The 52,916-nt window shown below is 71.8% G+C and carries 60 protein-coding genes and 1 pseudogene (1 of these 61 running past the window's edge); 31 read left to right on the plus strand and 30 right to left on the minus strand.

Annotated features, from left to right (window positions below):
• Nucleotides 1–436 precede the first annotated feature (436 nt).
• Nucleotides 437–1,078, minus strand: coding sequence for a hypothetical protein (locus IFT90_RS12735; protein ID WP_192042607.1), 642 nt, complete (start codon nt 1,076–1,078; stop codon nt 437–439).
• Between the two features lie 152 nt (nt 1,079–1,230).
• Between IFT90_RS12735 and IFT90_RS12740 the strand changes: the two genes are divergently transcribed.
• Nucleotides 1,231–1,638 carry an SRPBCC domain-containing protein gene (locus tag IFT90_RS12740; protein ID WP_192042608.1) on the plus strand — a complete coding sequence of 136 codons (408 nt, stop codon included), beginning with the start codon at nt 1,231–1,233 and terminating at the stop codon, nt 1,636–1,638.
• Between the two features lie 68 nt (nt 1,639–1,706).
• Here the strand turns inward: IFT90_RS12740 and IFT90_RS12745 are convergent, their stop codons facing one another.
• On the minus strand, nt 1,707–2,564 hold the full coding sequence (locus IFT90_RS12745) for a helix-turn-helix transcriptional regulator (RefSeq protein WP_192042609.1): 858 nt from the start codon (nt 2,562–2,564) through the stop codon (nt 1,707–1,709).
• 85 nt (nt 2,565–2,649) lie between these two features.
• Here IFT90_RS12745 and IFT90_RS12750 point away from each other — a divergent pair, with 85 nt between their 5' ends.
• Nucleotides 2,650–3,435, plus strand: coding sequence for an SDR family NAD(P)-dependent oxidoreductase (locus tag IFT90_RS12750; RefSeq protein ID WP_192042610.1), 786 nt, complete (start codon nt 2,650–2,652; stop codon nt 3,433–3,435).
• 83 nt (nt 3,436–3,518) lie between these two features.
• Here IFT90_RS12750 and IFT90_RS12755 read toward each other — a convergent pair whose 3' ends face one another.
• Nucleotides 3,519–4,253: an SDR family NAD(P)-dependent oxidoreductase gene (locus tag IFT90_RS12755; RefSeq protein WP_192042611.1), complete on the minus strand. Its 735-nt coding sequence runs from the start codon at nt 4,251–4,253 to the stop codon at nt 3,519–3,521.
• A gap of 59 nt (nt 4,254–4,312) precedes the next feature.
• Between IFT90_RS12755 and IFT90_RS12760 the strand changes: the two genes are divergently transcribed.
• Entirely contained in the window at nt 4,313–4,759 is a 447-nt protein-coding gene (locus IFT90_RS12760) for a MarR family winged helix-turn-helix transcriptional regulator (RefSeq protein ID WP_192042612.1), read from the plus strand.
• 90 nt (nt 4,760–4,849) lie between these two features.
• Here the strand turns inward: IFT90_RS12760 and IFT90_RS12765 are convergent, their stop codons facing one another.
• Nucleotides 4,850–5,215, minus strand: a complete 366-nt coding sequence (locus IFT90_RS12765; protein ID WP_192042613.1) for a hypothetical protein — start codon at nt 5,213–5,215, stop codon at nt 4,850–4,852.
• 184 nt (nt 5,216–5,399) lie between these two features.
• Here IFT90_RS12765 and IFT90_RS12770 point away from each other — a divergent pair, with 184 nt between their 5' ends.
• Both IFT90_RS12770 and IFT90_RS12775 read left to right on the plus strand, forming a co-directional pair.
• Nucleotides 5,400–5,819, plus strand: a complete 420-nt coding sequence (locus IFT90_RS12770; RefSeq protein WP_192042614.1) for an ATP-dependent DNA ligase — start codon at nt 5,400–5,402, stop codon at nt 5,817–5,819.
• A gap of 260 nt (nt 5,820–6,079) precedes the next feature.
• Nucleotides 6,080–6,421 carry an ASCH domain-containing protein gene (locus tag IFT90_RS12775; protein WP_192042615.1) on the plus strand — a complete coding sequence of 114 codons (342 nt, stop codon included), beginning with the start codon at nt 6,080–6,082 and terminating at the stop codon, nt 6,419–6,421.
• Nucleotides 6,422–6,478: 57 nt separating this feature from the next.
• Here IFT90_RS12775 and IFT90_RS12780 read toward each other — a convergent pair whose 3' ends face one another.
• Complete coding sequence (locus IFT90_RS12780) at nt 6,479–6,976, minus strand: DUF2231 domain-containing protein (protein ID WP_192042616.1); 498 nt, start codon at nt 6,974–6,976, stop codon at nt 6,479–6,481.
• A gap of 48 nt (nt 6,977–7,024) precedes the next feature.
• Complete coding sequence (locus IFT90_RS12785; protein WP_192042617.1) at nt 7,025–7,822, minus strand: hypothetical protein; 798 nt, start codon at nt 7,820–7,822, stop codon at nt 7,025–7,027.
• Nucleotides 7,823–7,962: 140 nt separating this feature from the next.
• Between IFT90_RS12785 and IFT90_RS12790 the strand changes: the two genes are divergently transcribed.
• Genes IFT90_RS12790 through IFT90_RS12805 form a run of 4 tightly spaced genes read left to right on the plus strand, consistent with a single transcriptional unit; the run spans nt 7,963 to nt 11,204 of the window.
• On the plus strand, nt 7,963–8,763 hold the full coding sequence (locus IFT90_RS12790; protein ID WP_192042618.1) for a phosphatase PAP2 family protein: 801 nt from the start codon (nt 7,963–7,965) through the stop codon (nt 8,761–8,763).
• Nucleotides 8,760–9,419 (plus strand): DedA family protein, encoded by a 660-nt coding sequence (locus IFT90_RS12795; RefSeq protein ID WP_371740958.1) that lies wholly within the window; start codon nt 8,760–8,762, stop codon nt 9,417–9,419. The genes IFT90_RS12790 and IFT90_RS12795 overlap by 4 nt, the downstream gene beginning before the upstream one ends.
• Nucleotides 9,406–10,077 carry a response regulator gene (locus tag IFT90_RS12800; RefSeq protein ID WP_192042619.1) on the plus strand — a complete coding sequence of 224 codons (672 nt, stop codon included), beginning with the start codon at nt 9,406–9,408 and terminating at the stop codon, nt 10,075–10,077. Before IFT90_RS12795 ends, IFT90_RS12800 begins: the two co-directional genes overlap by 14 nt.
• Nucleotides 10,074–11,204: a HAMP domain-containing sensor histidine kinase gene (locus IFT90_RS12805; RefSeq protein WP_192042620.1), complete on the plus strand. Its 1,131-nt coding sequence runs from the start codon at nt 10,074–10,076 to the stop codon at nt 11,202–11,204. Before IFT90_RS12800 ends, IFT90_RS12805 begins: the two co-directional genes overlap by 4 nt.
• Nucleotides 11,205–11,249: 45 nt before the next feature.
• Here the strand turns inward: IFT90_RS12805 and IFT90_RS12810 are convergent, their stop codons facing one another.
• Nucleotides 11,250–12,107, minus strand: coding sequence for an NAD(P)H-binding protein (locus IFT90_RS12810; RefSeq protein WP_192042621.1), 858 nt, complete (start codon nt 12,105–12,107; stop codon nt 11,250–11,252).
• 102 nt (nt 12,108–12,209) lie between these two features.
• Between IFT90_RS12810 and IFT90_RS12815 the strand changes: the two genes are divergently transcribed.
• Entirely contained in the window at nt 12,210–12,917 is a 708-nt protein-coding gene (locus tag IFT90_RS12815; RefSeq protein ID WP_192042622.1) for a TetR family transcriptional regulator, read from the plus strand.
• A gap of 30 nt (nt 12,918–12,947) precedes the next feature.
• Here IFT90_RS12815 and IFT90_RS12820 read toward each other — a convergent pair whose 3' ends face one another.
• Complete coding sequence (locus IFT90_RS12820) at nt 12,948–13,829, minus strand: SDR family oxidoreductase (protein ID WP_192042623.1); 882 nt, start codon at nt 13,827–13,829, stop codon at nt 12,948–12,950.
• Nucleotides 13,830–13,926: 97 nt separating this feature from the next.
• Between IFT90_RS12820 and IFT90_RS12825 the strand changes: the two genes are divergently transcribed.
• A complete protein-coding gene (locus IFT90_RS12825; RefSeq protein WP_192042624.1) occupies nt 13,927–14,505 on the plus strand; it encodes a TetR/AcrR family transcriptional regulator in 579 nt (192 codons plus the stop codon).
• 30 nt (nt 14,506–14,535) lie between these two features.
• Here IFT90_RS12825 and IFT90_RS12830 read toward each other — a convergent pair.
• From IFT90_RS12830 to IFT90_RS12855, 6 genes and pseudogenes are all read right to left on the minus strand, one after another.
• Nucleotides 14,536–14,778, minus strand: a pseudogene (locus tag IFT90_RS12830) (VOC family protein); the annotation flags it as partial.
• A gap of 59 nt (nt 14,779–14,837) precedes the next feature.
• Complete coding sequence (locus IFT90_RS12835; protein ID WP_244638394.1) at nt 14,838–16,565, minus strand: CBM35 domain-containing protein; 1,728 nt, start codon at nt 16,563–16,565, stop codon at nt 14,838–14,840.
• Nucleotides 16,566–16,716: 151 nt separating this feature from the next.
• Entirely contained in the window at nt 16,717–18,684 is a 1,968-nt protein-coding gene (locus IFT90_RS12840) for a beta-L-arabinofuranosidase domain-containing protein (protein ID WP_192042625.1), read from the minus strand.
• A gap of 59 nt (nt 18,685–18,743) precedes the next feature.
• Nucleotides 18,744–19,505: a carbohydrate ABC transporter permease gene (locus tag IFT90_RS12845; RefSeq protein WP_192042741.1), complete on the minus strand. Its 762-nt coding sequence runs from the start codon at nt 19,503–19,505 to the stop codon at nt 18,744–18,746.
• Between the two features lie 116 nt (nt 19,506–19,621).
• On the minus strand, nt 19,622–20,605 hold the full coding sequence (locus tag IFT90_RS12850; RefSeq protein WP_371812311.1) for a carbohydrate ABC transporter permease: 984 nt from the start codon (nt 20,603–20,605) through the stop codon (nt 19,622–19,624).
• A 12-nt stretch (nt 20,606–20,617) separates the two neighbouring features.
• Nucleotides 20,618–21,874 carry an extracellular solute-binding protein gene (locus IFT90_RS12855; protein WP_192042626.1) on the minus strand — a complete coding sequence of 419 codons (1,257 nt, stop codon included), beginning with the start codon at nt 21,872–21,874 and terminating at the stop codon, nt 20,618–20,620.
• A gap of 163 nt (nt 21,875–22,037) precedes the next feature.
• Here IFT90_RS12855 and IFT90_RS12860 point away from each other — a divergent pair, with 163 nt between their 5' ends.
• The 3 genes from IFT90_RS12860 to IFT90_RS12870 all read left to right on the plus strand — a co-directional run bounded on the left by IFT90_RS12860 (nt 22,038) and on the right by IFT90_RS12870 (nt 25,427).
• Complete coding sequence (locus IFT90_RS12860) at nt 22,038–23,060, plus strand: LacI family DNA-binding transcriptional regulator (RefSeq protein WP_192042627.1); 1,023 nt, start codon at nt 22,038–22,040, stop codon at nt 23,058–23,060.
• A gap of 77 nt (nt 23,061–23,137) precedes the next feature.
• Nucleotides 23,138–24,139 (plus strand): NAD-dependent epimerase/dehydratase family protein, encoded by a 1,002-nt coding sequence (locus IFT90_RS12865; protein WP_192042628.1) that lies wholly within the window; start codon nt 23,138–23,140, stop codon nt 24,137–24,139.
• Between the two features lie 187 nt (nt 24,140–24,326).
• Nucleotides 24,327–25,427 (plus strand): VanZ family protein, encoded by a 1,101-nt coding sequence (locus tag IFT90_RS12870; protein WP_192042629.1) that lies wholly within the window; start codon nt 24,327–24,329, stop codon nt 25,425–25,427.
• Between the two features lie 57 nt (nt 25,428–25,484).
• Here IFT90_RS12870 and IFT90_RS12875 read toward each other — a convergent pair whose 3' ends face one another.
• The 3 genes from IFT90_RS12875 to IFT90_RS12885 all read right to left on the minus strand — a co-directional run bounded on the left by IFT90_RS12875 (nt 25,485) and on the right by IFT90_RS12885 (nt 27,465).
• A complete protein-coding gene (locus IFT90_RS12875; protein WP_192042630.1) occupies nt 25,485–26,165 on the minus strand; it encodes a cation diffusion facilitator family transporter in 681 nt (226 codons plus the stop codon).
• Entirely contained in the window at nt 26,162–26,515 is a 354-nt protein-coding gene (locus IFT90_RS12880; protein WP_192042631.1) for a helix-turn-helix transcriptional regulator, read from the minus strand. The genes IFT90_RS12875 and IFT90_RS12880 overlap by 4 nt, the downstream gene beginning before the upstream one ends.
• Nucleotides 26,516–26,577: 62 nt before the next feature.
• Complete coding sequence (locus IFT90_RS12885) at nt 26,578–27,465, minus strand: chlorophyllase (RefSeq protein WP_213016757.1); 888 nt, start codon at nt 27,463–27,465, stop codon at nt 26,578–26,580.
• 174 nt (nt 27,466–27,639) lie between these two features.
• Between IFT90_RS12885 and IFT90_RS12890 the strand changes: the two genes are divergently transcribed.
• Entirely contained in the window at nt 27,640–28,254 is a 615-nt protein-coding gene (locus tag IFT90_RS12890; protein WP_192042633.1) for a TetR/AcrR family transcriptional regulator, read from the plus strand.
• 16 nt (nt 28,255–28,270) lie between these two features.
• Here IFT90_RS12890 and IFT90_RS12895 read toward each other — a convergent pair whose 3' ends face one another.
• Complete coding sequence (locus IFT90_RS12895) at nt 28,271–28,918, minus strand: NAD(P)-dependent oxidoreductase (protein WP_192042634.1); 648 nt, start codon at nt 28,916–28,918, stop codon at nt 28,271–28,273.
• A gap of 62 nt (nt 28,919–28,980) precedes the next feature.
• Between IFT90_RS12895 and IFT90_RS12900 the strand changes: the two genes are divergently transcribed.
• Nucleotides 28,981–29,583, plus strand: a complete 603-nt coding sequence (locus tag IFT90_RS12900) for a TetR/AcrR family transcriptional regulator (protein WP_192042635.1) — start codon at nt 28,981–28,983, stop codon at nt 29,581–29,583.
• Nucleotides 29,584–29,613: 30 nt separating this feature from the next.
• Here IFT90_RS12900 and IFT90_RS12905 read toward each other — a convergent pair whose 3' ends face one another.
• Nucleotides 29,614–30,846 carry an FAD-dependent monooxygenase gene (locus IFT90_RS12905; protein WP_244644966.1) on the minus strand — a complete coding sequence of 411 codons (1,233 nt, stop codon included), beginning with the start codon at nt 30,844–30,846 and terminating at the stop codon, nt 29,614–29,616.
• A 45-nt stretch (nt 30,847–30,891) separates the two neighbouring features.
• Here IFT90_RS12905 and IFT90_RS12910 point away from each other — a divergent pair, with 45 nt between their 5' ends.
• The 10 genes from IFT90_RS12910 (at nt 30,892) to IFT90_RS12955 (ending at nt 40,666) form a co-directional block, all read left to right on the plus strand.
• Nucleotides 30,892–31,431, plus strand: a complete 540-nt coding sequence (locus IFT90_RS12910; RefSeq protein WP_192042636.1) for a MarR family winged helix-turn-helix transcriptional regulator — start codon at nt 30,892–30,894, stop codon at nt 31,429–31,431.
• A 283-nt stretch (nt 31,432–31,714) separates the two neighbouring features.
• Nucleotides 31,715–32,680: a tripartite tricarboxylate transporter substrate binding protein gene (locus IFT90_RS12915; protein ID WP_192042637.1), complete on the plus strand. Its 966-nt coding sequence runs from the start codon at nt 31,715–31,717 to the stop codon at nt 32,678–32,680.
• Entirely contained in the window at nt 32,677–33,294 is a 618-nt protein-coding gene (locus IFT90_RS12920) for a tripartite tricarboxylate transporter TctB family protein (protein WP_192042638.1), read from the plus strand. The genes IFT90_RS12915 and IFT90_RS12920 overlap by 4 nt, the downstream gene beginning before the upstream one ends.
• Nucleotides 33,295–33,306: 12 nt before the next feature.
• Nucleotides 33,307–34,857, plus strand: coding sequence for a tripartite tricarboxylate transporter permease (locus IFT90_RS12925; protein WP_192042639.1), 1,551 nt, complete (start codon nt 33,307–33,309; stop codon nt 34,855–34,857).
• Nucleotides 34,854–35,858 carry a sugar phosphate isomerase/epimerase gene (locus IFT90_RS12930; RefSeq protein ID WP_192042640.1) on the plus strand — a complete coding sequence of 335 codons (1,005 nt, stop codon included), beginning with the start codon at nt 34,854–34,856 and terminating at the stop codon, nt 35,856–35,858. Before IFT90_RS12925 ends, IFT90_RS12930 begins: the two co-directional genes overlap by 4 nt.
• A complete protein-coding gene (locus IFT90_RS12935) occupies nt 35,855–37,648 on the plus strand; it encodes a dihydroxyacetone kinase family protein (RefSeq protein ID WP_192042641.1) in 1,794 nt (597 codons plus the stop codon). Before IFT90_RS12930 ends, IFT90_RS12935 begins: the two co-directional genes overlap by 4 nt.
• Nucleotides 37,649–37,651: 3 nt before the next feature.
• Nucleotides 37,652–38,131, plus strand: a complete 480-nt coding sequence (locus IFT90_RS12940; RefSeq protein WP_192042642.1) for a ribose-5-phosphate isomerase — start codon at nt 37,652–37,654, stop codon at nt 38,129–38,131.
• Nucleotides 38,128–39,174, plus strand: coding sequence for a 4-hydroxythreonine-4-phosphate dehydrogenase PdxA (locus IFT90_RS12945; RefSeq protein WP_192042643.1), 1,047 nt, complete (start codon nt 38,128–38,130; stop codon nt 39,172–39,174). Before IFT90_RS12940 ends, IFT90_RS12945 begins: the two co-directional genes overlap by 4 nt.
• A gap of 2 nt (nt 39,175–39,176) precedes the next feature.
• Nucleotides 39,177–39,941 carry a triose-phosphate isomerase gene (locus IFT90_RS12950; RefSeq protein WP_371740957.1) on the plus strand — a complete coding sequence of 255 codons (765 nt, stop codon included), beginning with the start codon at nt 39,177–39,179 and terminating at the stop codon, nt 39,939–39,941.
• Nucleotides 39,942–39,991: 50 nt separating this feature from the next.
• Complete coding sequence (locus tag IFT90_RS12955) at nt 39,992–40,666, plus strand: GntR family transcriptional regulator (RefSeq protein ID WP_192042644.1); 675 nt, start codon at nt 39,992–39,994, stop codon at nt 40,664–40,666.
• A gap of 19 nt (nt 40,667–40,685) precedes the next feature.
• On the opposite strand, the gene IFT90_RS12960 is transcribed toward IFT90_RS12955, so the two are convergent.
• From IFT90_RS12960 to IFT90_RS12985, 6 genes are read right to left on the minus strand one after another with little or no spacing between them, the layout of a single operon-like run.
• Nucleotides 40,686–41,600, minus strand: a complete 915-nt coding sequence (locus IFT90_RS12960) for a phosphogluconate dehydrogenase C-terminal domain-containing protein (RefSeq protein WP_192042645.1) — start codon at nt 41,598–41,600, stop codon at nt 40,686–40,688.
• A complete protein-coding gene (locus IFT90_RS12965; protein ID WP_371740956.1) occupies nt 41,593–42,402 on the minus strand; it encodes a sugar phosphate isomerase/epimerase family protein in 810 nt (269 codons plus the stop codon). Before IFT90_RS12965 ends, IFT90_RS12960 begins: the two co-directional genes overlap by 8 nt.
• The gene (locus tag IFT90_RS12970; protein WP_371740955.1) at nt 42,399–43,244 is read right to left on the minus strand and encodes a triose-phosphate isomerase; all 846 of its coding nucleotides are present in this window, start codon (nt 43,242–43,244) and stop codon (nt 42,399–42,401) included. The genes IFT90_RS12965 and IFT90_RS12970 overlap by 4 nt, the downstream gene beginning before the upstream one ends.
• A complete protein-coding gene (locus IFT90_RS12975) occupies nt 43,241–43,732 on the minus strand; it encodes a ribose-5-phosphate isomerase (protein ID WP_192042646.1) in 492 nt (163 codons plus the stop codon). The genes IFT90_RS12970 and IFT90_RS12975 overlap by 4 nt, the downstream gene beginning before the upstream one ends.
• A gap of 38 nt (nt 43,733–43,770) precedes the next feature.
• Nucleotides 43,771–45,507: a dihydroxyacetone kinase family protein gene (locus tag IFT90_RS12980; protein ID WP_192042647.1), complete on the minus strand. Its 1,737-nt coding sequence runs from the start codon at nt 45,505–45,507 to the stop codon at nt 43,771–43,773.
• A 2-nt stretch (nt 45,508–45,509) separates the two neighbouring features.
• Nucleotides 45,510–46,904 (minus strand): MFS transporter, encoded by a 1,395-nt coding sequence (locus IFT90_RS12985; RefSeq protein WP_371740954.1) that lies wholly within the window; start codon nt 46,902–46,904, stop codon nt 45,510–45,512.
• Nucleotides 46,905–47,077: 173 nt separating this feature from the next.
• Here IFT90_RS12985 and IFT90_RS12990 point away from each other — a divergent pair, with 173 nt between their 5' ends.
• Nucleotides 47,078–47,815: a FadR/GntR family transcriptional regulator gene (locus tag IFT90_RS12990; protein WP_371740953.1), complete on the plus strand. Its 738-nt coding sequence runs from the start codon at nt 47,078–47,080 to the stop codon at nt 47,813–47,815.
• Between the two features lie 9 nt (nt 47,816–47,824).
• Here the strand turns inward: IFT90_RS12990 and IFT90_RS17090 are convergent, their stop codons facing one another.
• The 4 genes from IFT90_RS17090 to IFT90_RS13010 are packed head-to-tail and all read right to left on the minus strand — an operon-like array spanning nt 47,825 to nt 49,784.
• A complete protein-coding gene (locus tag IFT90_RS17090) occupies nt 47,825–48,124 on the minus strand; it encodes a transcriptional regulator (RefSeq protein WP_192042649.1) in 300 nt (99 codons plus the stop codon).
• Nucleotides 48,121–48,609, minus strand: a complete 489-nt coding sequence (locus IFT90_RS17095; protein WP_192042650.1) for a hypothetical protein — start codon at nt 48,607–48,609, stop codon at nt 48,121–48,123. The genes IFT90_RS17090 and IFT90_RS17095 overlap by 4 nt, the downstream gene beginning before the upstream one ends.
• Nucleotides 48,610–48,642: 33 nt before the next feature.
• Nucleotides 48,643–49,200: a TetR/AcrR family transcriptional regulator gene (locus IFT90_RS13005; protein ID WP_192042651.1), complete on the minus strand. Its 558-nt coding sequence runs from the start codon at nt 49,198–49,200 to the stop codon at nt 48,643–48,645.
• Entirely contained in the window at nt 49,197–49,784 is a 588-nt protein-coding gene (locus tag IFT90_RS13010; protein ID WP_192042652.1) for a sugar O-acetyltransferase, read from the minus strand. The genes IFT90_RS13005 and IFT90_RS13010 overlap by 4 nt, the downstream gene beginning before the upstream one ends.
• A gap of 24 nt (nt 49,785–49,808) precedes the next feature.
• On the opposite strand from IFT90_RS13010, the gene IFT90_RS13015 reads away from it, so the two are divergent.
• The 3 genes from IFT90_RS13015 (at nt 49,809) to IFT90_RS13025 (ending at nt 51,924) form a co-directional block, all read left to right on the plus strand.
• Nucleotides 49,809–50,396 carry a DUF1349 domain-containing protein gene (locus tag IFT90_RS13015; protein WP_192042653.1) on the plus strand — a complete coding sequence of 196 codons (588 nt, stop codon included), beginning with the start codon at nt 49,809–49,811 and terminating at the stop codon, nt 50,394–50,396.
• Between the two features lie 73 nt (nt 50,397–50,469).
• Nucleotides 50,470–50,832, plus strand: coding sequence for a hypothetical protein (locus IFT90_RS13020; protein ID WP_192042654.1), 363 nt, complete (start codon nt 50,470–50,472; stop codon nt 50,830–50,832).
• Between the two features lie 87 nt (nt 50,833–50,919).
• Nucleotides 50,920–51,924, plus strand: a complete 1,005-nt coding sequence (locus IFT90_RS13025) for a MerR family DNA-binding transcriptional regulator (protein ID WP_192042655.1) — start codon at nt 50,920–50,922, stop codon at nt 51,922–51,924.
• A 55-nt stretch (nt 51,925–51,979) separates the two neighbouring features.
• Here the strand turns inward: IFT90_RS13025 and IFT90_RS13030 are convergent, their stop codons facing one another.
• On the minus strand, nt 51,980–52,771 hold the full coding sequence (locus IFT90_RS13030) for an SDR family NAD(P)-dependent oxidoreductase (RefSeq protein WP_192042656.1): 792 nt from the start codon (nt 52,769–52,771) through the stop codon (nt 51,980–51,982).
• Between the two features lie 108 nt (nt 52,772–52,879).
• On the opposite strand from IFT90_RS13030, the gene IFT90_RS13035 reads away from it, so the two are divergent.
• A protein-coding gene (locus IFT90_RS13035; RefSeq protein WP_192042657.1) for a MarR family winged helix-turn-helix transcriptional regulator crosses the window boundary here: on the plus strand, nt 52,880–52,916 show its start. Its footprint extends 449 nt past the window's final position; the window shows 37 of its 486 coding nt (coding positions 1–37); its start codon is at nt 52,880–52,882; its stop codon lies beyond the right edge, outside the window.

The following is a 52,916-nucleotide window of genomic DNA, read 5'->3' on the forward strand; positions in this document are numbered from 1 at the left end:
GGTGGGGAGTTGACAGGGGTTCGCCACCCTCGCTGGAAGAGTTTGGTGCGTTACCTGAACGAGACATCAGCAGAGCGGAAGAACAGCCTCTTCCCGCCCGCCCTGAGTTCTGCCATCCTCACAGCCAGGAGGAGGCCGCGAACGTGAGTACTTACGAAAGCGCCCCCGACGCAGTGCCGGTCCGGATCGTTCCCTATGCGTCTCGCCGCCCCCTCGCAGAGCCAGCGACAGCAGTGCAGAACTCACCTGACATGCCGGTGTCGTACGAGGACCTCATCAGGAATGCAGCCATCGACGCATCAACAGATGGCGACGTACTCCCCGCCTGACCCTGCACCTCGTCGTTGATGGGTCATTCCGGGAAAGGCTGCTGATGAATCCCGATAGCCGATCCTTTTTTGCTTTGGCCTCCTGACAGCGGACGGCCTCGAGGTCGTCACCAGGATGCTGGTAGCGGTTTTCCCGGTGCGGGTGGGTGCTGGACGAGGGCGAGTGTGTCGTCGAGGTCGATGTGCCCGGGGAAGTTGTACCTCGCGAATTTGCCGCTGGAGTCGTGGATCGAGGTGGGCATCGTGATGGTGGTGCGTCGGATTGCCTCGGCGAGGACCTGTGTGGATTCGGTGTCCAGGCGTGGGCCTTTGCGGGTGCGGAGGATCATCTCGACGCGCGCGTTCTTGGCCAAGAGCCGGAGCGTGAGGATCTCCGACTGCGTCGCTGGGTCAGACGGGATCAGGGCGCTGTCGATGGTGTTCAGGGCCAGGGTCCGGCGGCCGGCTCGGAGCTCGTCCGTGTCGAGGTTCACCCAGGGTTGCGGGTAGCGGGTGTTCCGGATGAGCGTGGCCGCGACCACGAGAACGCCTGCGGTCAGGGCGCCCAGGAGAAGGCTGCTGGGCCAGGGGGCGACGCCTTCGAAGAATGACCCGAATGTGCCGGCGCCGTAGATGCCGAAGAAGACGAACGTGAGTACTCCGGCGCCGGCCAGGGGCGCCCACCACCTGCGTCGCTCGCCGATCAGTACCCACCCGGAGGGGAAGCTCTCGGGGGCGTCGGCTGATGTCTCCGCGTCAGAGGTGGTCACCTTGTTGACGGTAGATGCAGAGCAGGACATCTTGGTGCTAATTCTGCGCGGAGGGCCTGGTGTGGGCAGATGCACGGCCGACCACCGCCCGGTAGGGGATCGGCGGCCGGCACATCGGCGCCAGTGCTGGGCAGACGCACTAGCGTCTGAGCATGTGCGCTGACTCGCTGTCGATCACCGTCGCATCGGTGTCCTCCACGGAGGGACTGTGGTGCGCGCTTACGGACGAGCGCGACTCCTGGTGGCCTGAGCTGGTGCTGACTCCCGAGGTCGGCTCGGCCGTGCGCTATACCTGGACCGAGGGCGGCCGCGAGCACTTCGCTGACGGTCGCGTGACGGAAGCAGTACCGCCGAGTCGGCTGGCCTTCGTGTGGCAGCAGCCGGAATGGCCGGCGCCGCTCACGGTGCGCTTCGATATCCGTAGTGACGGCGAGCGGAGCACGGTCACGCTGACGGAACGAGGTTTTGGGCAGCTCGCGGATGGCGACGGACTTCGAGCCGCACACGAGGAGGGATGGAACTTCCATCTCGCAAACCTGCTCAGGGCGGCGTCCCGATAGACGATCGGCCACCGAGACTCGGCCGCGCTGTTGGTCGATCTCTCGGAGCCAAAGCTTGGATGGGCCGTTCAGGTGCCCCGCGGTCCGATGAGGGGTTCGGAGCCGATCACTTCCAATAGGGCGAGGTTCTCAGCGTCTCGGGAGCCCGCTGGTGCGGTGTAGAGCACGAGGTGTTGGTCCCGCTCGGTGATGGCTAGGGAGTCGCAGTTGACCGTGATCGGCCCGGCCGCTGTGTGGTGGAAGGTCTTCTGCAGGGGCGGTGGTGTCTGGACGTCGTGCCGCTCCCAGAGCTGTGCGAACACAGCGCTGCCGGAATGGAGGTCGTCGATGAGATCGCGGACGCTCGGGTCAGATGGGTAGACAGCCTGGGCGCTACGGAGTCGGGTCACGACACCTTCCCGGAATGCGGCCTCGTCGGAGATCCCGTAGATCGCCTCCGGCGGCTGCCCACCCTCGAGGAAGGTCTTCCTCGCGAGGTTGCGATCGCGGGGAACGAGCAGGGAGAAGTCCTCCATGAGAGCTGCCGCCAGGTCGTTCCAGGCGAGCACCTCGAACGTGGCCGAGAGGACGATCCCGGCGGTGTGGGGGAGCCGTTCGAGCAGGGTCAGGATGCTCGGCCGTACGTCGCGACTGTGCAGTCCCGTCGGAGTGGGGGCGGTGCCAGCCAGCCGGTGCAGGTGGTCGGACTCTTCGGGGGTGAGACGCAGTGCGCCCGCGATGCCTGCGAGGACGACGGCTGAGGGCCGAGGCGCGCGGCCCTGTTCGAGTCGGGCGTAGTACTCGGTCGAGACGTGAGCGAGGACGGCGACCTCCTCGCGCCGAAGACCTGGAGTCCTTCGCCGAGACCCGGACGAGAGGCCGACGTCTTCGGGGCGGAGACGCTCGCGGCGACTCCGGAGAAAAGCTGCGAGCTCACCCTTGTCCATGTCACGAGTCTCCGCCCTGAGAGGCGGTGGACCCGCGTACCGTTTGTGCCTGGATGCAGATTCCCAGGGCGCAGACGCTCTTTACATGACGAACAACACTGAGTCCACGCCGGTCGGCCTTCTGACCGGGAAGGTCATCTTCATCACCGGAGCCAGCCGCGGCATCGGCGCCGCGGCCAGCCGTCTCTTCGCTCGAGAGGGCGCATCCGTCGTGCTCGCTGCCCGCGGCACGGGGGCGCTCGACGCCCTCGTCGACGAGATCCGCACCCAAGGCGGCACGGCTGACGCCGTCGCGATGGACCTCGCCGACCGGGCCAGCATCCGTGCGGCCGTCGAGCGAGTCGAGGAACGCCACGGGCGCCTCGACGGGGCATTCAACAACGGAGGAATCAACCAGCAAGGAATCGGCCCACTCGACACCACGTCCGATGACGACATCGACGAGCAGTTCGCCGTGAACTTCCGTGCACACTGGGTCGCGATGGTCGCCGAAGCAGCCCTCATGCGGAAGACCGGCGGCGGCGCGATCGTCAACACGTCCAGCATCGGCAGTCGCCGTGGCGTGCCGCCGCTGCCGGCGTACGGGGCCATGAAGAGGGCGTTGAACAGCATCACGGAGACGGCGGCGGTCACCTGGGCTGCCGAGGGCATCCGTGTGAACGGGCTCATGCCCGGCGGAACGGCGACGGAGATGATGGACGAGTGGGAGAAGAAGGCCCCGGGGATCATCGACGCCAACAACGCGGCCAGCCCGATGGGCCGCATGGCGACCGCCCTCGAAGTCGCCGAGGTAGCCGCATTCTTCCTGAGCGATCGTGCATCGGCCGTGACGGGTGCCATCGTGCCCGTCGACGGCGGCGCCGGCGCCTGAGGCCGGGGCCGCTCACGTGTCAGACGCGCCTTCGGTCGTCACCGACAGGAGACACGTCGGCCAGGCGATCGGTCATCGGCCGTTCACCACGCGAGCTGCTGATCGTCCTCGAAGACCGCGCCGGTCGGGCCGGCCGTGGGGAGGGTGGCCAGGCGGATGGCGGCGGCGGCGCCTTCGTCGGGCGTCCGGGTGCCACGGAAGTCGTTGAAGTCGGTGGCGACGTGTCCTGGGGCGGCGCCGTTGATCTTCAACGACGTGTCGGCGAACTGCCGGGCGTAGTGCACCGTCAGGGCGTTGAGGGCTGTCTTCGAACTCGAGTACGCCATCGACGGCTGCCCCGCCCAAGCGCCCTCCTCGCCGATGGACCCGCGCTTGCTCGTGACGTTGACCACCCGCGGTGCGTCCGCCTTCGTGAGGAGCGGCAGGAACGCGGTCATCATCCGGACGACGCCGAACACGTTGACCTCGTACACGTTCCTGATGTCGTCGACCGTCTCCTCGGTCGGCCTGGGCAGGTGGTCCATGGGGTGGAAGGTGAGGGTGCTGACGCCGGCGTTGTTCACCAGCACGTCGAGGTGCCCGAACTCGTCCGAGACATCCGCGGCGAGAGCGTCGACCTGATCCTGCTGGGTGACGTCGAGGACGACGGGGCGAACGTCACCGTCCAGTGATGCCGCTGCTTCCTCGCCGGCGCCGATGCTCCTCGCGCCTAGCAGGACGATGAAGCCTTTCGAGGCGAGGCCCCGCACGATCGCGATGCCGATGCCTCTGTTTCCGCCGGAGACGAGAGCGACCTTCTTCATGCTGTGTGTTGTCATGTCAACAGCATGGACCTACCGCGTTGACGCGTCAACACCACGGCCGGTAGGTTCGACGCATGACCGCACCCCTCACGGAACAGGAACAGGATCTGTGGCATGCGTGGAAGGTCGCCGCCGACATGGTGCGGCAGCGTGTGGCCGAGGACATCAAGGCGGGCTCGGGGTTGTCCGATCAAGACTTCGGCATCCTGACCCGACTGGTCGAGATGGGTGGCGGGGAGCTTCGCCAGAACGATCTCGGCGGTCTGTTGCAGTGGGATCGCAGTCGCCTCTCTCACCAGCTCACGCGCATGGAGAGCCGTGGACTCGTCAGTCGCAGCGCGGTCGACGGTGGCGTTCTCGTCAGAGTCCTGGACGAGGGAGCGAACCTGGTCCGGATCGCGCGACCGATCCACGCCGCCGCGGTCCGAGAACACCTGCTGCAACGCACCGAGGGCCTCGAGCACGCGACGCTGATGCACGCTCTGGAACGACTTTCAGTCGACCGACCATCGTCTCAGTAGGCGGTCTCGCGAGGGCAAGCAGGCAGGGACCGTGGCGCGCTTGCCGTCGATGGACATCGCGGGATGCCCGGAGGACGAACTCGGGCGGCTTCACGCGGACGCGGCATGGGTCACCAGAGCAGCAGAGGCCACGATGAGAGCGCCCAGCGCGAGCAGTGCACCGAAGGCGAGGCCGACGAGGCGGGAGGGGCGGACGCGGTCACGGAGCACCCAGATGCCCACGGCGCAGACCAGGACGATGAGCCCGGCGAGGAACGGGTAGCCCTGCAGGGTCCCGCTGCCGAGGGCATAGTTGCAGCTGCCCGGTCGTGAGCTGCAACCGGCGAACGCCATGGACCCGATCGCCACGACGTACCAGCCGACGAACGCGAGGGGAACGCCGAGGAGGACGACCCCGGTCATGGCCGCGACGACGATGCTCGTGGGCGACCCCTCGTGCACGACTTCGCGTCTCATGATGCGATCGTGTCACGTCACGCTGGCAGGGCTGCGGGGGCAGCCTCTTGTGGCAGGGCCCGCAGCGGATAGAGTCGCGCGTACCGAGCGTTGATCGAATGTTCATGAGGCATCCCCAGGCCCCGGATGCGTCGGGAAACGGTGCACGATCTCATCCACATCGGTGGTCTGGACGGACCACCCCATGGGTTCCATCAGCTACGACGGGCTCGTGGTCGTCGTGGACGACCGCACCCTGACGCACCTCCAGATCGTCATCGTCAACAAGCTCCGCCGCGGCGAGGCGTTCCTCATGTCCTGGAAGGACAGCGTCGAGGCCGGCTCGGGACGGAGCGCGATCTGGATGCACCCGCAGGTGCTCATCTACTTCAAGTTCGACGGCAGCCGTGTCCCGGTCATCAACGAGACGTGGCTGCGCGAACTGGCGGACTCGGCGGAGAGCTCCCGGGGGCTCGTCGTGACCACCGAGGCCGGGGACGTCCCGAGCCTGGCACCGAGGAAGTACTCCCAGCCCCGAGGCACGGTCATCGCTCCGACGGACGGCGGGGGACGTGACCGGACCACCGCCACTCGGGTGCGGGCTTCCGCCGAGCTGTCGTCATGACGTCAGGCAGCGTCGACGTCGAGTTCGCGACCTTCAAGCAGCAGTTCCTGAACCGGACTCAGCGTCGCAGGCTCGGCATCGAGCTCGGACAGGACGACGCCTGGCAGATCTACGGCGACGATGCCGCCCTACGTCGTGAGTTCGACACGTGGCAGACGCGGACGCGCCAGCCTCTGCGTCCCCGTCTCATCCGGATCGGACGAGCGCCACGCGGTCCGTGGCACAGGTGGATGACGGGCCGGAAGGGGCAGGCTGGTCGGATGACCGACGGAGCGCGCCAGATCGTCCACTTCCACCGGCAGCACTACGACGCGATCGTCAGCGGCGAGAAGGTGACGACGGTCCGGTGGGGCGAGTCAGTCCGGGTCGGAGCGTCGACGTTCGTCTTCGACGAGCACCTCACCGCCCCGCCCCTCGCCGGGCACGTCACCGCGGTGCGGCGCCATCGTCTCGACGAGCTCACCGCCGAGCAGGCGCGACAGCCCGCAGGGGCGGACATGGCGCTCTTCGCCGAGCAGCTCCGGGAGAACTGGTACCCGGACATGCCCGACGACGCGGTCGTCGAGGTCGCCGAGCTCACCGTGGCGACGCCGACGCGATAGGCGTCCACCGCCGGGGCGTCGTGATCGCGCCACCCGGCGAACATCGGCACAGCCCTGTCAGCTCTGCGAGGAGTCGGACCACACGGCCTTCGCGCCGGAGTCCCCGATCCGGACCGTCGTGACGATCCCCCCGATGCTCGTCCCGACGGCCAGGACCGTCAGCAGGGCGCCGACGATCAGTCGGGCGCTGCCCCGGACTGCCGGACGGGGACGCTGCCTCTCCGGCGTCAGCACCCAGTGCTGCCACGCCCACTGCGCCACGGCCACGACGACCACTGCGATCGCCCAGGGCAGCAGGGTGTCGCCCAGCTGCGTGTGGGTCTCGAGCAGTGCGCTCCCGCCGACCCGCTCCTCCAGCGACTCGCCCGACGACGTCGCGAGGGGCACCGCGATCAACGAGACCAGGGCGATCAGCGGGGTGATGATGCCCAGCCGCCGTCGCAGCGCGGGCCAGAACGCCCCGACCAGGATCAGCAGCGACGCCGTCGGGAACGCGACGGTCACGAGGTGGACGATGAGCGGGTGCAGGGGGAGGCCGTTGAGCTGCCAGTCCATGGGGTCTTCTTTCTCGAGTGGGTGGTGAGGGAGGAGGGGCGGGGGCGGCTAGACGCGCAGGGCCGGGCGCGCCGGTCGCCGCACCGTGAGGACGACGACGAGGGCCGCGATCGCCGCGAGGAACACCACGCTCGTGACGGTCGACCCGAGGCCGAGCCCGCCGTCCGCGACCGGCTGCGACAGGAAGTCCCCGACGGAGGCGCCGAGCGGCCGGGTGAGGACGTACGCCGCCCAGAAGGCGAGCACCGACCCGGCGCCGGCGAACCGGTGGGCCAGGGCGACGACCCCGATGGCTGCGGCGAACAGCAGCGCCGACGGCAGGTAGCCGAGCGCGAGCTGCTCGCCGAGCAGGTCGCCGACGGCCGTGCCGAGCGCGAAGGTCATCAGGACGGCGGCCCAGTAGAAGGACTCGCGGCGCGGGGTCGTGACCTCGTGGATCGACAGGGTGCCCTCGACGCGGTGCCAGACGACGAACACGGCGGCCAGCGCCACCGCGAAGACGGCCGTCGACAGCCACAGGCTGACCCCGAGCGAGTCGGTCAGCGTGTCGGTGAGGAGGGTGCCGACGACGCTGATCAGCACGACCGCGAGCCAGTAGACGACGGGCACGTAGGCCCGCGTCCGGAACTGCACGACGAGGGCCACGACGAGCAGGGCCGCCATCACGATGCTCGTCACGGTCAGTCCGAGTCCGAGGCCGTCGGCGAGGAAGTCGGCGAAGGTCTCGCCGACGGTGGTGCACAGCACCTTGATCACCCAGAACGCGAGGGTGATCTCGGGGACCTTGCTCAGCAGGGCCCGGCGGTCGAGGGTCGGGGCCCCGGTCGGAACAGCGCGTGTCGTCATGCGACGACGGTCGGGGGTCGCCTCCCAGAAAGCCCCCAGAGGCCGAGACGAGGAGGCGCACCGCCCGAGACGAGGAGGCGCGGGTCGGCCCGCCAGGGCGTCTGAGCGGTTTCTGGGACGGCCGGGCGGAGCCTGCGTGCATGACCGTCCTGCACCGTCCGCCCTCGCCGGCGCTCCCTCGCGGCCGCACCGCGCCTCCTCTGTTCCCGGCTGTCCGCTCCGTCGTCCACGACCGGGCGTGGGCGGCCTGGGGCGCGACCGGCGTCGCCGGCGTCGTCGTCGCGGGGCTGCTGATCACCTCGGGCGCAGGCAGCGTGGGCGAGGTCGACCTCGACCTCGTCCAGCACGCGAGCCGCGCGCACGTCCCCGTGCTCGACGGGGCCGCACTGCTCGTCGACCGACTGCTCGGGCCGCAGCTGGGCGCGGCCCTCGTGCTGCTGCTGGTCGTCGCGGTGTGGGTCGTGAGCCGCCGAGCGGCCGCCGCCCTCACTGCCCTCGGCGTCGCGACCGGGCCGTGGGCCGCCGCCGAGCTGGTCAAGCTCGTCGTCCAGCGTGACCGGCCCGACCCGGGGCTGCTCGTCGACCCGCTGATCGTCGAGCCGCACTCGTTCTCGTTCCCCAGCGGGCACACGGCCCTCGCGACCGGGCTCGCGCTCGCCCTGGTCCTGCTCGCCTGGGGGAGGCGCGGCGCACCGGTCGTGATCGGGACGGCGGCGCTCGCCGTGGCCGGCGTCGGGCTGTCGCGCGTCTGGGTGGGCGTGCACTACCCGAGCGACACGCTCGCCTCGGTCGTGCTCGGCTGCTCGGTGGTGGCGCTGGCCCTGCCGCCGTGGCTGCACCTCCTCGACCGGATCGAGCAGCGCTCGGTGTCGGCCCACCCCGTCCAGCCGTCGGCGCCGAACCCCTCCCCGACCACCGACCCAGGACGGACCCGCTCGTGAGCATCCTCGACCCCCAGACCCTCCTCGCCGGCATGGGCCCGTGGGCCCTCGGCGGCCTGTCGCTCATGATCTTCGTCGAGTCGGGCCTGCTGTTCCCGTTCCTGCCCGGCGACTCGCTGCTGGTCACCGCCGGCCTGCTGCACCAGAGCCTCGGGCTCAGCGTCGCGGTGATCGCGCTCTGCGCGTTCCTCGCGGCGGCGGCCGGCGACCAGGTCGGGTTCTTCCTCGGCCATCGGTTCGGTCGCCGCTGGTTCCGTCCCGACGCCCGCGTGCTGAAGACGGCGCACCTCGAGCAGGCCGAGGCGTTCTTCGAGCGGCACGGCGGCAAGGCGCTCGTCCTCGGCCGGTTCGTGCCCGTCGTCCGCACCTTCGTTCCCCTGGCCGCCGGCACGAGCGGCTACCCGTACCGCAGGTTCGTCGTCTGGAACCTCACCGGCGCTCTCCTCTGGGCCGTCGGCATGACCGTGCTCGGATCGCTGCTCGGTGGCCTACCGTTCGTGGCAGACCACATCGACCTGCTCGCCGTCGGGCTCGTCGTCGTGTCGGTGCTACCGATCGTGGTCACGGCCCTGCGGCGCTCGCGCGCCGCTCGGGCCGGGAGGACGGCCGCAGCGACGACGACGAGGGACGAGGAGGCGGTGGGTGACCGGTCCTGACGCGCGCCCGCGCCTCCTGCTGGTCGAGGACGACCCCGGGCTCGGGCCCATCGTGGCCGACGTGCTCGGCGAGGCCTGGCAGGTCGACCTCGAGACCGACGGCCGACGCGGGCTCGACGCCGCCCGGGCAGGAGGCCACGCGGTGCTCGTCGTCGACCGCCGCCTCCCGGGGCTCGAGGGCACCGAGCTCGTCGCGACCCTCCGTCGCGAGCACGTGACGACCCCCGTGCTGATGCTGACCGCGCTCGGCACGACCGCCGACCGGGTCGCGGGGCTCGACGGCGGGGCGGACGACTACCTCGTCAAGCCGTTCGAGTTCGACGAGCTCTTCGCCCGGCTGCGCGCCCTGACGCGGTCGTTCGCCGCCCAGGAGCGCTGGCTCGACGTGGGGGAGGCCCGCCTGTATCCCGAGAGCCGCATCGTCGTCACGCCGTGGTCGAGCCGCGTCGTGCTGAGCGAGCGAGAGAGCGCCCTCCTCGCCGAGCTCGCCCGACGCCCCGACCACACCTTCGACAGGGCCGACCTGCTCGCCCGGGTGTTCCCGCACGGCGAGCAGCTCGGCACCGTCGACACCTACGTCAGCTACCTGCGCCGCAAGATCGACCGCGACGTCGTGCTGACCGTCCGAGGGCGCGGGTACCGGGTGGGTGCCCTGTGAGCTGGTGGCGCGGGCGCGGGCGCGGGCACGGTGGTGCCGGTGCCGGTGCCGGTGCCCAGGCAACGCCCGCTGCCGATCCCGAGGCCGCGGCCCTGCAGGCCGCCGCCCGGTCGATCGGCCGACAGATCGTGCTCGTCTCGGGACTCGTCGTGGTCGGCGCCCTCGCGCTGACCATCGCGTGGGTGCTGCACCAGACCGTCCCGCAGGAGCGCCTCGAGCAGGTCGCCGCCGCGGGCCAGGGCGAGGTCTTCGTCTCGGCCACGGACGTCGTGGCCGGCCTCGTCGTCCTCGGCGTCGCCGGCGTCGTCTTCGCCGGCGTCGTGACGGTGGTCATCGCCCGACGCGCCGTCCGGCCGCTCGGTGAGGCCCTGCGCTTGCAGCGCCAGTTCGTCGCCGACGCGAGTCACGAGCTGCGCACGCCCCTGGCCGTGCTCGACGCCCGTCTCCAGGCGCTGCAGCGCCGGATCGCAGGAGGCGCGGCGACCGCCGACGACAACGTCACCGCCGACCTGGCGAGGCTCCGCGACGACTCGCGGGCCCTGATCGACATCGTCGGCGACCTGCTCGAGGCGGCCGGCGGCGACCCTGCCGAGGGAGCGACGTCGGCGGGGTCAGCCGTGCTCGACGACGTGGTCGCCGAGGTCCTGCGGTCGATGTCGGTGCTGGCCGAGGAGCGTGCGGTGGCGCTCGACCAGCAGGGCGACGGGTCGGTCCGCGTCGCCGTGCCGCCCGCGAGCCTCCGACGGGCCGTCTTGGCCCTTGTCGACAACGCCCTCGGCCACGCGCCGGGCGGGTCCACGATCACCGTGTCGACCCAGGTCAGGGGAGGCTCGGTCGTGCTGGCCGTCACCGACCGTGGGCCCGGCATCATCGGGATCGACCCGACGCGCGTCTTCGACCGGTTCGCCCGGTCGGAGTCGCCCGCGGTGAGCTCGGTGGCCCCGGCGCCGGCGCCGGCTCCGGCTCCGACGAGCGGAGGGCAGGGCACTCGCCCGAGCTTCGGCATCGGCCTCGCGCTCCTCCGCGAGGTCGCCCTGCGTCACGGGGGCAGCGTCCGCGTGGCCTCGACCTCGGCCGCCGGGACGACGATCGAGCTCACCCTTCCCCTCGCCGACCTCGCGAACTGACGGGCTCGGCGGCCACGTCTCGTGACTGGTGACCAGCTGTGCTGGTCAGCCGCGGTGCTCCGCCACGAGCAGGTCGCGGACCGTCCGGGGCTCGCGTCCGAGCTGCTCGCCGAGCCGGGGATCGGTGCCCGCGAAGAACCCGCGGGCCGCGGCCTGGTACATGCCGAGCATGAAGCGGGCCACGAACTCCGGCTGGCCGGACGTCACCTGCCGGTCGATCCACGCGTCCTCGCCGACGACCTCGGTCCTGACCGGTCGTCCTGAGACCTCGGTCGCGATCGAGGCGATCTCGGTGAAGGTGGGCGCGGCGGCCGCGGTGAGGGTCGTCGGGCCGTCGAAGGCCTGCTCGGCCAGCAGGATGCGCGCAGCCGCCTCGGCGGCGTCCTCCCGAGCCGTCCACGACATCGGCCCGTCGACCGGCACGGTGATGACGCCCGTCTCGCGCCAATCTCCGAGCGACCACGTCAGGCTGTGGGCGTAGAACCCGTTGCGCAGCGAGGTCCAGGCGAGGCCCGAGTCGGCCAGCAGGGCCTCCGTCGCCGCGTGGTCGCGACCCGGCCCGAACGGCGTCTCGAGCGACGCGCCCTGATGGCTCGTGTACAGGACCCGACCGACGCCTGCGTCGACGGCGGCCTCGACGGCGTTCCGGTGCAGGGCGACGGCATCGGCCCGCTGGTCGTTGGACGAGACGAGGAGGAGCTGGTCGGCTCCTGCGAAGGCGGCGGGGAGGGACGTGGGGTCGGCGTAGTCGCCCGTCCGCACCTCGACTCCTCGATCGGCGAAGCGGGCCGCCTTCGCGGCGTCGCGCACGACGACGACGACGTCGGACGCCGGCACCGTCTCGAGGAGGTGGTCGACGGTGGCTCCGTTGAGAGAGCCCGTGGCGCCGGTGACGATGATCATGAGGTGAGCCTCTCGGTGGTCCTCGGATGCGGTATCCGTGGTACGGCATTGATGCTAACGCTGGAATCTCAACGATAGCAAGGAGCCGCTATCGTTGATCACGTGATCGACGCCACGACTCTTCCCGACACCCGCACCCGCATCGTCGAGGTCGCCGCCCGGCTCCTGCGGGACGAGGGTCCCGGCGCTGTCACGACGAGGGGCGTCGCGCAGGCGGCCGGCGTCCAGGCGCCAGCGATCTACCGGCTCTTCGGCGACAAGGACGGCCTGCTCGAGGCCGTGGCCGAGAGCGTGATGTCGTCGTTCGTGGCGGCCAAGGCGTCGGTCGTCGAGGCGGCGGCCGAGGCGGACGTCGACCCGGTCGACGACCTCCGCGACGGATGGCGCAGCCAGGTCGCGTTCGGCCTCGCGAACCCGGCTCTCTTCGCGCTGCTCAGCGACCCCGGTCGAGTGGCGGGCTCACCTGCCGCCCGCCGAGGCAAGGAGGTGCTCGAGGCGCGGATCCACCGGGTCGCGGTCGCGGGGCGGCTGCGGCTCTCCGAGGTCCGGGCCGTGGGGCTGGTCCAGTCCTCCGGGGTGGGCGTCATCACCACGCTGCTCGCGACGCCGGTCGACGAGCGCGACCCGGGGCTCTCCGAGGCCGTGCTGGCGGGCCTGCTCGCGCAGATTCTGACCGAGGCGCCCGCCTCCGAAGGACCGGGCGACCTGTCGACGACCGTCGCGTTCCGCGCGCTCGCCCCCCAGCTCGAGCAGCTCAGCAGCTCCGAGCGCCGCTTGCTCCTGGAGTGGCTCGACCGGGTCATCTCCTGACGGACGCGGACAGGGTGGTGCGCACCGCTCCTAGGGCTGCAGGTTCTCCAAGTCCGAGAGCAGGCTCGCGTGCGTGGGCTCCCACCCCAGCGCCTCCCTCGTGACGGTGCTCGACGACGGCTGGTCCATGGCGAAGATCGGTCCGAACGGACCGAACACCTCGTCGGCGACCGGAGCCGTGGGGATCCCGAGGCGACGTCCGACGACCGCGGCGATGTCCACGACCCTGTCGCCCTCGTCCGCGACCGCGTGCCACGCGGTCCCGGCGGGAGCCTTCTCGAGTGCCAGCCGGAACAGCACGGCGGCGTCGCGTGCATGGACGGCGGGCCAGCGCTGGGTGCCGTCGCCCGGGTAGCCAGCGACTCCTGCGGAGCGGGCCGCCTCCGTCAGGAGGCCGGCGAACCCGCCCTCGCCGTTCTCGTGGACGGTGCGGGGCATCCGCACGGCCGACGCGCGGACACCTCGGGCGGACAGTGCCAGCGCAGCCTCGACCGAGACCGCTCGGCCGGCCACGGGGCCCTCCTTCGGCAACGGGTCGGACTCGGTCGACGGTCGTCCGGGGGTCCACGGCGTGCCCGAGACGACGACGAACGGCTTCTCCGTCCCGACGAGGGCCTCCCCGAGAGTGCGCATGGCCGCGCCCTCGTCGTCGATGCTGGTCGCGAGCGCCTCGGCCGAGCCGTAGTCGCTGCCGAACGCCAGGCTGATCACTCCGTCGGCCTGCCGGGCGCCCTCGCGCAGCACGCCGAGGTCGGCGAGACCACCTCGGATGGTGTCCGCGCCCGCGTCGCGCAGGGCGGCCTCCGAGCTGGCCGAGCGGGCCAAGCCCAGGACGGTGTGGCCGTGAGCCAGGAGCTCTGCGACGACGGGCGAGCCGATGGTGCCGGTGCCTCCGGTGACGAAGACGTGCATGGGTGCTCCTCAGCCAGGACGGCCCCCTGATGGGACCGTTGTCCCGTCACCGTAGCACTGCGATGGGACAATTGTCCCATCCAGTTACCATTGCTCCATGGCCAGATGGGAACCGGGAGCACGCGAGCGTCTCGTCATCGCTGCCGTCGACCTCTTCGTCGACCAGGGCTACGACGACACCACCGTCACCCAGATCAGCGAGCGGGCCGGCGTCACCAAGAGCACCTTCTTCCGGCACTTCCCCGACAAGCGCGAGCTCCTCGTCGCGGGGCAGGAGACCCTCAGCGCGCTCCTGGCCGAGGGGATCGCCTCTGCCCCGGCCGGGTCGTCGCCCCTCGAGGCGGTCGCGGCAGGGCTCGAGCGCGCCTCGTCCGAGATGGGTCCGCGCAACCGTGACCTCGGACCTCGCATCCGGGCGGCGATCAGCGCCAGCAACGAGCTCCAGGAGCGCGACGCCCTGAAGAGCGTCGGGATGGCGGCGGCGATGACGTCCGCCCTCCAGTCGCGCGGAGTCCCGGAGATGACCGCCCAGCTGGCCAGCGAGATGGGCGTGCTCGCCTTCAAGCAGGGCTACGCGAGCTGGTCCGACGGGGACAGGTCGGACGAGGCCGGTCTCGCTCCCCACTCGCTCGCCGCGCTGCACGCACTGCGTCTCGCAGCGACGTCGCTCGGCTGACGTGCCGCCGAGGCCGCGGGGTCACCGGCGTCACTTCGTGAGGTCCTGGGCGAGCATCACGAGGATCCCGCTCGGGCCGCGCAGGTAGGTGAGCGCGTAGGCGTCCTCGTAGGTCGCGACGCCCCGGAGCGGGTGGCAGCCGTGGCGCGCGGCGGTCTCGAGCGCCTCCTCGATGTCGTCCACGGAGAACGCGACACGGTGCGTGCCGATCTCGTGAGGGAGCGTCGGCTCCGTCTCGATCGCCTCCGGGTGGAGGTACTCGAAGAGCTCGAGGTGCCGCGCCCGCGACTGACGGGCCGGGCCCCGTCAGGAGCCCGGCCGCGTCCCGCCGCCTATCGGGGCGTCACCGTGATCGAGTCGAGCTCGGCGAAGCCGGTGCCCCCTGCGAAGTTCGGGGATCCCTTCGCGAGTCGGATCACGTTGAAGCCTGCCTTCAGCGTGATCGGCGTGGCCGCTGACGTCGCGAACTGGCCCCAGCCCCCGGTCGGGGCGTACGACACGGTCGAGAAGCCGCTCCCGTTGTAGGCGAGGCCCTGGGTCGACGTCGTCGTGCCGCCGTTCGCGTAGCGGGTCGTCAGTGAGTAGCTGCCGGCCGTCGGGACCTCGACCACGAAGTCGACGAACGAGTTCGACCGACCGTCTCCGAGGCCGTCGACGCGTCCGACGTAGCTGCCGTTCGACGCCGATGCCGACGGCAGGATCGACGCGTTGACGACGGTGGCGTTCTCGGCCTCGTACGTCTGCTGGTAGCTCGTGACCGGGCCCGAGGCGGGAGTGACGACGACCTGGTAGGCGCCGAGGTGGTCCTGGTTCGTGATCGGCACGGTGACGGCCCCGTTCACGACCGTCGCGGTCGTGCTGGACACCTGCGTCGGAGCCGCCACGTTCGTCATGCGTCCCGAGCGCGGCGTGTAGTTCACCGTCACCCTGACCTGGGAGCCGAAGCTCGCCAGGCCCTTGACCTGGACGGCGTTGTCGCCGAAAGTCCCGCCGAGGGCGACGTTCACGATCTTCCGGGTCGAGTCGTACGACGCGAAGCCGTCGAGGTCGCCCGAGGGCGTGACGCCGACCATGTTCCCGGCCATCTCGCCGTACCACTTGTACAGCCAGTACGACCCGGTCGGGCGGTCGTTCCAGACGAGCCCGCCGACGGTGCCGGACTCGTACCAGTAGGCGCGCTCGGCGTCCTTGATGCCGGTGCGCTCGAACTGGGCGATGAAGTGGGCGGAGACGCTGGGCGTGTCGACCTGATTCGGGGAGCCGTACTCGTTGATCGAGATAGGTCTCGGGCTGATGCCGAGGCTGCGCTCGATCGAGCGGTAGTCGGCGACGTGCTCGTCGACGTCGTTCCAGCCACCGTCGTCGAGCTCGTGCCAGACGACGACGTCGGGGAGGGTGCCGTCGGCCTTGGCCCTTGCCATGAAGTCGCGCATCAGGTCGGGGTAGTAGCGGCTGTAGCTCGGGCCGACGATCGGGGTGGTCGTGTCCTGCGACTTCACTTGACGGTAGGTGCGGGTCCAGCCGTCGAGGAACGGGCCGGCCTTGGCGGTGTCCCAGGTGCCGTCGGGTTCGTTCCACAGCTCCCAGCCGTTGATGTTCGTGGTCGACCGGGCGTCGACGCGAGCCTTCACCATCGTGTCGATCTTCTGGGTCCAGTCGGCCCAGCTGATCCAGCGGTAGGGGAAGTTCGGGTACACGTCGGGCATCCGCGCGTAGGCCTGGGCACCGTCGCGGGTGAACGCCGGAGCCGTCTTGAGGATGTCGCCCGAGGGCACCGTCGCGCCGTTGCCCAGCTGCTGGACTCCGGGTGCGGGCTGGGTGTGCTGCTTCAGCCTGAGCGGCGTCAGGAGGCCCGGGGCAGGGTCGGTGTCGCTCGCGACGGCGTACAGGCCGCCCGCCCCGACGTGGGTGACGGGCCGGATGCTGTTCGCCGCGTCGACGACGAGGGTGTTCCCGGCGGCGTTCGCCGCGGCCCCCGGGGTGAGGAGCGCGGCGACGACCGCCGCGCTCAGGCCGAGGCCGAGGACGGCCCCCGTCGACTTCTTCATCGTTCTTCTCATCCTGTGCTCCTTTGCGTGGACGAGCGGCGCCGTGGGGGACGGCAGTATCCGAAACCGCTTTCAGCAACCCTGACACTCAGCTGCATTTTAAGCAAGTACCCGGCCTGAAGAGGTTTCGGTAGGGTAGCCCCGACCGATACGCGTGAGGTCGTCATGCCTCGAGGTCGTCCGTGGGGAGCCACACGCGCATCGTCGACGGGCCGCGGTTGCCCCACGAGGCGTACGGCACGAGCGGGACGCTGCCGAGGCACAGGGCGGTGGCCTCGACACGGCCGTAGGGCCAGCCGCTGTCGGGCGTCTGGCTGCGGGACAGCTCGACCCGTGCGCCGGTCGACGTCGTGACCGGGTCGACGGAGGTGTCCACGAGCACGTCGTTGACGCTGCCGGAGGGCAGGTCGACCGACTCGAGCGCCAGCACGAGCGGTCCGCGCTGGACGGCGACCTGACCACGGACGGCGTCGATGCGCGGGTCCGGGGCGACCCACTCGGCCGTGGTGGGCAGCTCGAGCACGACGACGTCGCCCGCCGAGAAGGGGCGGCGGACGACGACCGTCGAGCCCTGCGCCTGCCGGACCTCCCCGTCCGGCAGGGCCACCGTGACCGGCGAGCCGTCGGCCCACGAGGGGACACGGAGCGTGAGCTCCACCTCGCGGTCGACGTCGCCGCGCCACGTCACCTCGACGCGCCCGTCGAGGGGGTATCCGCTCGCGACCGACAGCGCCAGCGGCGTGCCGTCGTCGAGCACGGTGTCGACGTCGTAGCTGCCGTACTGGTGCAGCTGCACCCCGTCGGAGGTGCGGGTCGCGAAGTACTGCTCGACGCTGGCCAGGGTGCGGGCCACGTTCGTGGGGCAGCACGACACCTCGAACCACGGCGCGCGCAGGCTGGACAGGGCGCGGGCGTTCAGCTCGTCCTCGTCGGGCTCGGTGCCGAGCGTCCTCTGGTGGAGCGTGTTCGTGTAGAAGAACGCGCGACCGTCCTCGCGAGGCGAGGCGAGCACGACGTTGAGCAGGGTGCGCTCGATCAGGTCGGCGTACCGGGGATCGCCCTCCACGAGCAGCAGCCGCCACGAGAGCATCGTCGAGGCGATGCCCGCGCAGGTCTCGGAGTACGCGCGGTCCGGCGGCAGCTCGTCGTCGGCGCCGAAGGCCTCGTCCTGGTGGTGGGAGCCCATGCCGCCCGTGACGTACGTGCGATGGGCGACCGTCGCCTCCCACTGTCGTCGGACGGCAGCGGCGAGCTCGTCGTCGCGCGTCTCGACGGCGACGTCGAGGGCTCCCGCAGCGAGGTAGAGGGCACGGACGGCGTGTCCGCGCAGCACGTCGGCGTCGCGCACCGGCAGGTCGTCCTGGAAGTACTCGGAGCCGTACTCGATCTGGCCGAGCAGCCCGTGCCCTCGCCGGTCGACGAAGAGGCGGGCGAGCTCGATCCAACGGGGCTCGTCCACGGCGCGGCCGAGCTCGGCGAGCGCGACCTCGATCTCGGGGTGCCCGCAGATCGCGACGCGCCCCCCGGGGCCGAAGACCGTCCAGAGGTGCTCGGCGAGACGGCGACCGACCTCGACCAGACGGGGCGAGGAGGCGGTGCGCTCGGCAGCGACGACGGCCTGCAGCAGGTGGCCCATCGAGTACAGCTCGTGGCCCCACTCGAGGTCGCTCCACCTCGGTCGCTGCCAGGCACGGCCGAAGCTCGTGTGCAGGTAGCCGTCGGCCTCCTGGGCCGCGGCGACGCGGTCGACGAGGGAGTCGTAGCGGGCCTGCAGGGCGGGGTCGTGCTCGCGGCCGAGCTCCCAGGCCATGCCCTCGAGGAGCTTGTAGACCTCGGAGTCGACGAACTCGATGCCGGAGTGCTCCCAGGGGGTGCCCGGGTCGTCGAGGCCGGCGGCAGCGCGGTCGAAGTTGGCCGTCCAGCCGATGCGCTCCATCCAGTCCTCGCAGTGCCTCAGCACGACGTCGGCGTTCAGGGCCTGCTTCTCGGCCCAGAAGCCGTCGGTGAACCGGATCTCGGTCGCGTCGAGCGGCGTGAGGACGGAACGGGACGGATCGACCGGGCCGGAGAAGGGGCGGCTGTCGCCGAGGTCGGTGCGGGAGGCGCTGGTGCGCGGAGAGGTGGTGGTCACGATGTGCTCCAAGAAGAGAGGGGAAGCAGGAGGAGGTGGTGCCGAGGTCGACGCGCGGGTCAGTCCTTGACGGCGCCGGCCGTGACGCCGGCGGCGACGTAGCGCTGGGCGACGACGAGCAGCACCGTGGCGGGGATCGACGCGACGACGGCGGTCGCCATGATCGAGTTCCACTCCTGGTTGTTGTTGCCGATGTACCGGTAGATGCCGAGGGTGATGGTCTGGGCGTCGCCGCCGCTGTTGAGGGTCGACGAGAACACGAAGTCGGACCACGCCCAGAGGAACGCGAACAGCCCTACGGTCACGGCGGAGTTGCGGCTCACCGGCAGCACCACCGACCGGAAGGTGCGCCAGGCGCCGGCACCGTCGAGCTTCGCGGCGCTCATCAGCTCGTCGGGGATGCCCCGCATGAACGCGGTGAAGATCAGCACGCCGAAGGGCACAGCCAGGGTCGAGTCGGCGATGACGAGGCCCCACCAGTGGTTCAGGATGCCGAGGTTGAGGTAGATCGCGTAGAAGCCCATGGCCATGATCACCTGGGGGATCATCTGCGCGACGATCATCACGAAGCTCAGCGCGCCTCCTCCGACGGGTCGCAGCTTGGCCAGCGAGTACGCGGCCGGCGCGGCCAGGGCGATAGTGACGACGACCGTGCCGAGGCCGACCAGCAGGCTCGTGCCGAGGAAGGGCAGCTGCTCGCTCACGACGGCCCGGTAGCCGTCGAGCGTGGGTGACGAGGGGAACCACGACGGCGGGCTCTGCCGCATCTGGGCGGTCGGGGTCAGGGAGACGTTGATCATCCAGTAGATCGGGAACAGCATGATCGCGGTGAGCGCGACCCCGAACACCGTGGTGGCGAGGCTGCGGCGGCCGGCACGACTCGAGGAGGCGCGGCGGGCGGCCGACGTCGGGGCGGCGGCGGGCCTGATGGTGGCGCTCACGACTGGTCTTGCTTCCTCTGCACGCGCAGGTAGACGAACCCGCAGACGAGCGCCATGACGATCAGCAGGTTGCCGACCGCGGCAGCGGGTCCGAAGGAGGGGAGGGTCGAGCCGAAGCCGAGCTGGTACGACCAGATGGCGAACGTGGTCGAGGCGTCGCCGGGCCCGCCCCGCGTCATGATCCAGATGATGTCGAAGACCTTCAGCGTGTAGACGAGGCCGAGCAGGATCGTGATCGCCGAGACCGGGCGCAGCAGCGGGAACGTGATGCGCCAGAAGACCTGCCAGGCGTTCGCGCCGTCGAGCGCCGCTGCCTCGTAGAGGTCTCCGGAGATGTTCTGCAGCCCGCTGTAGAGGATCACCAAGTTGAACGGGATGCCGATCCAGATGTTGGCGATGATCACGCTGGTCAGCGCCCACTGCGGGGACGTGAGCCAGTTGATCTGCTCGCCGCCGAGGGTGCGGATGACGGAGTTGACGACGCCGCTCTCGCTGTTGAGCATCCACGACCAGGTCGAGGCGCTGACGATCAGCGGGAGCAGCCACGGCACGAGGAACAGGGCCCGGAGCGTCGACGACAGCGGGAACTTCTGGAAGAAGAACACCGCGAGGGCCATGCCGATCGTGAACTGGAACGCGATGGAGATGCCCGTGAACAGCAGGGTGTTCACCAGCGCCGGCCCGAAGGTCGGGCTGGAGAAGACGTCCGCGAAGTTCTCGAGCCCGATGAAGGGAGCGGTGCCGTCGATGAACGACCGGACCGAGTAGTCGTGCGTCGAGAGGTCGACGTTGCGGACGAGCGGCCAGACGTAGAAGACGGCGAGGTAGGCGACGACCGGGGCGAGGAACGCCCAGGCGGTGAGCTGGGAGGCGCCGGGTCGGCGCCGACGGCGGGCCACGCCCCCGGGGAGGCCGGCCTGGTGCAGGGCCGGCCTCCCCTCTGACGGTGCCTCGCGACGTTCGATCGTGTCGGTGCTCACGGTGCGCCTCGGCTACTTCGTGGCGGACGCGGCGGCCTGCTGCGCCTCCTGCAGGGCGGCCTCAGGGGCGGACGACCCGCTGAGGCTGTTCTGGACGGCCTTCCAGAGCTGCTCCGAGATCTTCGGGTAGTCGGTGCCGAGGTCGTCGCTGGTGCGGCCCTTGGCATCGGCGACCGCGGTGACCCACGGCTCGAGGTCGGGGTCGGCGGCGACCTGCTCTGCCTGGGCGTCCTTCGTCGGGGCGACGTAGGACAGCGTCGTGTCGGTCGCGACGAGGTTCTCGGTGCTCGTCAGGCACGACTGGATCTTCTCGCTGGCCTCGTAGCGGGCGTCGTCGCTCTGCACCGGGACGGTCAGGAACTCGCCGCCGGTGGGCGCAGGGGCCGCGCCGCCGTCCTTGGCGGGGATCGAGATGATGCCGTAGTCGATGCCCGACTCCTTGACGCCGGCGAGCTGCCAGGTGCCGTTCTCGCCGAAGGCGTACTCGCCGGTCAGGAACTCCTGCCAGCTCGTCGTCTGCGTGTTGTTGATCACCGAGTTGGGGGCGTAGCCCTTCTCGACCCAGTCGGTCCACAGGGCCAGGGCGGAGACGGCGTCGTCGGAGTCGAGCTCGGTGAGGTCGGCACCTGAGCCCCAGTACCAGGGCAGGAACTGGAAGCTGCCCTCCTCGGTGCCGATGCCGGAGAAGGTGATGCCCTTGCCGCCGGAGGCAGAGACCGCCTCGAGGGCGGAGGTGAGGCTGTCCCAGTCGGTGACCGACGCGGGGTCGACGCCTGCCGCGTCCAGGACGGCCTTGTTGTAGTAGAGCGCGAGGGTGTTCGCGCCGATGGGGACGCCGTAGGTCTTCCCGTCGAGCTGGCCCGCGGCCAGGATGTTCGCCTCGATGTCGGAGGTGTCGGCCCCGGTCTCGTCGGTGTCCGTGAGCAGGCCCGCCTCGGCCAGGGTCGAGACGACCGGGTTGTCGACGAGCAGCAGGTCGGGGGAGTTGCCCTGCTGGCCGGCGAGCAGCGCCTTGCTGGTCAGGTCGGAGGTGTCGTACCCGGTGCGCTCGACGGTGACGCCGGCGTCGGTGCCGCACTTCTCGACGAGCTTCGCCCAGTCGCTCGAGTCGTCGAACTGGGGGTACGGGTCCCAGAACGTGTAGGTGCCCGAGGCGGCGTCGGACGAGCCGCCGCCCGCGCCGCCGGCGCAGCCGGTGAGCGCCAGGGACGCGGCGGCGAGGCCGACGACGGCCACGGCGGTGCGCTTGCTGCGGATGAAGGAGATCACAGGAGGTTCCTCTCTGAACTGCCGCGGATGCTCCGTCGGAGGGCCCGGCAGGTGCAGCACAGGGCGCTCATCGTCGAGAGCAATGAGACCGAAACTGGTTTCGGGAGTGAAGTTACACGGGCAATGGTTGCCCGTCAATGAGTTTGTGAACTATTTTCGGTACATGACCAATGCAGGAGGCGGCAAGGCGGCGACGACGCCCGTCACGCTGGCCGACGTGGCCAGGGCCGCCGGGGTCTCGGTCGCCACGGCCTCCAAGGCCCTGAACGGCCGGGCCCAGGTGCGGGAGTCGACCCGCGTCAAGGTGCAGGAGGCTGCCGCGGCGCTCTCCTTCACGCCCAACTTCTTCGCGCAGGCGCTGAACTCGGCCAGGACCGGCACGATCGGGATGGTCACGAGCGACCTCGACAACCGTTTCGTGCTGCCCGTCCTGCTCGGCGCCGAGGACGCCTTCGGCTCGGGCTCGTTGTCGGTGCTCCTGGCCGACGCCCGGGACGACGCGCTCCGCGAGCAGCTGCACCTGCAGACGCTGCTGACGCGTCGGGTCGACGGGCTGCTCATCGTGGGGCGCACGACGAACCCGCGCCCGCCGGTCCCGTTGCTCGCGGACGTCCCCGTCGTCTACGTCTACGCCCCCTCCAGCGACCCGGCCGACGCCTCCTTCACCCCCGACAACGTCCAGGCCGGACGCCTGGCCGCCGAGCACCTGATCGAGAAGGGGCGGACGCGCATCGCCCTGGTCAACGGAGAGGCGTCCTACGCCGCGGCGCGCGATCGTGCGACCGGCGTCCAGCAGGCCCTGACGGCGGCAGGGCTCGAACTGGTCGGCGGGACCTCCCTCTTCGGGCAGTGGGGCGAGGGATGGGGGCGTGACTGCGCCCGCCTCCTGGTCCGGGGCAGCGAGTCGGTGGACGCCATCATCGGCGGCAGCGACCACATCGCCCGTGGCGTCATCGACACGCTCCGGGACGAGGGGGTCGGCGTCCCCGACGACATCTCCGTGGTCGGCTTCGACAACTGGGACCTGCTCGTCCGCGACTCGCGACCACCGCTCACGAGCGTGGACATGTCGCTCGAGCAGCTCGGACGCGCCGCCGCACAGCACCTCGTCGACGCCATCGGCGGAGCGCCCTCCCCGGGCATCGTGGCCGGCGCCGTGAAGCTCGTCGTCCGGGGTTCCGCCTAGGCGCCTGGCCCGTCGTCCGAGCCCGCGGCGGAACGCGCAGACTGGGGCGGTCCTCCTCGAAGAAAGAAGACCCCCTCATGTCAGCGTTGACAGTCCTGTTCATCGGCGGCACCGGCATCATCAGCTCGGCGGCCGCGGCCCGAGCCGTCGAGCTCGGCCACGACCTCACCGTCCTCAACCGCGGGGCGTCGTCGACCCGGCCCACACCTCCTGGGGTCGAGGTGCTGACGGGGGACGTGTCCGACCCGGCGTCGATCCGCCGGGCCCTCGGCGACCGGTCGTTCGACGTCGTCGTCGACTTCGTCGCGTTCACCCCCGACCAGGTCCAGGCCGACATCGACCTCTTCACCGGTCGGGCCGGCCAGTACGTCTTCATCAGCTCGGCGTCGGCGTACCAGAAGCCCGTCGCCGCCCTGCCGATCCGCGAGTCCTCGCCGCTCCGCAACCCGTTCTGGCAGTACTCGCGCGACAAGATCGCCTGCGAGGACCTCCTCGTCGGCGCCTACCGGGAGAGCGGCTTCCCGGTCACGATCGTCCGCCCCTCGCACACCTACGACCGCACCACGATCCCGGTCACCGGCGGCTGGACCGTCGTCGACCGGATGCGGCGCGGCCTCGAGGTGGTCGTCCCCGGCGACGGGACCTCCCTCTGGACACTCACCCACCACGCCGACTTCGCCCGGGCCTTCGTCGGGCTGCTCGGCCTGCCGGCCGCCGTCGGCGACGTCTTCCACATCACCTCGGACGAGGCACTGCCGTGGGACCAGATCTACACGACCCTCGCGGCCGCGGCGGGCGTCGACGAGCCGGCGCTGGTGCACGTGGCGAGCGAGAGCGTGGCCGTCGTCGAGCCCGAGTGGGGCCCGGGGCTCCTGGGCGACAAGGCGCACTCCGTCGTCTTCGACAACGCGAAGGTCAAGGCGTTCGTGCCCGGCTGGCAGGCGACGACGTCGTGGGCCACGGGTGCTCGGGAGATCGTCGAGTGGTACGACGCCGAGGCCTCCCGTCGCGAGGTCGACCCGGCGACGGAGACGGCGTTCGAGCGCCTCCTCGCCGGCGCCCGCGCCTTCGGGGCCTGACCGAGACGGCGATGTCCCCTCGTGTTCCGAGCATCACGTCGAGTCATGGTCGGACGTGACGCTCGGAACGTGATGTGACACGACCCCGGGTCGTCCTCCCGGGGGACCGCGTCCCGGTACCGGGGGACGACTCGGACCCTCCCCTGGGGCCATGTGCCGACGGTCTCGAGCCCGGTACTTTCTGGGCATGGGAAACGTGCTGCCGGGAGTGTTCGCGTTCGGGATCGGCTCTGTGCTGGCGATCGGCGCCCTGGTGCCGTGGACGGCGGCCGAGTACCGCCGGCACGGGCAGCTCGGCGTCCGACGCAGCCTCGTCGCCTTCGGCACCTTGGTCTACGCCCTCGCGCTCGTCACCTACACGCTGCTTCCCCTGCCTGCCGACGTCGCGACCATGTGCGCCGCCCCCGCCCCGGCGCAGCTGACCCCGTTCGCGTTCGTCGGCGACATCGTCAAGGAGGGCGGCATCTCCGGGCCGCGCTCGCTGCTGACGAACCCGGCCGTCGCGCAGGTCCTCTTCAACGTGCTGCTGTTCGTCCCGCTCGGAGCCCTCGCCCGGCATGCCGTCGCCCGGAGGCGGCTCCTCGGCGGCCTCCTGGTCGGCCTCGGCACCGGGTTCGTCGTCTCGCTGCTCATCGAGCTGACGCAGCTCACCGGCGACTGGTTCCTCTACCCCTGCGCGTACCGGCTGTTCGACGTCGACGACCTGATGGCGAACACCGCCGGCGCCGTTGTCGGCACCCTGCTGGCACCGCTGGTCGGGCTGCTGGCCGGCTCGGGCGACCCCGTCGACGCCGACCGGCCCCGGCCCGTGACCGCCGCCCGCCGGTTCTCCGGCATGCTCTCCGACGTCCTGGCCATCTGGCTCCTCTCCGGCGTGCTCAGCGTCGGCACGACGCTCGCCTGGGCCCTCGCCGACCGCGACGACGACGACCCGCTGCTGGCGACGCTCGTCACGACCGGCGCGCTCGTGGCACCGGCGGTGCAGCTGGTCATCGTCCTGGCCTCCGGGCGCACCCTCGGGGAGCACGTCGTCCGCCTCCGGCCGGCACCTCGTCCCGGGGCGGGCGGGCGCCTGCTGCGCTGGGCGCTCGGCTCCGGCGGGTGGACGACCCTTCTCGCCCTCGACGTCCCGCTGTTGGCCTTCGTCGCCTCCCTGCTGGCGATCGCGTCCGTCATCGCGGTGTGGTCGACCCGAGGGAGGCGCGGCCTGGCTCTCGCAGTCCTGCGGGTGGACGTCGAGGACGACCGGACTGCACGGGAAGGGTCTGCGGCACAGCGCGGTGCATGAGCCGTCGTCGCGACACGGACGTCGTGCCGTCGGGACGACGAGGCTGGACGGCGCGGGTCAGCAGCAGTCGCAGGCCTCGACCTGGCGCTCGCCCGTGAGGGCTGACACGGGCGTCTTGCAGGAGTCGCCGCGCCAGGCCTGGAGCCCCTCGCGCACGGCGAACACGACGATGACGAGGCCGGCCACGGGGTCGGCCCAGATCCAGCCGAACGCGAGGTTGAGCACGAGGCCGACGAGGACGGCCGCCGACAGGTACGAGCAGATCAGCGTCTGCTTCGAGTCCGCCACGGCCGACGCCGAGCCCAGCTCGGTGCCGGTGCGGCGCTCGACGAGGCTGAGGAACGGCATGATCGCCAGGCTCACCGCGGCGAGCACGATGCCCAAGGGGGAGTGGTCGGGCTCGCGGATCCCGGTGAGGGCGAGCACCGCGTCGACGGACACGTAGGCGGCCAGGCCGAAGAACGACACGGCGACGACGCGCAGCGCGACCCGTTCCCGCTTCTCGGGGTCGGGGGCCGCGAACTGCCACGCGATCGCGGCGGCCGACAGCACCTCCACGATCGAGTCCAGGCCGAACCCGATCAGCGCCGTCGAGGAGGCGACGGTGCCGGCGGCGATCGCGACGATCGCCTCGATCACGTTGTACGTGATCGTGACGGCGACGATGATCCGGATCCGGCGCTGCAGCACGAGCCGACGGGCCGACCCGAGGAGGCGCGGCGCGGCCGTCGCGGTCATGCGCCGGTCCCGCAGCAGAACGGGACGTCGCAGGCGTCGTCGGTGCAGGGCTCGCCGTCGTCGACGGCGAGGACGACGTCGACCAGGGCGGTCAGCGCTCGCGTGAGGTGGGCGTCGGCGATCTCGTACCTCGTCGAGCGCCCCTCGGGCACGGCGACGACGATGCCGCAGCCCCGCAGGCAGGAGAGGTGGTTCGACACGTTCGAGCGCGTGAGGCCGAGCTGCTCGGCCAGGGCGCCGGGATAGCCGGGCTGCTCGAGCAGGTGCAGCAGGATGCGGGACCGGGAGGGATCGGCCATGGCGCGCCCCAGGCGGTTCATGACGTCGACGCGCGACGGGATGGTCAGCATGTGCTGACCATACAGCAGCGGCTGACCAATGAGGCGGTCCGGGGTGTGGACCGGGAACCGCCTCACTTGCTCTCGACGTGGCCGATCGGGTCGGCGGCGTCGTGGAAGGCGGAGCGGGCAGATGCCCAGCTGCCGTCGTCGACGTTCAGCGCGGTGCGGAGCCATGCGGTGGTCAGCCGCTGGACGACGGCGACCCGCTGGGGGCTCTCGTCGGTCGTCTCGGCGACCTCGTAGCCGACGATCCCGCCCAGGGAGTGCTCGGCGCCGTGCAGGGTGAGCAGGTCGGTGGCCCCGGGGCTGTGCGTGTAGGCGTCGATGAACCAGTCGGGGCCGCGGCGGGACATCCTCGACTGGTCGTGGTCGCCGGCGACCACGAGCGTCGGCGTCGCCAGCTCGGCGAAGGAGGGGCGCATGAACGGGAAGTTCGCCTGGGCGAACGGAGCCAGGTCGTCACCGGCGAGACCGGTCGCGGCGAGCAGGACGCCCGCCGTGACGCGAGCGTCGGACCTGTCTCGGCCGACGCCTCCTTCGTCGTCCAGGATCCGTGCGCCCAGCAGCGACTGCGCCGTCTGGCCGCCCCAGGAGTGACCGGCCACAGCGATGTGGCTGCGGTCGACGCGGCCGGCGAGGCCCGGGACGGCGGCCTCGACGGTGTCGAGCTGGTCGAGCACGCGCGTCAGGTCCGAGATCCGCTCGGTCCAGATGTCGGGGAAGACGGGGTGGTCGGGGCCGAACCCGTTCCGGCGGGAGTCCAGGTGCGTGGGCTGGACGACGACGAAGCCGTGCGACGCCCAGAACGCCGTCAGCGGTGCGTAGCCGTCGAGGTCCCAGCCGTTGCCGTGCGAGAACACGACGACGGGCAGGTCCGTCCCGGTGGCGGGCGCCGACACGCGCACCTCGAGCGGGACGGGGCGGCCCGGGGCGGCCAGCCTCACGGGGGCGACGGACACGACGGGGCTCGGAGTCCCGATGACACTGTCTAGCGGAGTGGTGGCGGTTGAGGGCATGGTGCTTCCTTCCTGAGGGTGTGCTCTGCGAGACTGACTATCGGAGCAACGCTCCGCAACGTTACGGAACGTTGTTCCGTTAAGCAAGCACCAGATCGAGACCTCGACGGAGGCGACATGACCGATCCGCAGGACGACGACCGATCCGCTGCGCGGACCAGGCCCCCAGGCCGTCCGCGACAGGACCCGCAGGCCTTGCTCGCCGCCGCCGCCGCGGTGTTCGTGGAGTCGGGCGTCGACGCGCCTGTACGGGAGATCGCCGCCCGCGCCGGCGTCGGGGTGGGCACCGTCTACCGCCACTTCCCGACCCGTCCGGCGCTGGTCGTCGCCGTCTACCGGCACCAGGTCGAGGCGTGTGCGGAGGCCGGCCCGCGCCTCCTCGCCGAGCGCTCGTCCCCTGAGGAGGCGCTGCGGGAGTGGATCGCGCTGTTCGTGGACTTCCTCGTCACGAAGCACGGCCTGCCCGGTGCGCTCCGGGGCGACGACGCGGGGTCGGACGCGCTGCACGCCTACTTCGTCGGCCGCCTCGTCCCGGTGTGCGCCTCCTTGCTGGAGGCGGCTCGCCTGGATCGCGGGCTCGCCGGCGGCGACGCGCCCCTGGACGGGTACAGCCTCCTCAGGGGCGTCGGCAACCTCTGCATCGGGGCTGCGACCGACCCCGACTACGACGCCGACCGGCTCGTGCAGGCCCTCGTGACCGGCGCGCTCGGCGGGATGCCCGCGGGCCCCTAGGGGAGCCCGGCCTGAGCTATCGCCGGTAGGCGCTGCCGTCGCAGGTGTGCACGGTCGTGTCGTCCGAGAGGGCTGTGAGGTTGTACTTCGCGCAGTCGACGAAGGTGCCGATGCTGATCCTGCGGGCCGAGCGCTGCAGCTCGCCCCGGGACGGGCCGTCGGAGCCGATCCCGGCACGGTGGACCGTCCAGGCGATGTCCCGCGTCTCCTCGTCCAGGTACCGCATCACCGCCTCGTTGTCCTCGTGCTGTCCGATGTAGCCGCGCGCGATCGTGCTCCGCACCAGCCGGAGGGCAGGGGCGAGCGGCTTGCCGGGCGCGGCGCTCAGCCCGCCGGCCTGGTAGAGGAGGCGCTCCGTGCCCGTGCGACGCATGGCCGGCACGAGCGCCTGGACGAGGGGCGTGTTCACCGGGCGCTCGCGCTGGGCTGCCGCGTCGCCGAGCATCATCACGACCGCGTCGGTGCCGTCGAGCAGCGCGTCGAGGTCGAGGTCGTCGGTGACGGAGCCCTGGACGACCTCGAGGCGGTCGTCGTCGAGGGTGAGCTTCGAGGGCGTCCGCGCCAGGACGCGGACGCGGTGTCCGTCGCCGAGGGCGAGGCGGGTGAAGTGCTGGCCGGTCTGGCCCGTGCCGCCGAACACGAGGAGGGATCGCTGAGTCGTCATGCGGCCAATCTAGTCACTGACTAGAAAATAGGCAATGACTAGTGCGGGTCTATGCTGGGCCGATGACGCAGCGGCCCTTCCACCACGGGAACCTGCGGGCCGTGCTGCTCGACGAGGCGACCACGGTCCTCCGGGAGTCGGGCGTCGACGGGCTGTCGCTCCGTGACCTGGCGCGCCGGGCCGGCGTCAGCCACGGTGCCCCCCGGAGCCACTTCGTCGATCGTCAGGCGCTGCTCGACGCCCTCGCGGAGTTCGGCTTCGAGCGGCTGACGGCCGAGGTGCGCCGGGTGCTGGAGGCCGGCGGCGACCTGCCCGTCCGGTTCCGGCGCGTGGCGCGGGCCTACGTGGACTTCGCCATCGACGACGCCGCGCTGATGGAGCTCATGTTCCAGGCCAAGGTGACCCAGCGGGCCGGTCGGCTGCACGAGGCGGCGGGCGTCCTCTTCTCCGTGCTCGACGGTGCGCTGGGGCCCGCCGCGGACGAGTCCTCCGACGCCGACGCTCGCGACGTCTTCAAGATGCTCTTCGCGGCGACCATGCAGGGGATCGCGGCGCTCGTCTCGTCCGGCCGCATCGCCCGGGCGCAGGCCGACCGTCTCGTCGACGCGGCCGTCGACACGATGCTCGAGTCGTCCCTCCGGGAGCGGGCCACCGAGGCGCCCTGAGCGGATCGGCGCCGGGCTGGTCGGGCCGCCTCAGCGAACGAGGTGCGAGTAGTCGGGCAGGTCGATCGCATCGGCCGGGGGAGAGAAGAGCGTGCCGCCGACCGCGCTGAACGCCCGGCTGGCGCCGATCCTCGCGGCGGTGTTCAGCACGGCGATCCCGGCACGGGTCCTCGGGTTCGCGAGGCGGGGGGCCCCGGGCGGGAGCTGCTGGGCCTGCGCGACGTAGGGGCGCATGATCCGCTCGTAGCCGCGGAACGCGTCGCGGTGGTCGACATGGGCGGCGATCTCCCCGGCGAGGACGTAGGCGCCGACGAGGGCGAGGCTCGTGCCCATGCCGCTGATCGGTGACGCACACCAGGCCGCGTCGCCGAGCAGGGCCACGCGTCCCGTGGTCCAGGCGGGCGCGTGCACCTGACCGATGTGCTCGAAGTAGAGGTCGCCCTCCTGCTCGAGCCCGTCGAGGATGCGCCGCGCCTCCCAGCCGGCGTCGGCGAACTTCTCGCGGAGCAGGTCCTTCTGTTCGTCCGGGCTGAGGCCAGCGTGAGCGCCCGGCGTCGACAGGAACGACATCGTGGCCCGGATCGTGCCCTTGGTGTCGGGTCGCAGGGTCATCGTGCGCCCGCCGGGCGCGTTGTGCCAGCGCGCCCAGTCGCTGTCGCGCTCCGTCCGCGGAATCGTCAGGTACGAGGTGTCCAGGCCCAGCGGTCGGATGGTCGGGGCGCTGCCGAACACGAGTCGACGGGTGCGCGAGTTCATCCCGTCCGCGATCACGACGAGGTCGACGTCGCGGTCGCCTCCGTGCTCGAACGACACCCGGACGTGGTCGGGCTGGTCGTCGATCGCGGCGATGCTGTCGCCGAAGACGTACTCGACCGCACCCGCAGTCCCAGAGCCGACCGAGGCGTCGACGAGCAGGCGGGCGAGGTCGCCTCGCAGGATCTCCAGCTCGGCCGTCGCGCCGCCCGTGTCGGAGGTGCTGGCCGGGAACTGCGCGACGGTGCTGCCGTCCGACCGGACGAACTCCGTGCCGAGCTCGCCGGTCGTGGCGTCACGGATGCCGTCCTCGACTCCCATGCGACGGGCCACCGTGCGGCCTGCGCCGCGGACGTCGATGTTCTGCCCTCCGTCGCGGAGCTCGGGCGCACGCTCGACGACGGTGACCTGCCACCCGTAGGCGGCGAGCCAGTACGCGAGAGCCGGCCCGGCGATGCTGGCGCCGGAGACGAGGGCGGTCTTGGCAGGGATCATGGTCGTTCCGCTCATTGGTAATCAATAAGATTGGCAAGATAGAGTATTACCATGGTGGGCATGGACGTCAAGCCGGACCTGCCCTCGACCCCGCCGAGCCGGAACGAGCGCACCGACCGCGCCGAGCGCACCGCCGCCCGCCGTGACGGGAGCGACGGCGCAGGCGGCGACCTCCGCGCGCAGGTGCAGCAGATCGCGATCAGGCAGCAGCGCTTCGAGCAGCACCTCGCCGCCGAGCTCGACGTGGACCGTGCGGGCCTGGAGGCGATGGACCACCTGATGACGACGGGGCCGACGACCCCGACCGAGCTCGCGCGCCGCCTCGGCATCTCCACCGCCGCGACGACCCTGGTGCTCAACCGGCTCGAGGCCGCCGGGCACCTGCGGCGCGACCCGCACCCGACCGACCGGCGCAAGCTGGTCGTCACGGCCTCCGAGGAGTCGTCCGACCGCGCCTGGGGCCACGTCGCGCCCCTGATCGACAGCGTGGAGGCGCTGATCGAGTCCCTGGGGGAGTCCCAGCGCGCAGTCGTCGAGGACTTCGTCCGGGGCCTGCTCGCCGCCTACGACGACGCGACGCCGGCACGCTCCTCGGGCTGAGGCTCGCGGGAGGCGGTGGCGCCGGCGCCCCGCCCGCGGGGTGTCCCGAGCGACGAGCGCGCCGAGCAGCTCGGCGACGTCGGCGAGCCCGAGCCCGGCCGCCGTCGCCGCGTCCGGGAACCCCTCGAGGCGCGCGATCGTCAGATGCCCGTGGCGATGCTCCCGGGGCGCAGTCGGGGCCTGCATCTCGAGATCCGACTGGCGTAGATCCGATAGGATATGCGATAGTTGCCGAAGCGGGTGGTCTGCACCCGGGTGGAACCGATCACTGGAGATCAAGACGATGAAGTCACGTACCCCCCTCGTCGCCGGCCTGGCCGCGGCGTCCCTGCTCTGCCTGACTGCCTGCGGCTCCGCCGCCGGCGCAGGATCCTCCGACGGCGCCCCCACGGGCAACGTCACCATGCTCGTGCCGATGGGCGCCGGCGGCGGCAGCGGCCTGTCCGGGCGGGCCATCGCCTCCGGCCTCGAGGGCGGCACCGGCCTGAACGTGAGCGTCGAGAACCGCGAGGGCGGCTCCGGCGCCATCGGCTACTCGTACTTCCTCGGCCAGGAGGGCAGGAACGACCTGCTCCTCGCCGCGGAGACCGCGATGCTCGCCTTGCCGGTCACCCAGGACGTGCAGTTCACGTACGAGGACTTCACGCCGATCATGAAGGTCGGCGACGACTTCACGCTCATCGTCGTGCCTGCCGACAGCGACTACGACACCTGCACCGACGTCGTCGACGCCGCCGGCGACGAGCGCGTCGTCGCCGCCGTCTCCGGCTCGACCTCGCTCGACGAGATCGTCTTCACGCTCATCGAGCAGGAGGAGGGCGTCGAGTTCGACCGCGTCCCGTTCGAGTCGGGCAGCGAGGTGCTCACGGGCCTCCTCGGCGGCCAGGTCGACGTCGCGTCGCTCAACCCGGCCGAGGTCATCGCCCAGCTCGAGGCCGGCGACCTCAAGGCGCTCTGCGCCGTCGCGGAGGAGCGCTACGAGTACGACGAGCTGGCCGACATCCCCACGGCCGGCGAGCAGGGCATCGACGTCTCGTTCGCGCAGTTCCGCGGCTTCATCGCCCCGGGCGGGATCAGCGAGGAGGCCGAGCAGTTCTGGATCGACGCCGGCCAGGCCTACGCCGACAGCGACGCCTACACGGAGTACGTCGAGAGCAACTACCTCCAGCCCAACGCCCAGTACGGCGACGAGTTCACCACGTACCTCGGCGAGAACACCGCCGACCTCGAGAAGGTGTTCGGCGAGTGACCGCGGCGCAGCGCGGCGGGATCGCCGCCAGCGCCGTCCTCGCGGCCGTGGGCGTCGCGGCCCTCCTCGGGGGCCTCGGCTACGGCGTGACCGTCGAGGGCGGCGAGATCGGCCCGGGGTTCCTGCCCGCGATGGCGGGCGGCCTGGTCGCGGTCTTCGCGGTCCTCGACCTGGTGGGGCGCCTCCGTCGCCGGTCCGACCGGCCGACGCAGGCCGAGCTCATCCTCGACACGGCGTCCCGTCCTGAGGACGGGGTCGTCCTCGGGGACCCGCGCGACCCGGGCGCCCCCTCGACGAGCACCCAGTCGATCCACTCCCCGCTCGTGGCCGACGACGACGCCGACGGCGTCGACATCCTCGGCCGCACGCAACGTCAGCGGAACCGGATGCTCGCCGTCGTGCTCGGGCTCGTGGTCGTGACGCTCGTCATGGTGCAGGTCGTCGGGTTCCTGCTCGCCTTCGTGCTGCTGCTCTTCGTGGTCGCCGTCTTCGTGGAGCGCCGCCGCGTGCTCCCCTCCGCCCTCGTGGCGCTCGCCGCCGGCGCGGTCACCTACGCCGTCTTCGTCGCCCTCCTCAGCGTGCCCCTGCCCCAGGGCCTGCTGGGCCTCATCTAGGGACTGGCCCTCATGATCGACAACCTCGTCCTCGGCTTCTCGACGGCGTTCACGCCCGAGAACCTGCTGTGGTGCTTCATCGGCGTCCTGCTCGGCACCGTGATCGGGCTCATGCCCGGCCTCGGCTCGACCACCGGCGTCGCCATCCTCATCCCCCTGACCCTCACCCTCGAGCCGGTCACCGCGCTGATCATGCTCGCCGGGATCTACTACGGCGCGCAGTACGGCGGCACGATCACCAGCGTCCTCATCTCGACGCCGGGAGAAGCCGCCAGCGTGGTCACCACGCTCGACGGCTACCAGATGGCCAAGAACGGCAAGGCCGGCTCGGCCCTCGCCATCAGCGCCATCGGCTCGTTCGTCGCCGCCATCATCTCGCTGGCCCTGCTGATGTGGCTCGCGCCGCCGCTCGCGGACCTGGCCCTGAACTTCGGCCCGGTCCAGAACCTGGCGATCATGATCCTGGGCCTCGTCATCGTCGTGAGCTTCGCGGGCGGCTCGCTGTCCCGCGGCCTCATGATGGCGGCCGCCGGCCTGCTCATCTCGACGGTCGGCGTCGCGACCGGGTTCAGCGACGCCCGCTTCACCTTCGGCAGCATCAACCTGCTGAGCGGCATCCCCTTCATCGAGGTGATGATCGGCCTCTTCGCCGTCGGCGAGGTGCTGCACCAGATCCGTCGTGGGGCCGACGCCCCCATCCGCACCCGCTTCCGCGACATGGTCATCAGCCGGGGCGAGCTGAAGCGCAGCGCCGGTCCGATCCTCCGCGGCAGCGGCATCGGCTTCGTGCTCGGCATCCTGCCCGGTGCGGGCTCGACCCTGGCCTCCTTCATGGCCTACGGCATCGAGAAGCGCGTCTCGCCCCGCAAGGCCATGTTCGGCAAGGGCGCCATCGAAGGCGTCGCGGCGCCCGAGAGCGCGAACAACGCCGCCGCGAACGCCAACTTCGTGCCGACGCTCGCCCTGGGCATCCCGGGCGGCGGCACGACCGCGGTCCTGCTCGGTGCGTTCACGGTCTACGGCCTGCAGCCCGGCCCGCGCCTGTTCGAGACGCAGCCCACTCTCATCTGGGGCCTGCTCGTCTCGTTCTTCATCGGCAACGTCATGCTGCTCGTGCTGAACCTGCCGCTCGCGCCGGTCTTCGCGCAGATGCTCCGCATCCCCTACGGCTACCTCTACCCGATCATCCTGCTGACGAGCTTCGTCGGCGCGTACTCCGTCAGCAACAACATGTTCAGCGTCGTGCTCGTGCTGATCTTCGGAGTCGTCGGATGGGTCATGAAGGAGCTGGACCTGCCGATGGCGCCGCTCGTGCTGGGCCTCGTGCTCGGCCCGCTGTTCGAGAAGGCCCTCGTGCAGACGTCGGCGATCGGCCAGGGAAGCTTCCTGGTGCTGCTGCAGAGCCCCATCAGCGTCGGCATCCTGCTCTTCGCCGTGCTGCTCATGGTCGGCCCGAAGCTGGCCGCCCGGTTCGCGGTGCGTCGAGGCCCCCGCGGAGCTGCCGCGGTCGACCCCGACGCGGCCGAGGCTCGCGAGCACGCGCGGGACGAGGCGGGACGATGAGCCCCTCCCGTGCGGACTGGCCCATCGCCGCCGCGATGCTCCAGTTCCCCGCCGTCGGCCGCGACGGCACGAGCACCCTCGACGCCGAGCCAGAGGTGTGGCAGGCCTCGTTCGAGGAGATCGCGGAGGCCGGGTTCGACCTCGTCGAGATCAACGACAACTGGCTGCGAGTCGGCGACCTCCCGGGCCGTCGGCTCGACGAGCTCGCCGCCGCCGGCCGGGCCGCGGGGGTCGACCTCACCAGCGTGTGCGTCGTCCGGTCGAGCGTCATCGACCCGGCGACCGGCTCCGAGAACCTCGCGTACAGCCACCGCACCCTCGAGGCCGCGGCCCGGCTGGGAGCAGGCGTCGTGTCGGTCGGCTTCCACCGACCGCTCACGCCGGAGCAGCGCGAACGCCTCTGGTTCTGGACGGCCCAGGGCGAGGTCGACGCGCCCGACGACCCCGAGAACTGGCGGCTCGCCGTCGAGCGCGTCTCGGAGCTCGGCCGGCACGCCGCCCAGCTCGGACTCGACCTGACCCTCGAGATGTACGAGGACACCTACCTCGGGACCGCCGAGAGCTCCGTGCGCCTCGTGACCGAGGTGGGTCTCGACAACGTCGGCCTCAACCCCGACGTCGGCAACCTGGTGCGGCTGCACCGCCCGATCGACGACTGGCGCGAGACGCTGGCCGCGACCCTGCCCCATGCCAACTACTGGCACGTGAAGAACTACCACCGCGACGAGGACCCGGCCACCGGCACGTACACGGCCCTGCCGGCCCCGCTCGAGCTCGGCCTCATCAACTACCGGCACGCCGTGCGCGACGCCGTCGAGGCGGGCTTCCGCGGCACCTTCGTCTGTGAGCACTACGGCGGGGACGGGCTCTCCGTCGCCGCCCTGAACAGGGACTACCTCCGCCGGGTGCTGCCCAGCGCCGAGCGGATGGCCGTCCTCGACGAGCAGGAGGCGCTGGTCGCCTCCGTCGTCACCGACCCGAGAGAGGAGATGGTGTCATGACCATCCTCGAGTACGACGCGACCACCTTCGCCGACGAGGCCCTCGACGGCTTCACGGCCGCACACGGGTCGCTGCGCCGCGTCGACGGCGGAGTCGTGAGGCGCGACCGCCTGGCCGACGGCCAGGTCGCGGTCGTCGTCGGCGGCGGCTCCGGCCACTACCCGGCGTTCGCCGGACTCGTCGGCCCCGGCCTGGCCGCCGGAGTCGCCTACGGCAACATCTTCGCCTCGCCGTCGGCTGGCCAGGTCTGCCGCGTCTCGCGGGCCGTCCAGCGCGGCGGCGGCGTGGTGCTGTCGTTCGGGAACTACGCCGGGGACGTGCTGAACTTCGGCCAGGCCGCCGAGCGCCTCCGGGCCGAGGGCGTCGACGTGCGCGTCGTCGCCGTGACCGACGACATCGCCAGCGGCGGCCGGGACGAGATCGCGAAGCGCCGGGGCATCGCCGGAGACCTGACGGTGTTCAAGGTGCTCGGCGCCGCGGCCGAGGCAGGCCACGACCTCGACCGCGTCGAGCAGCTCGGGCGTCGCGCGAACGACCGCACCCGCTCCTTCGGCGTCGCGTTCTCCGGCTGCACCCTGCCGGGTGCGAGAGAGCCGCTCTTCACCGTGCCGGAGGGGCGCATGTCCATCGGCCTCGGCATCCACGGCGAGCCCGGCGTCGGCGAGGCCGACCTGCCGTCGGCTCGCGAGCTGGCCGAGCTGCTGGTGGGCTCGTTGCTCGCGGAGGCGCCCGAGGACGCTGGAGACCGGGTCGTCGTCCTGCTGAACGGCCTCGGCACCTACAAGTACGAGGAGCTCTTCGTGCTCTACGGCCACGTCGCGCGCCTGCTCGACGAGGCGGGCGTGACCATCGTGCAGCCCGAGGTCGGCGAGCTCGTCACGAGCCTCGACATGTCCGGCGTGTCAGCCACCTTCTTCTGGGTCGACGCCGAGCTCGAGCAGCTCTGGGGGAGCCCCGCCTCGAGCCCCGCCTTCCGCAAGGGCGCCGTCGAGACGCACGACGACCGCACCGGGGACGACCGCGAGCCCGACGAGGTGCCTGCCGTGCTCCCGGTCGACGACCTGCGTCACGCCCGCGTCGGCGGCCCCCTGCTGGCGGGGCTCGAACGCGTCGCGGAGATGGTGGTGGCGTCCGAGGACGAGTTCGGGCGCCTCGACGCGGTGGCCGGCGACGGAGACCACGGGATCGGCATGGCGCGCGGCATCACCGCGGCTCTGGCCTCGGCTCGTGCGGCCGTCGAGCGCGGGGCCGGTGTCTCCACGGTGCTGGCCGAGGCCGGCGAGGGCTGGGCGGAACACGCCGGAGGCACTTCGGGCGCGCTCTGGGGCGTCTGCCTCACCAGCGCCGGGGCCGCCCTGGCCGCCGAGCCCGATCTCCGTGATCCGCGGGCCTCGGCACGGGCCGCCGCGGCGGGACTCGCGGCGATCCAGCGCCTCGGCGGCGCCGAGGTCGGCGACAAGACCCTGGTCGACGCGTTCGTCCCCCTGGTCGATGCCCTGCACCGGGCGGCGGCGGACGGCCTCGACCTGCCGGACGCGTGGGCGCGTGCCGCAGAGGCAGCCGACGAGGCGGCCGACGCGACCGCGCACCTCCGCCCCCGCCTCGGCCGTGCCCGGCCCCTCGCCGAGAAGAGCGTCGGCCACCCGGACGCGGGCGCCGTCTCGTTCTCGCGCATCGCCGGCGTCGTCGCTCGCGAGACGGTGATCCCGACCGCGGCGCCCGACGCCCCGGTACCGACCCCGACCCCGACCCCGATCCCGACCCCGATCCCGACCAGCCAGGAGGCCTGACCCGTGAGAGAACCACTGCGCATCGTCGTCGGCTGCGACGACGCCGGCTTCGAGTACAAGGAGAGGCTTCGCGCCGACCTCGAGGGTGACGACCGCGTCGCGAGCGTGGTCGACGTCGGCGTCGGCCCCGACGGGCACACCGCCTACCCGCACGTCGCGGTCGAGGCCGCCCGGATGGTCGCCGACGGCCGTGCCGACCGCGCCCTGCTGGTCTGCGGCACCGGGCTCGGGGTGGCGATCGCCGCGAACAAGGTGCCAGGAGTCCGTGCGGTCACCGCGCACGACGGCTTCTCGGTAGAACGAGCCGTGCTCTCGAACGACGCCCAGGTGCTCTGCTTCGGGCAGCGCGTCGTCGGCATCGAGCTCGCGCGTCGTCTCGCCTCGGAGTGGCTCGACCACCGCTTCGACCCCACCGGCGCGTCGGCCGCCAAGGTCGACGCCATCAGCTCGTACGAGGAATCCCCGGAAGGATCCGCAGCATGACCGTCAGCACACCTGCCTCCGCCAGCCACCACCGCGACGAGGCCGCCGACGGCGTCGCGCCACGTCCCCGCATCGCCCTGACCCTCGGGGACCCCGCCGGCGTCGGGCCCGAGCTCGCCGCCCGCCTCCTCGCCGATCCTGCCAACCTCGAGGCCGCCGACATCCTGGTGCTCGCCGACCGCGCCGAGCTCGACGCCGCGGCCGCCGTGATCGGCGTGACGATCCCGCTCAGCGACGAGCCCCGGCCCGGCTTCGCCACGCTGCTCGACGACGGGTCGGCGCCGGCGGATCCCATCCCCCCGCGCCAGGTCAGCAAGGAGGCGGGGGAGCGCGCCCTGCACCAGCTGCGGCGGGCCATCGACCTGGCCAACGCGGGCGAGGTCGGCGCCATCGTCTTCACGCCCCTGAACAAGACGAGCCTCCACCTCGGCGGCATGACCGAGGAGGACGAGCTGCGCTGGTTCGCGAAGGAGCTGCGCAGCGAGGGCGTCACGAGCGAGATCAACATCATCCCCGGCCTCTGGACGGCGCGGGTCACCTCGCACATCGGGATCCGCGACGTGGCCGACCGCATCACGACCCAGGGCGTCGTCGACGCGGTGCGGCTGCTCGACGAGCTGCTGCGCGACTCGGGCGTCGAGCGCCCCCGGCTCGGCGTCTGCGGCCTCAACCCGCACAACGGCGAGAACGGCATCTTCGGCCGGGAGGAGATCGACGTGATCGCCCCCGGCGTGGCCGAGGCTGCCGCAGACGGGATCGACGTGGTCGGCCCGTTCCCCTCGGACACGATCTTCGTCGGTGCCCGCGAGCGCTACGACGGCATCGTCACGATGTACCACGACCAGGGCCAGATCGCCATCAAGCTGCTCGGCTTCGACGGCGGGGTCACCGTGCAGGGCGGCCTGCCCGTCGTCATCGCGACGCCCGCGCACGGCACGGCGTTCGACATCGCCGGGACAGGAGTCGCCAGCGTCACGTCGAGCCAGCGTGCGCTCGACGTCGCCATCGCGGTGGCCGGCCGTCGCGCCGTCCGCCAGCCCTGACCGTGCTCGTCGGGATCAGCACCAAGGCGTACCTCTCGAGGGCGCGCACCCTCGGGTGGCTGGCGGAGCTGGCCGACCTGGCCAGGGACCACGTCGCGGTGCGCAGCGGTGCGGTCGAGCTCGTCGTGGCCCCCTCGACGCCGCTGCTCGAGGCGGCGGTCCGGCTGCTGGACGGGACGGGCGTCGAGGTCATGGCGCAGGACGTCAGCCGCTTCGCCGGAGGCGCGGTGACCGGCGAGGACGTCGCGTCGCTCCTCGCGGACCTGGGCGTCGCGTACGTCGAGGTCGGCCACGCCGAGCGTCGCAGGCTGCTCGGCGAGACGGACGCGGTGGTCGCGGAGAAGGTCCTGCGCAGCCGGGAGGCGGGGCTCGTGCCGTGGCTCTGCGTGGGGGAGGAGACGCGGGTCGGCCCCGTGGAGGCCGCGGCGTCGTGCCTGGCCCAGGTCGCCGCCGCCGCGGGCGACGGGCCGCTCGTCGTGGCCCACGAGCCCGTCTGGGCCATCGGGGCGGCGGAGCCGGCACCCGCCGGCCACGTCGTGGGAGTCGCGGAGGCGCTCAGGGCGGGACTGCCCGAGGGAGTCGCCGGTGCCCGGCTCGTCTACGGGGGCAGCGCCGGGCCGGGACTGCTGGCGGCGACGGCACCGGCTGTCGACGGGCTCTTCCTCGGGAGGCGTGCCCACGACGTCGCCGGGGTGGCGAGCGTCCTCGACGAGGCGCTCGCCGCCTCCCGTCGTTCCCCACGCATCTCGGGACAGCGGGCTCGATGAGCCTGCCTATAGGAAAGACGACCGTTCCCGGCGTGTGGAACACTGGGCGGATGCCAGCCACCGACGGACAGCGCCGACCGAAGCGGGTGTCCTTGTCGGACGGTGTCTACGACGAGCTGCTCCGCAGGCTCTTCGACGACACGCTGCCCCCGGGGACGCCGCTCAACATCGACGCCCTGGCTCGCGACCTCGACGTGTCGCAGACGCCGATCCGGGAGGCGCTGGCGCGACTCGAGTCGACCGGTCTCGTCACCCGAGCTGCCCTGCGGGGCTACCGGGCGGCTCCGCTGCTGACCGGCGCCGAGCTCGACGACCTCATGCACGCGCGCGGCGTCATCGAGCCCGCGGTCGCACGGCTCGCCGCTCCTCGGCGCACGGACGCCTTCATCTCGGCCCTCGACGAGACCGTGACCCGTCTCGCCGAGGCGCCGAAGGGGCCGACCTTCGCCGAGTACCACGCCTACTGGGAGGCCGACGAGACCTTCCACGAGCTGATCGCGCAGCAGGCCGCGAACCCGTTCCTGCACCGCGCGTTCGAGTCGCTCGGCGGGCAGGCGCAGCGGTTCCGGATGTTCGGCGGGCTGGGCGTCAGCGACGCCGACCACGCGATCCGCGAGCACCGGGCAGTGCGCGATGCGCTCGACTCGGGCGACCCGGACGCAGCAGGGACGGCCATGCAGGCCCACGTCGACGCGGTGCGCGGGCGAGCCGCCGCCGAGGCGTGACCGGCCCGCGCACGACGGCCTAGCGGCGGACGGCGTCGATCTTCAGCATGCGCGCGATGACGCTGTCGAGCTGGCTGTCGTCGAAGATCTTCTTCCAGTCCTCCTTGATGATCGACTCGCGGCCGTAGTCCATCGCGATGTGGCAGGCGTCGCTGAAGGGGTTCGAGCCGCGGAGGCCGTTGGTCAGCGCGATCCAGGTGTGGCCGTAGAGCATCGCGCGAGCCGCCTCGTAGGGGACGCCGACGCCGTCGACGGTCTCCTCGAGCGCCTCCTTGAGGAACGCGCCGATCATGCAGGCCATCGTCTCGACGAGGGTCGGCTCGAGGACGGCGAGCTGCTTGACCGTGACGTAGTGCACCGCGATGACGGGGGCGTAGATCGTCGAGATGACCTGGGTCGCGAGCTCGCGGACCGGCGAGTCCGCAGGCACGCCCTCGAGGGCCGCGACGACCTCCTGCGGGGCGGCGACGCCGCCGAACGTGTCGGCCCACTCCTCCTTCGTGGTGCGCTCGAGGAACACCGAGGGGTGGCACGGGTGCGCGACCGCGTAGTGGATGTCCTCGCGCACGGCGAGCAGGCCGGCGTAGGCGGCGGCCGGGTCGAGGGTGAGGATGACCGCGCCGCTCTTCATGGCGGGCACGACCTGCTCGGAGACCTTGCCGAGCACCACGTCGGGCACGGCGAGGATGACGACGTCGGCGTCGGCGACGGCGGCGTCCGTCGGCGTGACCGTGCGGCCGAGAGACTCGATCAGCTCGACGCCGGCGGGGGAGGCCTCGCTGTAGAGCGTCGTGTAGGCGCTCTTGGCGAGGTTGTTCGAGACGCGCTGGCCCATCTTGCCGCCGGCGCCGATGACGGCGACCGTCACGTCGGGCGAGCCCTGGCCGTCGGCGTACGTGACGCTCGGGCTGGTGGTGTCGAGGGTGTCAGTCATTGTTCTTGCTCCTTAGCTGAGAGATGGATCGTGTCGTCCACTCGGCTTCGAGCCGGGTGGTGGTCTCGGGGTCGCCCTGCCAGGGCAGCCAGTGCTCGACGACCTGGTTGACGCGGGTGGCGCCTCCGTCGCGCTCGTCGAGCGCCGCGCGGATCCCGTCGTAGTCGAGGCGGCCCTCGCCGAGCGGGGTGCTGGTGAGGGCGAAGCCCACCCAGCCGTCCTTCCGCGAGAAGGCGAAGTCCTTGACGTGCCAGTTGGCGACGTAGGGCAGGCAGCGCGCAGTCACGTCGGCCGGGTGCTCCAGGTTCGCCACGGTGTTCGCCGGGTCGAGCACGATGCCGAGCCGGGGGCTGCCGACGCGGCTCACCACGTCGACGAGCTCGGCCGAGCCGACCTGCTCGTAGGTCTCCAGGGCGAGGGTGACCCCCGCCTCCTCGTACTCGGGCAGGACCTCGCGCAGGCGGCGCTCGGTCTCGACCGCGTCGGGCCGGTCGTCGCCGGCGGTCCACATGCTGCGCACCAGGGGGGCGCGGAGCGCGACGGCGAGGCGCAGCCACGTCCGCAGCACGGCCGGCTGCGTGCCGCGGGTGCCGAGCTCGAGCGTCAGCCCGAGCTCGTCGGCGAGGGACCTGAGGGCCGCGAGCTGGTCGTCGTCGTACCCGGCGAGCGGGGCGTGGTCGCAGATCTGGAACAGCCGGACGCCCTGGGCGGCGGTGTCGCGCAGCATGTCGTCGAGCGTCGAGGGATCAGGAACGAGGTCGCTGCCGCGCCAGAAGTAGGCGTAGGTGCTGAGGCCGATCACGACGTCACCTGAGTCCTCGACGCCGCCGTCGAGGTCGGCGACGTCGCGGCCGCGTCGAGGGCGAGCGCCTCGTCCAGGATGCGCTCGACCGCGGCCGGGTCGTGGGCGAAGCGCCCGAGGAACAGCCCCCGCACGTCTCCGCCGAGATCCGTGAGCAGGCCGGGGCCGGCGCTGCCGCCGTAGATGACGCGGCTGCCAGAGCGCCCGGGGAGCTCGGCGAGACGCTCCTCGACGGCGGCGACCACGGCCGCGATGTGGCCGGGCGACGCCGGCACTGGCGCCCCGATGGCCCAGACCGGCTCGTAGGCGACCAGGAGGGGCCCGTCGAGTCCTGCGACGTCCGCCGCGGCCAGGGCGGCGTCGATCTGCGCAGCCACCTCGAGCGCGGCGACGGCGGGCGACGCCTCGGCCTCCTCGCCCACGCACAGCAGCGGGGTGATGCCGTTCCGCAGCGCGGCCGCCGTCTTGGCGGCGACGGCCGCGTCGTCCTCGTGGAACAGCGTGCGCCGCTCGGCGTGCCCGATCTCGGCGAGGGTGCAGCCGACCTCGGCCAGCTCGGCGCCGCTGACCTCCCCGGTGAAGGGGCCGGAGTCGTGGGTCGCGAGGTCCTGGGCGCCGAGGCGCACGCCCGTCCCGACCAGCGCCTCCCGGACGGGGACGAGGGCCGGGAACGACGGGACGACGAAGAGGTCGACCACGCCGTCACGGACGGCCGGGTGGCGACGGGCGACGTGCGCGACCTCGGTGGCCCACGCGACCGACCGAGCGTGCGAGAAGTACATCTTCAGGCTCACCCCGATCGTGAAGGGGGCCGTCGAGGGGGAGTCCACGACGTCGCTCACGCCCGCGCGTCGATGCCGACGGGCTCGCCGGAGCCGTCGTAGCCGCAGATGGCGGCGACCTTCTCGGCCGACGCGCTGGAGGTGTCGAAGCGGTAGGTCAGGAACTCCTTCGCCAGGCGCCGCATCAGCTCGACGCCGATGACGCGCTGGCCCATGCAGAGCACCTGCGCGTCGTTCGAGAGCACGGAGCGCTCGACCGAGAAGGTGTCGTGGGCCGTGACGGCACGGACGCCGGGGACCTTGTTGGCGGCGATGGCCACGCCGAGGCCGGTGCCGCAGAGCAGGATGGCCCGGTCGGCCTTCCCCTCGGCGACCATCCGGGCGGCGTCCACGGCGACGTGGGGGTAGGCCGTGTGCCCGTCGGCCCCGACGCCGACGTCGACGACGGACGCCACCCCGTCGTTCGCGGCGAGGTCCGCCTTGAGGATCTCCTTGTAGTCGAACCCGGCGTCGTCCGATCCGACGACGATGCGCAGCTGGTCAGTCATGGTGGTGCCTTTCGTGGAGTGGCGGGAGCGGCGGCCGGTCAGGCCGCGGGTGCCGGGGCGAGGACGCGTCCGACGGCTCGAGCGATGAGGCCGAGGGAGGTGGCGCCCGCGTCGGGCGTGCCGAGGCTCTTCTCGGCATGGGGGCGGGCGCGGCCCATCTTCGGCAGGAGGTCCGCGGTGGCGGCCGCCTGGACGACGGCGGTCTCCGCCGCCTCGGCCCACGCCGTGGCGAGGTCGGCTCCGCCGTCGACGGACCGGGCGAGCGCGTCCCGGAAGGGGACGAGCGCATCGACCATCGTCTTGTCGCCCACGACGGCACCGAACTCGAGGATCGCCTCCGTGGCGTCCTCGACGCCGCGTGTGACGCTCGCCCGGTGCGGGGCGTCGTCGTCGCCGACTGCCGCGCCGAGGGCGGCGAGGGCGGCGCCCCAGAGGGCGCCGGACGTCCCGCCGGCCCGGTCCGACCACGCGTCGCCGGCGATGTCGAGCACGGTGCCGGCGCCTGCCCCGGCGAGGACGGCGTCGCGCGCCGCCGCGACGGCCGCGTGGACGCCGCGCTGCATGCCGATGCCGTGGTCGCCGTCGCCCGCGACGGCGTCGATGCGCCCGAGCTCGTCGGCGTGCTCCTCGACGGTCTCCTGCGCGGCGACCAGGGCGGCCAGCACGAGCTGCGCGGCGTGCTGCGACTCGGGGCTGGCCGGCGGGACGGCCGCGGCGACCAGCGCCTCCTGCTCGCCGTCGTCCGCACGGTCGGCCGTGACGACCGAGCCCTTCTTGTAGGCGGGAGCGTCCACCGGTGCGGCCCAGAGGCGCTCGAGCTCGTCGTCGAGCCAGAAGAGCGTCAGCGAGACCCCGGCCATGTCGAAGCTCGTGACGAGCTCGCCGACCTCGGGCTCGACGACCTCGATCCCGGCGTCGCGCAACAGAGCGTCGACCTTGGCGTAGACGACGAAGAGCTCTTCGTACTTGACCGAGCCGAGGCCGTTGAGCAGCACGGCGACCCGGCCTCCGCGCGCCTGCTCGACACCGTCGGGCAGCTCGGCGTCGGTGAGCAGCGACCCGACCAGCAGCTCGGCGAGGCCGTTCGCGGTGGGGACGTCCGCCTCGCCGATGCCCGGCTCGCCGTGGATGCCCATGCCGACGGCCATTCGGCCGTCCGGGACGGTGAAGAGCGGCTGGTCGGCACCGGGGAGCGAGCAGCCCGAGAAGGCGACGCCGAAGCTGCGGGTCCGCTCGTTCGCCTTGGCGGCGACGCGGACGACCTCGTCGAGGGACGCCCCCTCCTCGGCGGCGGCGGCCGCGGACTTGAAGACGGTGAGGTCGCCGGCGATGCCGCGGCGCTTGTGCTTCTCGGCGACGGAGGCGCTGGAGATGTCGTCGGTGACGACGACGGTCCGCGTCTCGATCCCCTCGTCACGCAGCTTCTGTTGGGCCTTGTCGAAGTTCAGGACGTCGCCGGCGTAGTTGCCGTAGCTCAGCAGCACGCCCCCGCCGTTCTGCGCCGACTTGGCCACCGACCGCACCTGCTGCCAGGAGGGCGACGCGAACAGGTTGCCGAGCGCGGCACCGTGGGCGAGTCCCTGGCCGACGAGGCCGCCGAAGGCCGGGTAGTGGCCCGAGCCGCCGCCGACCACGAGGGCCACGGAGCCGGGCGCCGACCGGGTGGCACGGACCACACCCCCGTGGACGCGGCGCACCCAGCGCTGGTTCGCGGCCACGAAGCCGTCGATCATCTCGTCGGCGAAGTCGCTCGGCTCGTTGAAGAGACGCGTCATGGTCAGTCGAGCCCGGCGGTCGCGGCGAGGTCGGCCTGCTCGCGCGGGCTGAGGGCGTCCTCCGGCTTCTTCATGCGGCTGAGGACGACCATCAGAGCGGCCGAGAGCAGCATGAAGAAACCGACGATGAACATCGGCGCGCGGTAGTCGCCCGTCACGTCCGTCACGAGGCCCGTGATGTACGGCGCGCTGAACCCGGCGAGGTTGCCGACGGTGTTGATCAGCGCGATGCCGGCGGCCGCGGCCACGCCCGTGAGGAACTGGGTGGGCAGGGTCCAGAAGTTCGGCAGCGCGGCGAAGATGGCCATGGCCGTGATCGCGATGACGGCGATGGTGAGCGCGGGGGACTGGGCGTAGAGCGCCAGGGGGATGCTGAGGCCGCCGACGACGGCCGGGATCACGATGTGCCACGTCTTGAGGCCGCGACGCGAGGCGTCCCGCGACCAGAAGTACAGCGCGAGGGCGGCCGGCACGTAGGGGATCGCGGTGATGAAGCCGCGCTGCGTGACGGTGAACTCCGTGCCGAACTGCTCCTGGAAGCCGCCGATGATCGTGGGCAGGAAGAACGCCAGGGCGTAGAGGCCGTAGATGAAGCCGAAGTAGATGAACGACAGCATCCAGACGCGGCCGTTCTTGAAGACCACACCGAGTCCGGGGTGCTTGCCCGAGGTCGAGACCGCACCGGTCTTCGTCGAGGCCTCCTTGACGAGCGCCTGGGTGAGCCAGACCTGCTCCTCCTTCGTCAGCCACTTGGCGTCGGCGGGCTTGTCCTTGAGGTAGAACCAGGCGATGATGCCGACGACGATCGCGGGGATCGCGACGCCCATGAACATGAAGCGCCAGCCCTCGAGCCCGAAGAAGACGCCGTCGTGGCTGATGAGCCAGCCGGCGAGCGGGGCGCCGATCACGGTGGTCAAGGGCTGCGCCAGGTAGAACAGCGCGAGGATCTTGCTGCGGTGCGCCGCGGGGACCCAGAGGCTCAGGAAGAGGATCGCTCCGGGGAAGAAGCCGGCCTCCATCACGCCGAGCAGGAACCGCAGGGCGACAAGCTGCTCGAAGTTCTGCACCCAGGTGAAGAGCAAGGCGACGATGCCCCAGGTCACCATGATCCTGGCGAGCCACTTGCGGGCGCCGAACTTGTGCAGGGCGAGGTTCGACGGCACCTCCAACAGGATGTAGCCGATGAAGAAGACGCCGGAGGCGAAGCCGAACTGGGCGGCCGACAGTGCGAGATCGGACTCCATGCCGTTCGGAGCCGCGAAGCCGATCGCGGTGCGGTCGAGGTAGTTGATGAAGAACATCAACGCGACGAACGGCACCAGGCGGATGGCGACCTTGCGGATCGCGGACTTCTCGACGGCGCTCTGAGGCGCGGTCGTCTGGGCGGGGGTGTCCACAGTGACTCCTAGGGATCTAACGACGTTGTCGGATGACGTCCGCGACCGATGTCGACGACGTGCGGAGATCATCGTGCCCTCGGTCGGCCCAACTTGTCAACCGGTTGACCAATTGGCGCGAGGCGAGAAGGAGGTGAGCGCGCCGTCGGGGCGTCGCTGGGTAAGCTCGCCCCGTGCCGGCCTACCCAGAGAGCGACCCCACGAGCCTCGATCTCGAGCTCGAGATGGTGCCGCGAGGAACGGCGGTCAGCGAGGTCGTGAAGCAGCTCGTCGGGCTCCTGACGGCGGGGGAGCTGGCCCCCGGCTCTCGCCTGCCGCCCGAGCGGCAGCTCGCCGAGCGGATCGGCGTGGGGCGGTCTGCCGTGCGCGAGGCCCTGGCTGCCCTCGAGATCCTCGGGGTGGTCATGGTCCGTCCCGGGTCCGGCACCTATCTGCGCGACCAGGCGTCGGAGCTGCTGCCGACGACCCTCAGCTGGGGTCTGATGCTCAACGCCGCACGGACCCGCGAGCTCATCGAGGTGCGCGGCGGCCTGGAGATCCAGGCGGCCGCCTACGCCGCAGAGCGGGCCAGCGACGCGGACATCGACGCGATGCGGGCCTACATCGCGGTCATGGCCGACTCCCTCGACGACCTGGACGGGTTCCTGCAGGCGGACATCCGCTTCCACCTCCAGATCGCCCTCAGCGCCGACAACATGGTGCTGAAGGACCTGTTGCAGAGCACCCGGTCGCTCCTGCGGCTCTGGGTGGAGCGCGGGCTGAGCGAGCGGAGCCAGGCGGAGGCTGCCTACCGGGAGCACCGGGCGGTCTTCCTGGCCATCGAGGCACACGACCCGGACGCCGCGCTCGCGGCGATGCGGGAGCACATGGCCACGGCGGCCGATCGTGTCAGGAGCGCACCGGTCGCCTGACACCCGCGGCTACGGCGCGAGGCCCTGCAGGAACGCGAAGTGGCCGCGCAGCGCCTGCGACCCGGCCGGGGTGAGCGTCACCCAGGTCCGGGCCTGGCCCTTGGCGCGCTGCACGCGTCGGAGCTCGACGTAGCCGGCCTCGGTGAGGGTCTTGAGGTGCTTGCTGAGGGTCGCGTCGGAGACGTCGAGCCCCTCTCGGAGCACCCCGAACTCGACCTCGCCGCCGCGTGCGAGCATCGCGCAGATCTGCAGCCTCTGGGGAGCGTGCACGACGGCGTCGAACACCGGCTCGGGTGCGGCTCCGCTCACCGGGCGTCCCCGGTTCCGAGCTCGCCGCCCAGGCGGCGACGGGCGGCCGCGTCGGCAGGGGGTCCGAGGGCGAGGGTGACGACTCCGGCGACGCCGGCGGCGACGCCGACCTGCCACAGCGGCTCGTCCTGGGCGATGACGACGAAGGCCAGGGCCGCGACCATCACGACGAGGGCGATGATCGCCCAGGGGGCCCCGAGCGCGAGGAACCGCCACCGCTCGGGGTTCGCGCGGGCGATGCCGACGTCACGGACGCGGCGGCGGGAGAGGGCGATGAGACCGACGACGCCGAGCAGCATCCACCCGGTGCTGTCGGGGGCGCCGAGACCGTAGACCGTCGCCGCGACGAGGAGCCCTCGGAGGACGTGCACCCACCAGGGCGAGCGGACCCTGGCGGCCATGCGGGCCTGGGCGTCGTTCGCGACCCGGAAGGCGGCGACCGGGTCGACGGGCTGGGACGAGTCGTCGTTCGAATGGCTTTCCATGTCGGCGCCACTAAGTGTTTCCGAGATGGAAAGTCAACCAGGACGAACGATGCGTCCCACGGCCGTCGCCACGACGTCCTCGTCGGCCGGCTCCGGGTCGAGGGCACGGTGGATCGTGAGGCCCTCGATCAGGGCGTCGAGCAGGCGGGCCGTCTCGGGGTCGAAGTGCTGCTCGAGCGCGGCGCGGCTCAGGGCCATCCACCTCTGCGTGATCGACCGGTACTCGGGGCGTCGCGCCGCGAGGGTGTAGAGCTCGTGGGTGAGGACCAGGTCGCGCTGGCTGCCGACGACGTCCCGGGTGACGATCTCGACCACCGCGCGCTGCGCCTCCTGCGGGGTGAGGTCGCCGGCCAGGCGGCGTCGGAACCGCTCGGCCACGCGGTCTGCGAAGAGCGCGAACGCCTCGAGGAGGAGCTCGTCCATCCCGTCGAAGTGGTACGTCATGGAGCCGAGGGGCACGTCGGCGGCGACCGCCACGCGCCGGTGGGTGGTGCCGTCCACCCCGACCTCGGCGACGACGTCGAGGCACGACTCGAGGATGCGGTCCCGTCGGCCGGGGTCCGTCCGGCGGGGCGAGCGGGCAGCGGTCATCCCGTGACGCTCCGGACGACCCTCGCGGGGTTCCCGACCGCGACGACGCCGGCGGGGACGTCGCGGGTCACGACCGCGCCGGCGCCGATGACGCTGTCGTCGCCGATGCTGACGCCCGGGCAGACGACGACCCCGCCGCCCAGCCAGACGTTGTCGCCGATCGTGATCGGCAGGGCCGCCTCGAGCCGGTCGCGACGCGGCCCAGGCTCGACGGGGTGCGTCGGCGTCAGGAGCTGGACGTTCGGCCCGATCTGGCAGTCCTCGCCGATCGTCACGGCGGCGACGTCGAGGGCCGTGAGGTTGTAGTTGACGAAGGTCCGGGCGCCGATGCGGATGTTCTCGCCGTAGTCGACGAACAGCGGCGGCTTCACGAACGCGTCTTCCCCCAGCGATCCCAGCAGCTCCTCCAGCAGGGGGCGGGCTGCGGCCTCGTCCTCGACCGCGGCGCGGTGGTACGCGTCGGCGAGCCGGACGGCGCGCTGGGCGAGTCGGGCGCTCTCGGGGTCGTCGGCGACGTAGAGGTCGCCCGCGAGCATCCGCTCGCGGTTGCTGCGTCCGTCGCCGGCGAAGTGGTCCTGTGTCATGTGTACAAGCGTACACTCGGCGTCATGACCGACATCGACTGGAACTCCGGCACGTGGACGACGGCCCCCGCACAGGTGGACGTCGCGTCCGACGGCCTGCGCGTGACGGCCGTCGAGGGGAGCGACGCCTGGCGCACCACCTCCTACGGCTTCGTGCACGACACCGAGCACGCGCTGCTCGTGCCGTTCGAGCAGGAGACGGCCCAGGAGGTGTCGTTCCGGCTGGACTTCACCGCCCAGTTCGACCAGGCGGGCATCTTCGTCAAGGTCGACGACGAGACCTGGACCAAGGCCGGCGTCGAGCGCAGCGACGGCGAGGAGAGCCTGGGCGCGGTCGTCACCCGCGGCGTGTCCGACTGGTCGCTCTCGCCGGTGCCCGGCTGGCACGGCCGCGAGGTCACGATCCGCGCGAGCCGCTCCGGCGACGCGCTGACCGTCCGGGCCCGCGTGGACGACGAGCCGTGGCGGCTCGTCCGGGTGGCGCCGCTCGACCCCGGTGCCCGTGTCTCGGCGGGGCCGATGTGCTGCGCCCCGTCGCGCGGCGACCTCACCGTGCACTTCACCTCGTGGACGACCGGCGAGGCCGACGCGAGCTTGCACCCCGAGAGCTGAGGCGGCGGCGAGCCGGGTGCCGGTCGGCCGCGGAGACGGTAGACAGGAGTCCCCGCACACCGACAGGAGCACCATGACCGACCCCGACGAGCTCGGTGGCTCCGCCGCGGATCGCCGCTTCCGCGAAGCACTCCGTGAGGGCCTCGCGGCCGCCGAGCGCGAGAGCCAGGCCGAGGCCGAGGCCGAGGCCGAGGCCGAGAGCGGGGGCGGGGGCGAGAGCCTGGGTGAAGGTGACGGGCACGGCAGTCACGAGGCCGAGACGCGCGGCCCGACGGCTCGCCGACGTGGTCGTGGCCCCGGTGCGGCTGTGCCTTCCCGGTCCCGCTCGGACGTGTTCATGGACTGGGCGCCCCTCGCCGTGGCCGTGCTCGCGATCGCGGCGATCGTCGGCATCGCCCTCTACGGGATCAACGGCGGCGACCTCGGCCCCTGGTGAGCGCCGGGACTTGCACCTGACGCGACGTCATCTGGTCTGGTGGGGACCGTTGCACCACCTCCCGCGCACCCTCAGGAAGGCCCCGCCGTGTCCTCGTCCTTCATCCCGCCTCGCCAGGTCGCCATCGGCGACGCCGCCTCGTTCGTCGGCACGACGCCGAGGGCGATCCGCCACTACCACGCGCTGGGGCTGCTGCCCGAGCCCGAGCGCGACGGCGGCGGGCGCCGTCGCTACGACTACGACACCATGATCCGGCTGCTCTGGATCCGCAAGATGACCGACGCGGGCATCGCCCTGGGTGACATCCGCGACGCCTTCGCGGGCGCCTCCGCCGACGGTCCTGCCGCCCTCGACTCGGTCGACGCCGGAGCTCCGGACCGTGCCGCTGCCGGCCAGGGCGACGTCGCGGACGTGCTCGAGCAGCTGGAGGCGACGCTCGAGGCGAAGGAGGCGGAGCTGCAGCGCCAGCGAGCCGCGGTCCGCCGCATGCGCGCCCTGGGCAGCCGGACCGGCCTGCTCGACGAGTTCGTCTCTCAGCGGCTCACGGGCCTGCCCGAGGGCTCGCTCCGCCAGGACGACCTCGACGCCCTGCTCGTCACCGAGCGGATCTTCGGCCCGCTCGGCGCCGCCGTGCAGGCCGGCCGTTTCGTCGCGCTCGCGACCCGACCCGAGCTCCGCACGGAGTCCGATCGCGTCGACGCGGCCGAGGCGGCGCTCGACGACACGGTCGCCGTCGACGACCCCCGCGTGGCCGAGGTGGCCGCCGAGCGGCACGCCTTCGAGGAGGTGCTGCTCGCGGCCATCGAGGAGTCCGGCCAGGACGCGGAGGACGACGCGCTCGTCGCGGCCTGGGACGAGCTGCACCCGGAGGGGGCCGACCTTGAGCCCGACACCGACACCGGCGCCGACGGTGGGTCCGGGTCCGGTCGTCGGCGGAGGTCGCGGAGCCTTGCCGACGCCGTCGGCATGATGCCCTACGACTTCTCCCCGGCCCGGGCTCGCTGCCTGGAGCTCGCCCTCGAGCTGTCCCTGGCCGGCGCCGTGGACGAGTCGAGCACGAGGGCGAAGGCGCGCGCGGGCGCGTCCTCCTGACCCGTCCGTCCGTGCCGGCACCCGCTGGCAGGCGAGGGGCGCCTCCCGGATCAGCTCACAGCGTCGTCGTCAGCACCCCGCCGTCCGCCCGGAGCGCAGCCCCGTTGGTCGCCGACGCGACGGGGCTCGCGAGGTAGGTGACGAGCGAGGCGACCTCCGTCGGCTGCAGGAACCGCTCGAGCAGGGTGGTCGCGTTCTGGCCGATGACGGCGTCCCGGACGGCGGCGACGGGGATGCCCTGCGCCCCGGCGATCCCCGTGACGGTCGCCTCGACCCCGTCCGACCAGGTCGGTCCGCCGAGCACGGTGTTCACCGTGACCGCCGTGCCCCGCGTCGTCTTGGCCAGGCCGTTGGCCAGGGCTATCGTCGCCGCCTTCGTGACGCCGTAGTGCACCATGTCGGCCGGCACCGAGACGCCCGACTCGCTGCCGACGAACAGCACGCGACCCCAGCCGCGCTCGAGCATGCCCGGCAGGAGCGCCCGCGACAGCCTGACCCCGCTCATCACGTTCACGTCGAAGTACCGCTGCCACTCGGCGTCGTCGATCGTCGCGAACGGCGCCAGGCCGAACAGCCCGACGTTGGCCACGAGCACGTCGACGTCGCCGAGCTGGTCGATCAGGGCCGCGACCTGGGCGGCGTCGGAGAAGTCCGCGGCGATGCCAGCGACCGGCACTCCGGGACGTTCCGCTCGCAGGCGGGTGACCGCCGCCTCCACCCGGGCCGGGCTCCGGCCGTTGAGCGTGACGTGCACGCCCTCGGCGGCGAGGGCGGAGGCGACGGCCCAGCCGATGCCGCCCGTCGAGCCGCTCACGAACGCGGTCCTGCCGTCGAGCTGCATGTCCATGTCTCTCCGATCCCTGGTCCGGCGTCCGGGACGCAGATGACTTGCCTGAGCAAGTCACGATACGCGCGATGACTTTCCCGAGCAAGTCATCGCGGCTAGGCTGGCCGCATGTCGCTCAGCACCGACGAGCTCGCCACGTGGGCCT

Source organism: Frigoribacterium sp. CFBP 8766 (genome assembly GCF_014841435.1).
Lineage (GTDB): Bacteria > Actinomycetota > Actinomycetes > Actinomycetales > Microbacteriaceae > Frigoribacterium.

Bases quoted from the DNA above. Each gene is read 5' to 3' on its own strand.
- IFT90_RS12740 (WP_192042608.1), top strand. From the start codon at position 1,231: ATGTGCGCTGACTCGCTGTCGATCACCGTCGCATCGGTGTCCTCCACG.
- IFT90_RS12745 (WP_192042609.1), bottom strand. From the start codon at position 2,564: ATGGACAAGGGTGAGCTCGCAGCTTTTCTCCGGAGTCGCCGCGAGCGT.
- IFT90_RS12750 (WP_192042610.1), top strand. From the start codon at position 2,650: ATGACGAACAACACTGAGTCCACGCCGGTCGGCCTTCTGACCGGGAAG.
- IFT90_RS12755 (WP_192042611.1), bottom strand. From the start codon at position 4,253: ATGACAACACACAGCATGAAGAAGGTCGCTCTCGTCTCCGGCGGAAAC.
- IFT90_RS12760 (WP_192042612.1), top strand. From the start codon at position 4,313: ATGACCGCACCCCTCACGGAACAGGAACAGGATCTGTGGCATGCGTGG.
- IFT90_RS12765 (WP_192042613.1), bottom strand. From the start codon at position 5,215: ATGAGACGCGAAGTCGTGCACGAGGGGTCGCCCACGAGCATCGTCGTC.
- IFT90_RS12770 (WP_192042614.1), top strand. From the start codon at position 5,400: ATGGGTTCCATCAGCTACGACGGGCTCGTGGTCGTCGTGGACGACCGC.
- IFT90_RS12775 (WP_192042615.1), top strand. From the start codon at position 6,080: ATGACCGACGGAGCGCGCCAGATCGTCCACTTCCACCGGCAGCACTAC.
- IFT90_RS12780 (WP_192042616.1), bottom strand. From the start codon at position 6,976: ATGGACTGGCAGCTCAACGGCCTCCCCCTGCACCCGCTCATCGTCCAC.
- IFT90_RS12785 (WP_192042617.1), bottom strand. From the start codon at position 7,822: ATGACGACACGCGCTGTTCCGACCGGGGCCCCGACCCTCGACCGCCGG.
- IFT90_RS12790 (WP_192042618.1), top strand. From the start codon at position 7,963: ATGACCGTCCTGCACCGTCCGCCCTCGCCGGCGCTCCCTCGCGGCCGC.
- IFT90_RS12810 (WP_192042621.1), bottom strand. From the start codon at position 12,107: ATGATCATCGTCACCGGCGCCACGGGCTCTCTCAACGGAGCCACCGTC.
- IFT90_RS12820 (WP_192042623.1), bottom strand. From the start codon at position 13,829: ATGCACGTCTTCGTCACCGGAGGCACCGGCACCATCGGCTCGCCCGTC.
- IFT90_RS12825 (WP_192042624.1), top strand. From the start codon at position 13,927: ATGGCCAGATGGGAACCGGGAGCACGCGAGCGTCTCGTCATCGCTGCC.
- IFT90_RS12835 (WP_244638394.1), bottom strand. From the start codon at position 16,565: ATGAGAAGAACGATGAAGAAGTCGACGGGGGCCGTCCTCGGCCTCGGC.
- IFT90_RS12845 (WP_192042741.1), bottom strand. From the start codon at position 19,505: ATGCTGTTCCCGATCTACTGGATGATCAACGTCTCCCTGACCCCGACC.
- IFT90_RS12860 (WP_192042627.1), top strand. From the start codon at position 22,038: ATGACCAATGCAGGAGGCGGCAAGGCGGCGACGACGCCCGTCACGCTG.
- IFT90_RS12865 (WP_192042628.1), top strand. From the start codon at position 23,138: ATGTCAGCGTTGACAGTCCTGTTCATCGGCGGCACCGGCATCATCAGC.
- IFT90_RS12870 (WP_192042629.1), top strand. From the start codon at position 24,327: ATGGGAAACGTGCTGCCGGGAGTGTTCGCGTTCGGGATCGGCTCTGTG.
- IFT90_RS12875 (WP_192042630.1), bottom strand. From the start codon at position 26,165: ATGACCGCGACGGCCGCGCCGCGCCTCCTCGGGTCGGCCCGTCGGCTC.
- IFT90_RS12880 (WP_192042631.1), bottom strand. From the start codon at position 26,515: ATGCTGACCATCCCGTCGCGCGTCGACGTCATGAACCGCCTGGGGCGC.
- IFT90_RS12890 (WP_192042633.1), top strand. From the start codon at position 27,640: ATGACCGATCCGCAGGACGACGACCGATCCGCTGCGCGGACCAGGCCC.
- IFT90_RS12895 (WP_192042634.1), bottom strand. From the start codon at position 28,918: ATGACGACTCAGCGATCCCTCCTCGTGTTCGGCGGCACGGGCCAGACC.
- IFT90_RS12900 (WP_192042635.1), top strand. From the start codon at position 28,981: ATGACGCAGCGGCCCTTCCACCACGGGAACCTGCGGGCCGTGCTGCTC.
- IFT90_RS12905 (WP_244644966.1), bottom strand. From the start codon at position 30,846: ATGAGCGGAACGACCATGATCCCTGCCAAGACCGCCCTCGTCTCCGGC.
- IFT90_RS12910 (WP_192042636.1), top strand. From the start codon at position 30,892: ATGGACGTCAAGCCGGACCTGCCCTCGACCCCGCCGAGCCGGAACGAG.
- IFT90_RS12915 (WP_192042637.1), top strand. From the start codon at position 31,715: ATGAAGTCACGTACCCCCCTCGTCGCCGGCCTGGCCGCGGCGTCCCTG.
- IFT90_RS12925 (WP_192042639.1), top strand. From the start codon at position 33,307: ATGATCGACAACCTCGTCCTCGGCTTCTCGACGGCGTTCACGCCCGAG.
- IFT90_RS12930 (WP_192042640.1), top strand. From the start codon at position 34,854: ATGAGCCCCTCCCGTGCGGACTGGCCCATCGCCGCCGCGATGCTCCAG.
- IFT90_RS12935 (WP_192042641.1), top strand. From the start codon at position 35,855: ATGACCATCCTCGAGTACGACGCGACCACCTTCGCCGACGAGGCCCTC.
- IFT90_RS12945 (WP_192042643.1), top strand. From the start codon at position 38,128: ATGACCGTCAGCACACCTGCCTCCGCCAGCCACCACCGCGACGAGGCC.
- IFT90_RS12955 (WP_192042644.1), top strand. From the start codon at position 39,992: ATGCCAGCCACCGACGGACAGCGCCGACCGAAGCGGGTGTCCTTGTCG.
- IFT90_RS12960 (WP_192042645.1), bottom strand. From the start codon at position 41,600: ATGACTGACACCCTCGACACCACCAGCCCGAGCGTCACGTACGCCGAC.
- IFT90_RS12975 (WP_192042646.1), bottom strand. From the start codon at position 43,732: ATGACTGACCAGCTGCGCATCGTCGTCGGATCGGACGACGCCGGGTTC.
- IFT90_RS12980 (WP_192042647.1), bottom strand. From the start codon at position 45,507: ATGACGCGTCTCTTCAACGAGCCGAGCGACTTCGCCGACGAGATGATC.
- IFT90_RS17095 (WP_192042650.1), bottom strand. From the start codon at position 48,609: ATGGAAAGCCATTCGAACGACGACTCGTCCCAGCCCGTCGACCCGGTC.
- IFT90_RS13005 (WP_192042651.1), bottom strand. From the start codon at position 49,200: ATGACCGCTGCCCGCTCGCCCCGCCGGACGGACCCCGGCCGACGGGAC.
- IFT90_RS13010 (WP_192042652.1), bottom strand. From the start codon at position 49,784: ATGACACAGGACCACTTCGCCGGCGACGGACGCAGCAACCGCGAGCGG.
- IFT90_RS13015 (WP_192042653.1), top strand. From the start codon at position 49,809: ATGACCGACATCGACTGGAACTCCGGCACGTGGACGACGGCCCCCGCA.
- IFT90_RS13020 (WP_192042654.1), top strand. From the start codon at position 50,470: ATGACCGACCCCGACGAGCTCGGTGGCTCCGCCGCGGATCGCCGCTTC.
- IFT90_RS13030 (WP_192042656.1), bottom strand. From the start codon at position 52,771: ATGGACATGCAGCTCGACGGCAGGACCGCGTTCGTGAGCGGCTCGACG.